At 44.6% G+C, this 57,671-nt stretch carries 56 protein-coding genes and 3 pseudogenes (2 of these 59 cut by a window edge); 30 read left to right on the forward strand and 29 right to left on the reverse strand.

The genetic code is table 11. The features are described from left to right. The 13 genes and pseudogenes from yiaK to ED652_RS02530 form a co-directional block, all read left to right on the forward strand. Positions 1–782 carry the 3' portion of a 3-dehydro-L-gulonate 2-dehydrogenase gene (gene yiaK / locus ED652_RS02470; RefSeq protein WP_017078567.1) on the forward strand. The gene continues 220 nt to the left of window position 1, outside the view, so the window shows 782 of its 1,002 coding nt (coding positions 221–1,002); its start codon lies off the left edge, out of view; the stop codon is at positions 780–782. Between the two features lie 24 nt (positions 783–806). Further along, positions 807–1,295, forward strand: coding sequence for a TRAP transporter small permease (locus ED652_RS02475; RefSeq protein WP_122053393.1), 489 nt, complete (start codon positions 807–809; stop codon positions 1,293–1,295). Then, positions 1,295–2,575, forward strand: a complete 1,281-nt coding sequence (locus tag ED652_RS02480) for a TRAP transporter large permease subunit (protein ID WP_017108910.1) — start codon at positions 1,295–1,297, stop codon at positions 2,573–2,575. Before ED652_RS02475 ends, ED652_RS02480 begins: the two co-directional genes overlap by 1 nt. Positions 2,576–2,596: 21 nt before the next feature. Continuing rightward, entirely contained in the window at positions 2,597–3,571 is a 975-nt protein-coding gene (locus ED652_RS02485; RefSeq protein ID WP_122053394.1) for a DctP family TRAP transporter solute-binding subunit, read from the forward strand. A 98-nt stretch (positions 3,572–3,669) separates the two neighbouring features. Further along, on the forward strand, positions 3,670–4,380 hold the full coding sequence (locus tag ED652_RS02490; RefSeq protein WP_076677315.1) for an L-ribulose-5-phosphate 4-epimerase: 711 nt from the start codon (positions 3,670–3,672) through the stop codon (positions 4,378–4,380). A 10-nt stretch (positions 4,381–4,390) separates the two neighbouring features. Beyond that, positions 4,391–5,269 carry a Cof-type HAD-IIB family hydrolase gene (locus ED652_RS02495; RefSeq protein ID WP_122053395.1) on the forward strand — a complete coding sequence of 293 codons (879 nt, stop codon included), beginning with the start codon at positions 4,391–4,393 and terminating at the stop codon, positions 5,267–5,269. A 47-nt stretch (positions 5,270–5,316) separates the two neighbouring features. Then, complete coding sequence (locus ED652_RS02500; protein WP_122053396.1) at positions 5,317–5,805, forward strand: YhcH/YjgK/YiaL family protein; 489 nt, start codon at positions 5,317–5,319, stop codon at positions 5,803–5,805. Beyond that, positions 5,805–7,298 (forward strand): FGGY-family carbohydrate kinase, encoded by a 1,494-nt coding sequence (locus tag ED652_RS02505; RefSeq protein ID WP_122053397.1) that lies wholly within the window; start codon positions 5,805–5,807, stop codon positions 7,296–7,298. The genes ED652_RS02500 and ED652_RS02505 overlap by 1 nt, the downstream gene beginning before the upstream one ends. Beyond that, entirely contained in the window at positions 7,291–7,935 is a 645-nt protein-coding gene (locus tag ED652_RS02510; RefSeq protein WP_122053398.1) for a 3-keto-L-gulonate-6-phosphate decarboxylase UlaD, read from the forward strand. Before ED652_RS02505 ends, ED652_RS02510 begins: the two co-directional genes overlap by 8 nt. 7 nt (positions 7,936–7,942) lie before the next feature. Next, positions 7,943–8,701 (forward strand): IclR family transcriptional regulator, encoded by a 759-nt coding sequence (locus ED652_RS02515; protein WP_122053399.1) that lies wholly within the window; start codon positions 7,943–7,945, stop codon positions 8,699–8,701. Positions 8,702–8,710: 9 nt separating this feature from the next. After that, the gene (locus ED652_RS02520; RefSeq protein WP_122053400.1) at positions 8,711–9,580 is read left to right on the forward strand and encodes an L-ribulose-5-phosphate 3-epimerase; all 870 of its coding nucleotides are present in this window, start codon (positions 8,711–8,713) and stop codon (positions 9,578–9,580) included. 10 nt (positions 9,581–9,590) lie between these two features. Continuing rightward, on the forward strand, positions 9,591–9,914 hold the full coding sequence (locus ED652_RS02525) for a hypothetical protein (protein WP_122053401.1): 324 nt from the start codon (positions 9,591–9,593) through the stop codon (positions 9,912–9,914). A gap of 90 nt (positions 9,915–10,004) precedes the next feature. Next, positions 10,005–11,204: pseudogene (locus tag ED652_RS02530) on the forward strand (MFS transporter). Positions 11,205–11,423: 219 nt separating this feature from the next. Here the strand turns inward: ED652_RS02530 and ED652_RS23645 are convergent. The 3 genes and pseudogenes from ED652_RS23645 to ED652_RS02540 form a co-directional block, all read right to left on the reverse strand. Continuing rightward, complete coding sequence (locus ED652_RS23645; RefSeq protein WP_162929891.1) at positions 11,424–11,561, reverse strand: hypothetical protein; 138 nt, start codon at positions 11,559–11,561, stop codon at positions 11,424–11,426. A gap of 248 nt (positions 11,562–11,809) precedes the next feature. Beyond that, positions 11,810–12,013: pseudogene (locus tag ED652_RS23945) on the reverse strand (ribulose phosphate epimerase); the annotation flags it as partial. A 40-nt stretch (positions 12,014–12,053) separates the two neighbouring features. Beyond that, positions 12,054–12,665, reverse strand: a complete 612-nt coding sequence (locus ED652_RS02540) for an HAD family phosphatase (protein WP_122053402.1) — start codon at positions 12,663–12,665, stop codon at positions 12,054–12,056. A 246-nt stretch (positions 12,666–12,911) separates the two neighbouring features. Between ED652_RS02540 and ED652_RS02545 the strand changes: the two genes are divergently transcribed. After that, complete coding sequence (locus ED652_RS02545) at positions 12,912–13,121, forward strand: hypothetical protein (protein WP_122053403.1); 210 nt, start codon at positions 12,912–12,914, stop codon at positions 13,119–13,121. Between the two features lie 166 nt (positions 13,122–13,287). Here the strand turns inward: ED652_RS02545 and ED652_RS02550 are convergent, their stop codons facing one another. From ED652_RS02550 to ED652_RS02575, 6 genes are all read right to left on the reverse strand, one after another. Next, positions 13,288–14,169 (reverse strand): L-ribulose-5-phosphate 3-epimerase, encoded by an 882-nt coding sequence (locus ED652_RS02550; RefSeq protein ID WP_122053404.1) that lies wholly within the window; start codon positions 14,167–14,169, stop codon positions 13,288–13,290. Positions 14,170–14,177: 8 nt separating this feature from the next. Continuing rightward, a complete protein-coding gene (locus ED652_RS02555) occupies positions 14,178–14,825 on the reverse strand; it encodes a 3-keto-L-gulonate-6-phosphate decarboxylase UlaD (protein ID WP_122053405.1) in 648 nt (215 codons plus the stop codon). Between the two features lie 4 nt (positions 14,826–14,829). After that, positions 14,830–15,651 (reverse strand): pyridoxal phosphatase, encoded by an 822-nt coding sequence (locus ED652_RS02560; protein ID WP_122053406.1) that lies wholly within the window; start codon positions 15,649–15,651, stop codon positions 14,830–14,832. A 111-nt stretch (positions 15,652–15,762) separates the two neighbouring features. Further along, entirely contained in the window at positions 15,763–16,461 is a 699-nt protein-coding gene (locus ED652_RS02565) for an L-ribulose-5-phosphate 4-epimerase (RefSeq protein WP_016787381.1), read from the reverse strand. Between the two features lie 10 nt (positions 16,462–16,471). Continuing rightward, positions 16,472–16,939, reverse strand: coding sequence for a PTS sugar transporter subunit IIA (locus tag ED652_RS02570; protein ID WP_122053407.1), 468 nt, complete (start codon positions 16,937–16,939; stop codon positions 16,472–16,474). A 66-nt stretch (positions 16,940–17,005) separates the two neighbouring features. Continuing rightward, positions 17,006–18,844, reverse strand: a complete 1,839-nt coding sequence (locus ED652_RS02575) for a PTS ascorbate-specific subunit IIBC (protein WP_122053408.1) — start codon at positions 18,842–18,844, stop codon at positions 17,006–17,008. A gap of 350 nt (positions 18,845–19,194) precedes the next feature. Here ED652_RS02575 and ulaR point away from each other — a divergent pair, with 350 nt between their 5' ends. The 4 genes from ulaR to ED652_RS02595 all read left to right on the forward strand — a co-directional run bounded on the left by ulaR (position 19,195) and on the right by ED652_RS02595 (position 22,079). Next, positions 19,195–19,950 carry an HTH-type transcriptional regulator UlaR gene (gene ulaR, locus ED652_RS02580; protein WP_122053409.1) on the forward strand — a complete coding sequence of 252 codons (756 nt, stop codon included), beginning with the start codon at positions 19,195–19,197 and terminating at the stop codon, positions 19,948–19,950. A gap of 120 nt (positions 19,951–20,070) precedes the next feature. Further along, a complete protein-coding gene (ulaG, locus tag ED652_RS02585; RefSeq protein WP_017089479.1) occupies positions 20,071–21,138 on the forward strand; it encodes an L-ascorbate 6-phosphate lactonase in 1,068 nt (355 codons plus the stop codon). 68 nt (positions 21,139–21,206) lie between these two features. After that, the gene (locus ED652_RS02590; protein WP_017089480.1) at positions 21,207–21,449 is read left to right on the forward strand and encodes a hypothetical protein; all 243 of its coding nucleotides are present in this window, start codon (positions 21,207–21,209) and stop codon (positions 21,447–21,449) included. A 168-nt stretch (positions 21,450–21,617) separates the two neighbouring features. Further along, on the forward strand, positions 21,618–22,079 hold the full coding sequence (locus ED652_RS02595) for a hypothetical protein (RefSeq protein WP_065104417.1): 462 nt from the start codon (positions 21,618–21,620) through the stop codon (positions 22,077–22,079). Between the two features lie 61 nt (positions 22,080–22,140). Here ED652_RS02595 and ED652_RS02600 read toward each other — a convergent pair whose 3' ends face one another. After that, positions 22,141–24,372, reverse strand: a complete 2,232-nt coding sequence (locus ED652_RS02600) for a hypothetical protein (protein WP_122053410.1) — start codon at positions 24,370–24,372, stop codon at positions 22,141–22,143. Positions 24,373–24,871: 499 nt separating this feature from the next. Here ED652_RS02600 and ED652_RS02605 point away from each other — a divergent pair, with 499 nt between their 5' ends. Then, entirely contained in the window at positions 24,872–25,771 is a 900-nt protein-coding gene (locus ED652_RS02605) for a GyrI-like domain-containing protein (protein ID WP_122053411.1), read from the forward strand. Between the two features lie 86 nt (positions 25,772–25,857). Here the strand turns inward: ED652_RS02605 and ED652_RS02610 are convergent, their stop codons facing one another. The 3 genes from ED652_RS02610 to ED652_RS02620 all read right to left on the reverse strand — a co-directional run bounded on the left by ED652_RS02610 (position 25,858) and on the right by ED652_RS02620 (position 27,696). Beyond that, positions 25,858–26,196 (reverse strand): Fis family transcriptional regulator, encoded by a 339-nt coding sequence (locus tag ED652_RS02610; protein WP_122053412.1) that lies wholly within the window; start codon positions 26,194–26,196, stop codon positions 25,858–25,860. A gap of 198 nt (positions 26,197–26,394) precedes the next feature. After that, a complete protein-coding gene (locus tag ED652_RS02615; RefSeq protein WP_122053413.1) occupies positions 26,395–27,369 on the reverse strand; it encodes a Gfo/Idh/MocA family protein in 975 nt (324 codons plus the stop codon). Between the two features lie 3 nt (positions 27,370–27,372). Then, positions 27,373–27,696: a putative quinol monooxygenase gene (locus tag ED652_RS02620; RefSeq protein ID WP_122053414.1), complete on the reverse strand. Its 324-nt coding sequence runs from the start codon at positions 27,694–27,696 to the stop codon at positions 27,373–27,375. 106 nt (positions 27,697–27,802) lie between these two features. On the opposite strand from ED652_RS02620, the gene ED652_RS02625 reads away from it, so the two are divergent. Then, positions 27,803–28,741 carry a LysR substrate-binding domain-containing protein gene (locus tag ED652_RS02625; RefSeq protein WP_122053415.1) on the forward strand — a complete coding sequence of 313 codons (939 nt, stop codon included), beginning with the start codon at positions 27,803–27,805 and terminating at the stop codon, positions 28,739–28,741. Positions 28,742–28,806: 65 nt separating this feature from the next. Here ED652_RS02625 and ED652_RS02630 read toward each other — a convergent pair whose 3' ends face one another. The 4 genes from ED652_RS02630 to ED652_RS02645 form a co-directional block, all read right to left on the reverse strand. Continuing rightward, complete coding sequence (locus tag ED652_RS02630; RefSeq protein WP_122053416.1) at positions 28,807–30,000, reverse strand: winged helix-turn-helix domain-containing protein; 1,194 nt, start codon at positions 29,998–30,000, stop codon at positions 28,807–28,809. A 34-nt stretch (positions 30,001–30,034) separates the two neighbouring features. Then, a complete protein-coding gene (locus ED652_RS02635) occupies positions 30,035–30,682 on the reverse strand; it encodes a DsbA family oxidoreductase (protein ID WP_122053417.1) in 648 nt (215 codons plus the stop codon). A gap of 197 nt (positions 30,683–30,879) precedes the next feature. Continuing rightward, the gene (locus ED652_RS02640; RefSeq protein WP_122053418.1) at positions 30,880–31,677 is read right to left on the reverse strand and encodes a Cof-type HAD-IIB family hydrolase; all 798 of its coding nucleotides are present in this window, start codon (positions 31,675–31,677) and stop codon (positions 30,880–30,882) included. A gap of 78 nt (positions 31,678–31,755) precedes the next feature. After that, a complete protein-coding gene (locus ED652_RS02645; protein WP_102339995.1) occupies positions 31,756–32,328 on the reverse strand; it encodes a TetR/AcrR family transcriptional regulator in 573 nt (190 codons plus the stop codon). Positions 32,329–32,468: 140 nt separating this feature from the next. Between ED652_RS02645 and ED652_RS02650 the strand changes: the two genes are divergently transcribed. From ED652_RS02650 to arsB, 3 genes are all read left to right on the forward strand, one after another. Then, positions 32,469–32,993, forward strand: coding sequence for an HPP family protein (locus tag ED652_RS02650; protein ID WP_122053419.1), 525 nt, complete (start codon positions 32,469–32,471; stop codon positions 32,991–32,993). A gap of 134 nt (positions 32,994–33,127) precedes the next feature. After that, entirely contained in the window at positions 33,128–33,469 is a 342-nt protein-coding gene (locus ED652_RS02655) for a helix-turn-helix transcriptional regulator (protein WP_016794841.1), read from the forward strand. Between the two features lie 102 nt (positions 33,470–33,571). Beyond that, a complete protein-coding gene (gene arsB, locus ED652_RS02660; protein WP_122053420.1) occupies positions 33,572–34,627 on the forward strand; it encodes an ACR3 family arsenite efflux transporter in 1,056 nt (351 codons plus the stop codon). 91 nt (positions 34,628–34,718) lie between these two features. On the opposite strand, the gene ED652_RS02665 is transcribed toward arsB, so the two are convergent. Continuing rightward, the gene (locus ED652_RS02665) at positions 34,719–35,600 is read right to left on the reverse strand and encodes a LysR family transcriptional regulator (RefSeq protein WP_122053421.1); all 882 of its coding nucleotides are present in this window, start codon (positions 35,598–35,600) and stop codon (positions 34,719–34,721) included. A gap of 127 nt (positions 35,601–35,727) precedes the next feature. On the opposite strand from ED652_RS02665, the gene ED652_RS02670 reads away from it, so the two are divergent. After that, complete coding sequence (locus tag ED652_RS02670) at positions 35,728–36,159, forward strand: PACE efflux transporter (RefSeq protein ID WP_102361984.1); 432 nt, start codon at positions 35,728–35,730, stop codon at positions 36,157–36,159. 217 nt (positions 36,160–36,376) lie between these two features. Here the strand turns inward: ED652_RS02670 and ED652_RS02675 are convergent, their stop codons facing one another. From ED652_RS02675 to ED652_RS02710, 7 genes are all read right to left on the reverse strand, one after another. Next, positions 36,377–37,249, reverse strand: a complete 873-nt coding sequence (locus ED652_RS02675; RefSeq protein ID WP_122053422.1) for a universal stress protein — start codon at positions 37,247–37,249, stop codon at positions 36,377–36,379. A gap of 16 nt (positions 37,250–37,265) precedes the next feature. Continuing rightward, the gene (locus tag ED652_RS02680; RefSeq protein WP_122053423.1) at positions 37,266–39,269 is read right to left on the reverse strand and encodes a tripartite tricarboxylate transporter permease; all 2,004 of its coding nucleotides are present in this window, start codon (positions 39,267–39,269) and stop codon (positions 37,266–37,268) included. A 282-nt stretch (positions 39,270–39,551) separates the two neighbouring features. Then, positions 39,552–40,730, reverse strand: coding sequence for a tripartite tricarboxylate transporter substrate binding protein (locus ED652_RS02685; protein ID WP_122053424.1), 1,179 nt, complete (start codon positions 40,728–40,730; stop codon positions 39,552–39,554). 320 nt (positions 40,731–41,050) lie between these two features. Beyond that, a complete protein-coding gene (locus tag ED652_RS02695) occupies positions 41,051–42,115 on the reverse strand; it encodes a 4-oxalomesaconate tautomerase (protein ID WP_099167052.1) in 1,065 nt (354 codons plus the stop codon). A gap of 169 nt (positions 42,116–42,284) precedes the next feature. Continuing rightward, positions 42,285–43,439 (reverse strand): ABC transporter substrate-binding protein, encoded by a 1,155-nt coding sequence (locus tag ED652_RS02700; RefSeq protein ID WP_254051676.1) that lies wholly within the window; start codon positions 43,437–43,439, stop codon positions 42,285–42,287. After that, a complete protein-coding gene (locus tag ED652_RS02705) occupies positions 43,439–44,908 on the reverse strand; it encodes a sensor histidine kinase (RefSeq protein WP_122053426.1) in 1,470 nt (489 codons plus the stop codon). Before ED652_RS02705 ends, ED652_RS02700 begins: the two co-directional genes overlap by 1 nt. Positions 44,909–44,923: 15 nt before the next feature. Continuing rightward, positions 44,924–45,592 (reverse strand): response regulator transcription factor, encoded by a 669-nt coding sequence (locus tag ED652_RS02710; RefSeq protein WP_122053427.1) that lies wholly within the window; start codon positions 45,590–45,592, stop codon positions 44,924–44,926. Between the two features lie 449 nt (positions 45,593–46,041). On the opposite strand from ED652_RS02710, the gene ED652_RS02715 reads away from it, so the two are divergent. The 5 genes from ED652_RS02715 to ED652_RS02735 all read left to right on the forward strand — a co-directional run bounded on the left by ED652_RS02715 (position 46,042) and on the right by ED652_RS02735 (position 52,496). Beyond that, positions 46,042–46,896 (forward strand): MIP/aquaporin family protein, encoded by an 855-nt coding sequence (locus tag ED652_RS02715; RefSeq protein ID WP_004732234.1) that lies wholly within the window; start codon positions 46,042–46,044, stop codon positions 46,894–46,896. 59 nt (positions 46,897–46,955) lie between these two features. Continuing rightward, positions 46,956–48,476, forward strand: coding sequence for a glycerol kinase GlpK (gene glpK / locus ED652_RS02720; protein ID WP_017064019.1), 1,521 nt, complete (start codon positions 46,956–46,958; stop codon positions 48,474–48,476). A 292-nt stretch (positions 48,477–48,768) separates the two neighbouring features. Continuing rightward, complete coding sequence (locus tag ED652_RS02725) at positions 48,769–49,554, forward strand: DeoR/GlpR family transcriptional regulator (RefSeq protein ID WP_017096306.1); 786 nt, start codon at positions 48,769–48,771, stop codon at positions 49,552–49,554. A 270-nt stretch (positions 49,555–49,824) separates the two neighbouring features. Then, positions 49,825–51,384: a glycerol-3-phosphate dehydrogenase gene (gene glpD / locus ED652_RS02730; protein ID WP_122053428.1), complete on the forward strand. Its 1,560-nt coding sequence runs from the start codon at positions 49,825–49,827 to the stop codon at positions 51,382–51,384. A gap of 302 nt (positions 51,385–51,686) precedes the next feature. Next, positions 51,687–52,496 (forward strand): SDR family NAD(P)-dependent oxidoreductase, encoded by an 810-nt coding sequence (locus ED652_RS02735; RefSeq protein WP_122053429.1) that lies wholly within the window; start codon positions 51,687–51,689, stop codon positions 52,494–52,496. Positions 52,497–52,597: 101 nt separating this feature from the next. Here the strand turns inward: ED652_RS02735 and ED652_RS02740 are convergent, their stop codons facing one another. Together ED652_RS02740 and ED652_RS02745 are read right to left on the reverse strand one after the other, a co-directional pair. Then, positions 52,598–53,494, reverse strand: a complete 897-nt coding sequence (locus tag ED652_RS02740) for a LysR family transcriptional regulator (protein ID WP_122053430.1) — start codon at positions 53,492–53,494, stop codon at positions 52,598–52,600. Positions 53,495–53,685: 191 nt separating this feature from the next. Next, on the reverse strand, positions 53,686–53,922 hold the full coding sequence (locus ED652_RS02745) for a YdcH family protein (protein ID WP_065606862.1): 237 nt from the start codon (positions 53,920–53,922) through the stop codon (positions 53,686–53,688). A gap of 667 nt (positions 53,923–54,589) precedes the next feature. Here ED652_RS02745 and ED652_RS02750 point away from each other — a divergent pair. After that, a pseudogene (locus tag ED652_RS02750) lies at positions 54,590–55,144 on the forward strand (DUF1254 domain-containing protein); the annotation flags it as partial. A gap of 152 nt (positions 55,145–55,296) precedes the next feature. Here the strand turns inward: ED652_RS02750 and ED652_RS02755 are convergent. Beyond that, entirely contained in the window at positions 55,297–56,211 is a 915-nt protein-coding gene (locus tag ED652_RS02755) for a LysR family transcriptional regulator (protein WP_122053431.1), read from the reverse strand. A 218-nt stretch (positions 56,212–56,429) separates the two neighbouring features. Further along, positions 56,430–57,671, reverse strand: the 3' portion of a protein-coding gene (locus tag ED652_RS02760) for an NADH:flavin oxidoreductase/NADH oxidase family protein (protein ID WP_122053432.1). It continues 3 nt past the right edge of the window; only the last 1,242 of its 1,245 coding nucleotides appear in the window; its start codon lies beyond the right edge, outside the window — the gene reads right to left on this strand; it ends in the stop codon at positions 56,430–56,432.

A 57,671-nucleotide genomic window follows, 5' to 3' on the forward strand; every position in this document is an offset into this window, starting at 1 on the left:
TGGGTGCACTAGAGCAATGGGATTGTAACTACGGCCCTGGCGTTCTTAACGGCCTTATCTGTGCAGAACGTGCAATGGAATTGGCTCGTGACTACGGCATTGGCATGGTCGGTATGCGTAACTCAAACCACTGGATGCGTGGCGGTGCTTACGTATTGAAAATGGCTCGTGAAGGTTTCGCAGGAATTGCATCGACAAACTCAATCGCAGTAATGCCTGCATGGGGTGGCAAAGATCACCGTATTGGTTCAAACCCTCTCATCATGGCGGTTGCGGGCGATCCACCCGTGGTTGTTGACTGTTCAATGAGTCAGTTCTCTTACGGGCAGCTACAAAACTTCGTGCTCGCTGACAAAGAGCTACCTGTTGTTGGTGGCTTTGACAATGAAGGTGAACTCACTAAAGACCCGCATGTGCTTTGGGAAAACAAACGCCTACTTCCAATGGGTTTCTGGAAAGGTTCATCAATGGCCATCGTACTAGACATGATGCTTACGGCAATCACTGGCGGCCACTCAGTACCAGCGCTGACTGAAGATATGGGTGGTGAGTTTGGTGTATCTCAATTCCTTATCGCTATCGACCTAAGCAAAACAATGGATCAAAGCACTTACGCACAAGAGATGAAGCGCATCCGTGATTACGTGCTTGAGTCAGAGCCTGCAGAAAGTGGCTCAGTGATGATTGCTGGTTCTGAAATTGAAAACTTCATCAAGAAACACGAAGCAGCTGGCGGCATTGAAATCAACGATGGGATTTGGGAACAAATTACGTCTCTGTAATTAGCCAAAGGTAGGGAAAACGTTATGCAAAGTGTATTTAAGAGTATTTGGAAAAGTATCGATATCATCATGGCGGTCATTCTGACCTGTATGGTTGCGCTCGTGTTTACTAACGTAGTTTTACGTTATGGCTTTTCTTCTGGTCTTCGTCCCTCTGTAGAACTATCTCGCCTTGGTCTTGTATGGGTTGTCATGCTCGGTGCTGCCGTTGTGCTGCGCCGAGGTGAACACCTCGCTGTTGCGGAGTTTTCTGAACGACTCTTCCCAAAAGCAGTACCCGTATTAAGACGTATCTGCTGGGTAATAGTACTGATTTCTGTCGGCATGCTTTACGTCGGTTCATACCGTCAAATGATGTCTAATTGGTCAGATATTTCTCAGCTTACAGGGCTTCCTTCAGCATTATTTTACTTAGCCGGTGTGGTGTCAGGTTTGTTAATGGGCGTGATTGCCTTTGTTCGAATCTTCAAGCCCGACTGGCAGCTAGATAGCTTAGATGAGGAGAAAGAATAATGACGTTAGCCATTTTCTTATCGGTATTGATTGTCTCAATCTTACTTGGTCTTCCTGTTGCGTTTGCACTGTTATTGTCTTCAATGGCGCTGATGCTTCACATGGACTTCTTTAGTGCAGACATTCTTGCGCAGTCTTTAATTAATGGTGTCGACAGTTTCACTCTGCTTGCCATTCCATTCTTCCTCATTGCGGGTGAAGTAATGGCATCGGGTGGTTTGTCGCAGCGTATTGTTCGCCTAGCAACCACTTACGTAGGACACCGTCAAGGTGGCTTAGGTTACGTTGCTATCATGACTTCGGTACTGCTTGCTGGCCTTTCTGGTTCAGCTGTAGCAGATGCAGCAGCCTTGGTCAGTATTCTTTACCCAATGATGAAAGCAGCGAAATACCCAGAAGCACCTTCAATGGGCTTACTTGCTTCAGGCGGTATCATCGCACCCGTTATTCCACCTTCAATCCCTCTGATCCTTGTAGGTGTTGCTGGCGGTATCTCGATCAAAAACCTATTCCTAGGCGGCATCGTTCCTGGCCTGTTAATGGGTATGACATTGATGTTTGTCTGGCGCTGGACAGTTCGCAAAGAAAACCTAGCGACATCAGAAAAAGCGACAAAAGCAGAAAAACGCGCAGCACTTAAAGATGGTGTATGGGCCTTAATGCTGCCAGTCATCATCATTGTTGGTATTCGCTTCGGCATCTTTACACCAACAGAAGCCGCGGTAGTAGCCGCCACTTACGCAATCTTCATCTCTACGTTTGTGTACAAAGAGCTCTCGATTAAGAAGTTCTACCACATCGTACTGAACGCTGGTCGCTCGACCGCAATGGTTATGTTCTTGGTGGGTTGTGCAATGGTTGCAGCGTGGCTAATTACTGTTGCTCAGCTTCCTCAACAACTCGCAGAAATGTTAGGTCCACTGGTGGATAGCCCGCGCCTATTAATGGCAGTAATTATGTTGCTCGTACTTTGTGTCGGCATGGTTATGGACTTGAGCCCTACGATTCTAATCCTTGTACCCCTTTTAATGCCTGTCATCAAGATGGCTGGAATTGACCCAACGTACTTCGGCCTACTGTTCGTTATTAACTGTTCAATTGGCTTGATTACGCCTCCTGTAGGCACCGTACTAAACGTAGTGTGTGGTGTAGCGAGAGTACCAATGTCGACCGCAGTGAAAGGTGTATTGCCCTTCATAGCTGCTTACATGGCTCTGCTCACACTGTTTGTCATCTTCCCAAGCATTATCACTGTGCCAATGTCGTTTGTCATTGGTTAATCCTCGACGGAGAAAATAATAATGAAAACCCTACTAAAACTTACTTTACTCGCTTCAACTATCGCAATGAGCTCTAGCGCTTTTGCCGCTACAACTCTAAAACTGGCGCACGCAGCACCAGAGTCAGACTTACAACAAGATCTTTCTTTGTTCTTCAAGAAAGAAGTAGAAGCTCGTTCAAATGGCGAAATCAAAGTAAACATCTACCCACAAGGTCAGTTGGGCAGTGATAAGCAGATGATCGATGGCTCACGTGCTGGCATCGTTGATTTAGCTATGGTTGGCTTGAACAACTACAACGGCCTAATGCCTGAATCAGCGGCCTTCACTCTGCCGTTCATGTTCCCAGATCGCCAAACAGCCTACAAAGTACTGGACGGCGAACCGGGTAAAGAAGTTTTAGCTAACTTTGAAAAATTCGGTCTTAAAGGTCTTGGGTTCCCTGAAAATGGTTACCGCAACATGACCAACAACGAAAAACCTATTCGTGTTCCTTCTGATGTTGAAGGCCTACAAATGCGTGTGAATGGTTCTAAAGCTCTAAACGACATGTTCAACGAGCTAGGTGCTAACCCGCAACAACTTCCAGTATCAGAACTCTACACAGCACTTGAAACAGGCGTTGTTGACTCTCAAGACCACCCAATTTCTGTAACGCTATCTTTCAAGTTTGACGAAGTACAAAAATACCTAAGCCTTACACAACACGCTTACTCACCACTCGTTCTAACAATGAACCTACGTAAGTTCGACAAGCTAACGGATGAAGAGCAAAAAATCATTGAAGAAGTCTCCGCTGAAGCGGTTGCAATGCAACGTGAGCTAAGCATCCAGAAAGAAGACCAGATGATTGCTCAACTCGAAGCGAATGGCATGCAAGTAAACCGTGACGTTGATGGTGCTGCTTTCCAACAAGCTATCCAGCCAGTTTGGAGCGCTTACATCGAGAAAAATGGCGATGTAATGATCAACAAGATCAAGGTTGCTGCTAAGTAACGCCATTGAGTGCGATTGCCTAGCCCTCTTTTTTAGCTAGGAAATTTTAGCTAGGCAATCCGCTCGTCATTCACCTTAATACCATATGGGCAAACACCATGTCTCAAGAACAAAAAACGTATCAAGAACTCAAAGAACGCGTGTTCGCAGCAAATTTGCAACTTCCTAAATATGGCTTAGTCACTTTCACTTGGGGCAATGTCTCTGAGATCGACCGCGAACGTGGCGTGATTGCCATCAAGCCATCAGGTGTGGAATACGATGTGATGACGGCAGATGACATTGTGGTTCTGGATTTAGAAGGCAACCGCATTGAAGGCAAGCTGAACCCTTCAAGCGACACAGCAACGCACGTTGAACTTTACAAAGCCTTCCCAACCATTGGCGGCATTGTTCACACACACTCTCGCAACGCCACCATTTGGGCACAAGCCGGCCGAGACATTCCAGCGCTTGGCACCACACACGCCGATTACTTCTACGGTGATGTGCCTTGTACTCGCCTACTAACGAAATCTGAGATCGAGTCTGATTACGAGAAAAACACTGGCTTAGTGATTATCGAAGAATTCAAGCAACGCGATATCGACCCACAAGCAATGCCAGGTGCCATCATCGCAGGACACGCACCATTTACATGGGGCAAAGATGGTTCAGACGCTGTGCACAATGCCGTGGTAATGGAAGAGATTGCAGCCATGGCCACAGCCACTCGTGCCATCAGTCCAGAAGCCGCCATTCAACCAGAGTTACTCGACAAGCATTACAACCGTAAACACGGAAAGAATTCATACTACGGACAGAAGTAAGGTCTCACACATGCATCAGCTGTCTACGCATAAGTTGTATAAACATAATTTGGATAAACAAAAGTTGGATAAGCACACGTTATTGGCATTGGATCTCGACGGCACGGTTCTCAACTCGCAGCACACTATTAGCCAAGAGTTAGTCGAGACGATCAAGCAAGTTGCTCAACACACTCATGTGGTTATCGTTACGGGTCGCCATCATGTCGCGGCAAAACCTTATTACGATCAGCTTGGTTTATCGACGCCAATAATTTGCTGTAACGGTACTTACATCTTTGATTACCAAAACGATACGGTCATTCAAGAAAACGCCATCGACAAAGACATTGCTGCTGAGTTTATCACGCTATCTCAAGCTCATGATCTGAAGATGGTGATGTATGTACGTGATGCAATGCTCTACTCAAGAGCACGCCCTATTGAATACATGGAAGCGCTACTGACGTGGTCTCAGACCTTTCCAGAAAGCCAGCGACCAAACATTCAAAAGGTCGACGATTTTCATCATGAAGCGAAAACTTCAGAGTACGTGTGGAAGTTTGTCGTTGAAGGTGAAGTCGACACATTTGCCGAGCTTCCTTTCGTTAAAGAGAACTTCAACGGCGAGCGCTCTTGGGTTGATCGTGTCGATTTCGCAGCAGCTGGCAATAGCAAAGGTAATGCATTAACTCGCTACATTGAACCACTAGGTATCAGCCTAGAGCAATGTGTTGCAATTGGTGACAACCACAATGACATTTCGATGCTTAAAGCAGCAGGGCTTGGCATCGCGATGCAGAATGCTGACGACACTGTAAAAAGCTCAGCCAACCTTATCACGCCTAAAAATAATGATGATAAGACAGGGTTAGCGACGCTTTTACAGAGCCTATTTAGGGCCCATTAATTTAAAGCATCGGCTTTATTAAGCTATTTATATTTAAAGAGAATTTTATGTTAGTCGGAAATACTCAACCTACGCAGATCAGCAAGTCGTACCCTGTCGTTATTCAAAACGTGCTTGAGTACTTAAACAGTCTCGACCAAGAAAAACTCGCAATAGGTCGCCACGAACTCCCTGGTTTTGATTCAAAACAGGCATGGTTTGTTGTATTGGAATACGACAAAGAGCCTCTAGGAAACTTCCAACCTGAAGTCCATAAATACCATTCTGACTTGCAGATCATTCTCGAAGGTTCTGAAGTGATGGCATGGGCTATAGACACTGGCGAACACAGCAACGCACAACCTTATAACCAAGAACGTGACCTTCAGTTTTATGAATACCCAGGAATTGAACTCAACTTCATTCATGCAAAACGCAATCAATTTTATTTGTTCACACCAAATATCGTGCATATCACCAATCTTAAAAATGATGACAGCCAACCCGTTAGAAAACTGGTGGTGAAAATTCACAATGATTTACTGGAAGCCAAATAATGAATTACTACATTGGAATTGATTCTGGCGGCACTTTTATGAAAGCCGCGTTGTTTAACGCAAAGGGTGAGCAACAAGGCCTTGTCCGCGTATCTGCGAGCGTCATCAATGAAAAACAAGGCTGGGTTGAACGCGACCTAGACGCACTGTGGGGTAATGCTGTCGATGTCATTAAGCAGCTTTTAGAGGTCACAAAAGTAGAACCAACCTCTATTAAAGGCTTGAGCATTTCAGCCCAAGGCAAAGGCGTTTACCTTCTTGATAAAGAGGGACAAAACCTTGGCCACGGCATTATGTCATCAGACTCTCGTTCCCTACCTATCGTTAAAGAGTGGTTAGAAAAGGGCAAAGCACAAGAAATCTACCCAACCACACTGCAAACACTTTGGACAGGTCACCCTGTATCGATTATTCGTTGGATCAAAGAAAACGATGCCGAACGATACAACAACATCGGCGCAGTGATGATGTCTCACGACTACCTTCGTTATCGCTTAACGGGCGAAGTGGCCGCCGAACTGACCAATATTTCAGAAAGTAACTTTTTCAATTCTCTCAAAGGCGAGTATGACAAAGCACTTCTGGAAACCTTTGGTATTGAAGAAATTTGGGGGGCGCTACCACCCATAGTAAAACCTCAACAGCAAGCAGGAAAAATCACTGCTGCCGTTGCTAATGAAACCGGACTGGCAGCGGGCACACCTGTTTTCGGCGGTTTGTTTGATGTGGTATCTACCGCGATATGCTCTGGAATCAACTCTTCTGAAGACACCTTGAATTACGTAATGGGAACATGGGCGGTAACGTCAGGGATCTCAAAGGAAGTAACGCAAGAAAACCACAATTTTGTTTACGGCCATTACGCCGTCGATAACGAATACATCATTCATGAAGCAAGCCCAACTTCTGCGGGTAACTATGAATGGTTTGCTGATTACCTTGGTGAAAATGGCGAGCTTAACCACCAGCAAAACCAAGCCTTAGTAGAAGTATTAGACCCGGCATCAAGCAGTATCTACTTTGTGCCATTCCTTTACGGCTCTAACCAAGGGCTTGGCCTAAAATCAGGCTTCTATGGTCTGCAATCGCACCATACTAAAGGCTACCTAATTCAAGCCATTTGGGAAGGCATCTTATTCTGTCACAACATTCACCTAGAGCGTATGCGTCAGCGTTTTCCAAAAGCAAACATACTAAAAGTGACCGGAGGCCCAGCATCGAGTCCTGTATGGATGCAAATGCTGGCTGACCTTACCGGAATGACCGTTGAAATATCAGACGTTGATGAAACCGGTTCATTAGGTGCCGCAATGATGGCAATGGTCGGCGTAGGTGAGTTCGCTTCATTAAAAGAATGTACTCAAACCATCACTAATTCTGCGTCACGTGTCGAACCGAATCCTGAACACTACGACACTTACCAAAAGAAATATAAGCACTATCAAAGACTGGTGCAGTTGTTTAAACAATTTGAGGATGAAATAGATGTCTAAGCCCTTATTACAAATGGCACTGGATGCCACTGATATCGACACAGCACTCGCCTCAATTGAGCATGTTTCAGATAAGTTAGATGTAATTGAAATCGGCACTATTTTGGCCTTCTCTCATGGCGTAGACAGCGTTAAAGTCATACGAGAAAAGTACCCAAATCACATCATTGTCTGTGACATGAAGATCACCGACGCTAGCGCTATTTTAACGCGCCTAGCAATGGACGCGGGTGCTAATTGGGTCACCGTCAGCGCCGCAGCGCACATCGAAACTATTCGTTCAGCAAAAAAAGTGACGGATGAATTTGATGGCGAGGTACAAATCGAGCTCTACGGGCACTGGACACTGGAAGATGCACAAGCTTGGGTCGACATGGGTATTAAACAAGCAATTTATCACCGCTCACGTGATGCGGAACTTGCAGGTGTGAGCTGGACCGAAGAAGATTTGATAAAAATGCAGAAATTATCGGATATTGGAATTGAACTATCCATTACTGGTGGTATTGTGCCAGACGATCTGCATTTGTTTAAGAATCTGTCTGCAAAGTCATTTATCGCCGGGCGAGCGTTAGCTGGTACCAATGGTCGTGACATAGCAGAAAACTTCCATACTGAAATAGGTAAACACTGGTAGCACATATATGAGTGAGCAAGTTAAATCGTTGTCTAAAGCACTGACCGTACTGGAGTTCCTTGGGAATTACCCTAATGGCGTTTCGTTACAAAAAGTGTCTGAAGGGACTGGCTTCAACAAGTCTTCTGTCCACCGTATTTTAGCAACGTTTGAAGCCTCTGGTTATGTTGCTCAAATGTGTTCAGGTAAAGAGTATCGTTTAACAATGAAATTGGTTCAGCTTGGACATGCTGCTATCAACTCTGATGTCACCGGCACGGTTAAGCCATACCTATCTGAACTGCTCGAAAATGTGAATGAAACGGTTAACTTTCTCTCTTTTGATGCTGACAACATCATTTTTAAAGACAAGTTTGAACCCGCTAATTCAGTCTTTAGAACTCGAACTTACGTAGGGCTACATTCTCCAATGTACTGCTCTGCAGCAGGTAAATGCTACCTCGCATTCAGTTCAGAGAGCGTTCGAGAGACCTATTGGCAACGCAATGTCAGCACAATGAAACCTTTAACTGAAAACACGATTCTCGACAAGTCTCAGTTTTTTGGTGTTCTCGATAAAATTAAGAGTCGTGGTTATGCGCTCGATGATGAAGAGAACGAAGCAGGTATTTCTTGTGTTGCTGTCCCTATTTTTGACAAGAACAAATCTCCTGTATACGCGGTGAGCGTCTCTTCGCTTACACCAAAAATGAAAGCACTTGGCTACGAAGAGATCGCTGGCAGAATTCAAGACATAACAACGCGTATAGAACAACAACTCTTTTAAGGAAAAAGAATGTTTGATTCTAAAAACAAATTCAGATTAGGTATTTACGAAAAAGCGATGCCAACCTCCCTAACATGGGAGGAGCGTTTAATTCACGCCAAAGAAGCTGGCTTCGACTTTGTAGAAATTTCAGTCGATGAGACCGATGAGCGACGTGCTCGTTTAGATTGGTCAGACGAAGAAATTTACGCGCTTCGCCGCCTGTGTGAAAAGCATCAAATGCCATTCCAGTCGATGTGTTTGAGCGCGCACCGTAAATTCCCGTTTGGCTCAATGGATGATGCTATCCGCACTGAATCGCTGAACATCATGGAAAAAGCGATTTCATTGGCTTACAAGCTTGGTATTCGCTGTATTCAAATGGCGGGCTACGATGTGTACTACGAGCCGCAATCGGCTGAAACACACGCTCGCTTCATTGAAGGCATGCAGCAAGCCACCAAAATGGCAGAACGCGCAGGCATCATGCTAGGTGTTGAGATTATGGATACTCCGTACCTCAATTCATTGAGCAAATTTGAAGTACTTAAACGTGAGATCCCATCGCCTTACTTTATGGCTTACCCAGATGTCGGCAATATTTCTGGTTGGAACTACGATGTGTGTACAGAGCTTAAGCTAAGCCGTGACCACCTAGTGCAAGTCCATCTTAAAGACACACTACGAGTTTCAGAAACCTGTAACGGTCAGTTCCGAGATCTTGTTATCGGTGAAGGCCAAGTCGACTTCCCTGCTATTTTCAAAACACTTGCTGAAATTGATTACAGCGCACCACTAGTGATTGAAATGTGGGCTCAAAATGACAACTGGTTCGAAGATATCAAACAAGCGAAAGCAACATTGAAATCTATCGCAAACCAATCTGGCTTTGAACTGTAAGGAAACGACCATGACTATTTTCCGCACCGCTTTTTTTGAAGCTGATTTAACTGAAAAACAAAAACAAGACTTCTACCAATACATGGAAAATGAAGTCGCTCCGATCATTCGCACATTCCCAAATAACCAAGGGTTAACGCTGAATAAGCCTGAAGCGATTGAAGCTGAAAGCCATAAAAACCTATTGCTAATGATGCAGCACAGCTATGAGAACGAGTCAGCAATGGCAGCGGCTTTAGATTCTGAACAACGAATCAAAAGTATGCATGCGACCCAAGTGATTATTGAGAAATACAATATTCATGTTCATCACATTAACTTTGTGCGTGATTAACGGTTCAAAAAGGTAATACACCGTAAAATCTGAATCGAAAAGCAGAAGATCACCTTCTGCTTTTTTTATCGCTATCGATAAGGAATCACTATGAGAGTATTCCCCTTAAAAGATGCCCCACTCGTCTTACTGTCGCTGATATTTTTTATCTGGGGTTTAATTACTGTTTCAAGTAACTCGCTAATACCACATTACAAAGAAGCCTTCTCTCTCGACTACAAAATGGCGATGTTATTTCCCATGGCCTTTTTTATCACCAGAATCACGGTATCGCTTCCAACGTCATTTGTTATGGCGAAAATTGGCTATAGGACTACGTTGAAGTTCTGCTTGATATGGTGCCTTCTGGGCTGTCTAGCCATGGCATATTTAGTGCGAGGAGAAGAGCTAGTTCCAACACTCATTGGTATCTTATTGATGGCATCGGGTGTGTCGGCAATTCAAGTGGTGAGTTCACCTTATGTATCGCTGCTCTCTACACCAGATAAGAGCGTGATACGCCAAAGTGTGGCAACGGCATCTAACTCCATAGGGACTGTACTTGGTCCATTGGTGCTTACCGCCGTCATTCTCGTAGCAGCCAGCTTTAATGTTAATAACACCGCTCATCAAGTCTCGTTTTTGTTCTTATTTATCGCCCTGTTCTTTCTAGGCTTACTGGTATTTTTTGGCAAGATAACCCTTCCCGATATTAAGCCAAAACAGATGACTGGCTTTTGGCAAGGTTTAGTTATTTTGAGCAAAAATCGGCAGTTCATGAAGTTAGCATTGGTGCTGTTGATGTACATCGGTGTAGAAGTGAGTTTTGGTACTTTTACTATTGCGTATCTTGCCGACCAGCAATATGGCGACCTTGGATTAGTATCCGCAACACAGATCATCGCTCTTTATTAGGTATTGATGTTTGTGGGGCGACTGTTATTCGCCAAATTTGGAAACGTAGTCAACAAACACTACCTTTTCTCACTGTCTTGCGCGGTTGCCGCTTTCATTAGTGTCATCGCGATGTATCAAAATCACCTCTGGGTCGGCTATCTGATGCTTGTCGTAGGCTTATGTAATTCTACGCTCTACCCCATCATTTACGCACAAGCGCTGCATGCGTCAGGTAAACAAAGCTCACAAGGGGCTGCAATATTAATTATGTGTTCAATTGGGGGTGTTGTTTTGCCATTCGTACAAGCGAGTTTGATTGATGAGCTTTCACTGAGCACAAGTTATGTTGCGCCCACAATGGCGTATATAGCGATGATAGTTTTGTACTGGTCTAGTTTAAAGCATCGTGTTTAAACTATTGATTTAGATAAGTAGCTTGGTTTAGTAAATCGCTTGATTCAGTAACTAAGTCGATGACTAAAAGCCGGCCTGTTTGGCCTAGAAAGTAAATAAATTGAAGAAAGTGAAGTGGAGAAAGATAAGGAAATTAATTTGGTGCTTCTCACGTTAGTTTGAATCAGTGAGTGGCTAATAACCACCACTGATCACACTAAACACGGGTTATTTAAGAAATCAAACCCAAGCAGAAGCAACAAGTAGGATAATTGCACCCATGATAACGGTAGACTTAGCAAAAAATAGAACTTCATTCATTAATGAAGGTTTTGCTAGCGATGCATTGTTTTCATTTGTGATTACTGTAGCGTTCATATTGTATTCTCGTCGTTATGTGATCTGTGGTCAATTTTGCGCCGTTGTGTGACCAAAGTCAATATTAACTGTAGTTTTATTACACAAACCTCATGCCAAATTCAAGCACAGAGCAACGAGAGAACACGATAAAACTCGACTGTTCTTCTATACATTTTCCCACTAAATCAACAGTGATTAGATACAAAAAAGCTCGAAGCCTGATCTACAGAATACTTCGAGCCTGTATACAGCAGTCGATGCACAACTTAATTCAATTGAGCCAACTCCGCTCGCATTAAGTCGATAGCTTGCTGAAAATCTTCACTATCAAAAATAGTAGAGCTAGCTGCAAACAGATCAGCACCCGCTTCAGCAATCTCTTTTATGTTGTTAACTTTCACACCACCGTCAACGTCTAAACAAACATTTCGACCTGATTCATTAATGCTCTATCGGATTGAACGCAGTTTAGTTTTAGAATTCAGGTTAGTTTTCGAGTTCAGGGACGCTTTAAAATTCCAAATCATTCGCTGGAACAAACTTAGTTATATGCCCGTTTTCAACCATGTAACAGTCCATCCCTGCTGATGTTGCCGCTTGTTGGCCGATCACGGTGTCTTCAAACACCACGCAATCATCAGGGTCTAGCTCTAACTGTCTAGCCACTTTCAAAAACGTATCTGGATTTGGCTTATGATTATCTACGTCATCAGAAGTAACAATTGTGCGTATCATCGATGGAATATCGGTGGTCTTTAGAATTGCTCTCGCATGTTTTGCTTGAGCGCCAGTACCAATGCCTATCTTTTTCAACTGATATTGTTGCTGCAAGAGTGCATAGGTTTCAGGGATAACATCACCTTTATGCTCAATAGCCTCAAAGTTGGCGATTTTGTCCGAAGTAACCTGCTGAGCATCAAGTGTTAGGTCGTAACGTTTGAGGATCTCTAGAGTCACTTTTCGCGATGGCATACCACCCAGTTGATCGAGCCATTCTTTATCGTAGGGAATACCAAACTTCTGACAAGTTTTTTTCCACGCATGAGCATGTGCCACCATAGAATTGACCAGAGTCCCATCGAGATCAAAAATAATTCCTTTATATTTATCTAACTTTGGCATCGTCAATCTCTCATATTGTTTTGAGACTCATACTACTAATCACCATACATAAAACCTATTCATGATCGTCTTAATATGATCTTATTCAACAATCCGACAATTAAACGAATTGATGCAATAAAAACCGTTGTTTTACTATTGAAATCATATTTTGAGCACATCTCACCCATTTTTACTTAAACCAAGTAGAGTTGCATAAATTGAAGATGATATAGTCCAAGAAAATCAAATACCTTGGACACGACCATGCATTCTAGCGACATCATCAAATTGGCAAATTTAGGCGTTAATATCGAAATTTCAAAAGACTCTTCATTGCATCCTTCTGATGCGTTGGAAGTGGTAAAGATTGTTGCTGAAATCGGTAGCCAAATCGTCATCAAGAAGAAGTACCACACGGACTACCTGATTCAGATGGCTGGAGTGGGCCGTGATCATGTGACGATCGCTGTTTAAACACTGTAGCTATTGCGAAATTGACATAACTTCTGCTGCTTTAAATAGCTTAAAGTGCCGAGTTGATATAAAAATGCAGCATATTGGGGGCAATATGCTGCATTTTCTCTTTTCGTTAGGAGCATGGAGAACGCAAAGAGAAACTGGTTAATAATTCTAGGTAGAGTTAGTGGTCAAACAATCTCGGAACACCCGTTTGAACACAAACTTCATTCAAACGTTTTTGTGCCGTCAGTATATTCTCTTTCCAGCGTTCATCTTGAGCCCACATCTCGATCACGAGTGGTACAACGCACTCAGTCTCTTTCAACGTTTCAAAAATTGCATTGAAGTCAACTTCGCCATCACCAATCACTAAGTCTCGAAACTGCCCTTTGTACTCGTCAGTCACTTTATAAGTGTCTTTGAGGTGGATCTGAGTAATATGAGGCTTACTCAGTTTTAGCTCAGTCACTATGTCGTAATTCCAACCAGAGATATTGCCCACATCCGGATACGCCGTGAAATACGGTGAATTAACTTCGCGACTCAGCACTTCGAACTTACTCAAAGAATTCAAGTAATCGGTATCCATGATTTCCACAGCAAGCATTACCCCAGATCTTTCCGCCAACTGCGCTGAAAGCTTCATGCCTTCAATGAACCTCTGGTGAGTCACTTTATCGGCGGGCTCGTAGTAAACGTCATACCCAGCCAATTGGATGGTACGAATACCCAATTTGTAAGCGAGTGAGATAGCTTTTTCCATATGGATAACCGCTTGTTCTCGAATCGCAGGGTCTGCAGATCCAAATGGGAACTTACGATGCGCGCTTAAACACATGGATTGCAGCGGTACGCCGTGCTTTTCACAAAGACGACGCAAGGTATAAACTTCTTCGTCATTCCAATCTAGTCGGCTGCGACGCTCGTCTGATTCGTCTACCGATATCTCAAGAAAATCAAAGCCGAGTTCTTTGGTCTGCTTAAGTTTATCTTCCCAGCTGAGTTCGTTAGGTAGGGCCTTTTCATAAAGCCCTACACGGTGGCGTAACAGGTTTTGATACATAACGCCTCCTAGTTCCAGTAGCGATCGATCTGAGCTTTTAGCGCTTCTGCTGTCTCTTTACCTTTGTCGCCTGCAAGTGCGCGGCCTGCGATAAAGGTTTTCGCTTTAATGCCTTCAAATAGGTAAAGGTCTTCAGGCACGATGCCACCTGTGATAGAAAGCTCGATGCCCATTTCAGACAATGCACGCATCTTCACTAGATCTTCTTCAGTCCAGCCCACACCGGCTAATTCAGCGTCACGAGAACGGTGGTAAATCGCTTGTGAAATACCTAGGTCGACCCAAGATTGAGCGTCATCCATTGTCCAGTTACCATAAATTTCGATTTGGATTTCACCGTTAAATTCATCAGCGACTTTCTTACATGCACTAATGGTTGCGATGTGTGCAGCAGCAGAAACGGTAATCCAATCAGCGCCCGCTTCGAATGCCATACGAGCCAAAATAGCGCCACCATCTGTTGTTTTCATGTCGCACACAAGGATATGGTCTGGGTGATTCTTACGAAGCGTAGAAACCGCCGTCATCCCTTCTGCAAACGCCAAAATAGTGCCCACTTCAATCACATCAACAAAGCTTTCAACGTTGTTTGCCACTTCAATGGCAGCAGGAAGGTTTGTTTGGTCTAGGGCGATCTGAATCATTGGTTTAGTCATGTTGTTATCCTTTAATTTGTTCACGTATTAGACGGGCTAAGCCATCATGGTTGTTATCTGTTGAACACACACGTTGGACGTGTGACTTGACGATGTCATCAGCATTGAGCATCGCTACACCTAATCCGGCGTACTTGAGCATGGATATATCGTTATGGTTGTCACCGACGGCAATGACGTCATCGGCTTGATAACCGAGTTCTGCGATGTATTCAGCAAGGCGTAGGCCCTTACTGTTACCTTTTGCAGCAAAGTCGATTCGATTTGACCAAGAACGCTCACCGTTGAAGTTCTCTTCTATCCATGGGTGTTTCATTAAACGGTCTACTGAGTCTTGGCTACCTTCCACCACAAACTTCCAAACGTGTTCGGCTTGCTGAGCCGTTTCAATGAATGATTCCACTTGGTAAATTTGAGGGCGATGTTGCTCTGGTGCCGTTTCTGCCCAACTTTCCAATGCCAACATGTAGGCAAATGGGTTGTAGTGTGAGTACGTCATGGCATGCGTGATGTACATGACCATTTTGAGCTGAAACTCATCTGCCATATCGATGAAGGTCAGCGCTTTGTCTTTATCTATCGCGTTTTGAGTCAGTACCGTTTCAGTCTGATAGTCGTAAACATAAGTGCCGTTACAGCAGATGATTGGCGTATCTAACCCCAATTCGTAGTAATAAGGTCGTGCTGCTGTGTGGTGTCGACCAGTCACAATCACGACATGACAACTTTGTTTGGCTTCTTGGATCGCCTTTTTCAGTTCTGGATGAATCGTGTGATCATCCTTTAACACGGTTCCATCGAGATCTAACGCCAGCACTTTATACATAGAGTCCTCTCACTTATTCCCTGAAGTCGGGCCTAATCAATATTGAAACTACTTAGAGCCGAAGCTCGTTAAACGGCTTACTTAAACAGCCTACTTAAACGAAAAGCAGATTTACTGTTGGCCGTAATAAGCATTTTCACCGTGCTTACGTAAGTAGTGTTTGTCGGATAGTTCTGGCTGAATTTTGATGCCGCTATTCAAGGTGCGCGTTGCCAACGCCATTGCAGAAACTTCTTCTAATACCACCGCGTTGTGAACCGCATCGTTGGCATCTTTGCCCCAAGAGAAAGGCGCATGTCCTGCAACAATAACGCTGGGAACGGCCATTGGATCGATTCGACGCTGCTTGAACTCTTCAATGATCACCAAACCAGTATTTTTCTCGTACTCTTCAGCAATTTCAGAGTGAGACAATCGACGTGTACATGGGATGTCACCGTAGAAATAGTCAGCATGAGTGGTGCCCAAGGCTGGAATATCGATGCCGGCTTGCGCCCAAATAGTGGCACTGCGTGAATGTGTGTGAACAATGCCACTGACCTCAGGGAAAGCTTTGTAAAGCTCTAAATGAGTTGCGGTATCACTTGAAGGATTAAGTTTCCCTTCAACAATGTTGCCTTCTAGATCGACGACCACCATATCTTCAGCTGTCATATCGCAGTATTCGACACCCGATGGCTTAATCGCTATCACGCCATTAGTACGGTCAAACTCAGAGACATTGCCCCAAGTGAATGTCACCAAACCATACTTCGGAAGCTGCAAATTGGCTTCTAAGACGCGTTGTTTCAGTTGGCTATATTTAGACATAGTTGTCTCCTTACGCTGCTTCCGCTTGCAGTAACGCAGCATCAATTAAACGCGCCACTTCTTCTGGGCTTTTGCATGCGCGAAGTTTTGAGAAGTCTTCATCGAATTCAATTAAGTTCGCCACTTGCATGGTACCTTCGATGTGTTCTTCTGAATCTTTACCCGCTAGCGTGATCAGTACATCAACAGGCTCATCAACACCTTCAAAAGTAATCGGGGTTTCCAGCACGGTTAACGCGAACCCGGTGCGAATCACACCATCTTCAGGGCGGCAATGAGGCAGAGCGAACGCATCGTGAATACAGATGTAAGGGCCTTCTTCACCAATCGCTTTGGTAATCGCGTCGTAGTAACGCTCTTCAGTAACACCGGCTTTAACCAATGCGTCAGTACCTAGCTTGATCGCCGCTTTCCAGTCAGTGGCTTTTGCGTTCAGTAGGATAGAGTTATTCTTGATAAGAGATTCTTTTAAGTTCATGTTATTGCTCACTTATATAATTGTTTTTATTGGCTCAGCAGTGCGATACCACTGAGCCGTTTATCATTATTTGTGGAAGTTGTTCTCGATGATGGAAACAAGCTCGTCGCCGAAAGTTTTCACCATAATCATGTTCTTAACCGCTAACTGTTGCTTACCTTCCGGCAGACCCGTGATCTTCGCTGCAAGCGCAACCGAAGTAACGATGATGTCGAATGAACCAAGGTGCGATTTGTAATCGGTGATAGCGCTGTTAAAGGTCGAGCTTGGGATGCCTTTCTTGTCTAAGTACTCTTTGATTTTCTTAGAGCACATCATTGAAGAGCCTTGCCCTGAACCACAGCACACTAAGACACGGACTGGTTTCTGATCAGCTGCTGGTGAGACTCGAGTTTCGGATGTTGTAGAAGCTGCCGTTGCAGAAGCTGAAGGAGCTTGAGCAGTTGCTGTCGATTGTTGTGGAACCGCGACTTCAACCTCAATGCCCTCAGGTGTTACTGCGGTCATTGTTTCAGCGGCAGCTTCTGCGTCTTCTTCAGCTCGTAGTTGCTTAGAAGCGAAGAACATGTAGACACCAGCCAGAGCCAAAATCACAAAGAAGAACATGCTAGAGCTTGAAATACCTTGCATGATAGGTGGGAAGACCAGAGCCCAGTCAGCCATACCCATCCAGCCGTTAAACTCAGTACCAGATTGAGCAAAGATGTGGATTGCCCAAGCAGAACCAACCACTTCGATGATGCCCATCACGAAACAAATCTTCATTACCGCTTTCCAGCCACCAAAGTGGTTAGCAAACACGCCGATGGTTGCATTCGAGAAGAACATTGGAATAAAGCCAGGAATGATCATGATTGGTGCGTCAAACGCTAACATTGCAAGAACAGCGGTGAATTGACCAACCGCCCCCCACATGAAGCCGAACACCATTGCGTTTGGAGAGTAGGCGTAAATAGCCGCACAATCGATTGCTAACACAGCGTTAGGAATAAGACGTTGAGAAATACCGTTAAAGGCCTCGGACAATTCCGCTACGAACATACGAACGCCGGTGACGATAACTTGAATCGCTACTGCGAATTTCAAACCAGTTTCGAAAATGTAGATAAACCAGTGTGTTTTACCTGCCATGTCTTGAAGGTTATCAAGACCAAACGAAAGAAGAATGATGCCAAAGAAAGCCGTCATTACAAGCGTTGTCGCGGCAATGCTATCGTGGAAAATGTGTAACCATTTAGGCAGTTTGATGTGGTCAACGCTGTCATTCTTGTCGCCAAGCTTAGGAGCAACCTTGGTTGCTATCCATGACGCAAACTGTTGTTGGTGACCTATAGAGAAACCCGCTCCGCCAGTCACTTCTTGAGTGGGCTTGAACATGATGTTTGACGAGATACCCCAGTACAACGCCATCAATATTGCAGAATAGATGATGGTTTCCCACATACCTGCGCCAAGCACGAAGTAGAAAACAGCAATGAGGCCAGCTTGCTGGAACATGATATGTCCCGTCAGCATGATGGTTCTGATACCAGTAATACGGCGGAAGGCAACCAGTAGAATGTTGAGCCCAAGTGCCATTAATACGGCATAACCAACCCAAGAGTAGTTGTCGCCCATAGTTTCCATGGTGGACATCATGGATGTGTACGGGTCAATCACCGACCCTGTCAATCCATGTATTTCACTCATTTTCTCGATAACCGGTTTAAAACCCGCTACCAATGTTCCTGCACCTACCTGCACTATCATGAAACCAACGATGGTTTTAATAGAGCCGGAGATAATAGTTGTTGCGTCACGCTTGAGTAGAATGTAACCCAGACAAGTAACAAGACCGAGTAGCAACGGTGCTTTGGTCATTACCTGACTGTAAAAAATATAGAAAATATCATATAAGAATTCCATATCTTTACCCCTGATTAATTTTTAATTTTAATGGTATGTAGGATGTGATGATGTCTAGTTTTGCTCACGAACTAGACTTTAACAATCAAAAGTAATCATTCAATGCTCACTTGTGATTACTTTGATTTATATCAATTAACCACACCCAGAATGTGCCTAATTGAGCTTCGGATCACACCAAAAAACAACAAGATAAATAAAATCAATTACTTATAAATCATTGTGATTAAGATCTAGTTTTTATAGTAATGTAGTTTGACAATCATGATGGTGATTATTAGAATCAAAACAAATCAAAGGTAATCAAAAGTAATCATCAAATTGTCACAACGACATAAAGAGTGATAAATATGAATGAAGTACAAAGACATAACGGCATTGTGTCGCTATTAGAAGATATGCAGACAATAAACGTCTCACATATTATTGATAAATTTAGTGTTTCACCTGCTACTGCAAGACGTGACATCGCTAAATTAGATGAAGTTGGCCGACTTAGAAAAGTTCGAAATGGCGCTGAACGAGTAGAGAATCAGAAGAGAAAGTGGTCACCACTCAATATCAACAGCACTGAGTTCTATGAAGAGAAAGCTGAGATTGCGCAAGCAGCAGCCGGACTTTGCGAGGCTGGAGATACCGTTGTGATCAACTGTGGTTCTACTGCGTTCCTACTTGGACAACAGTTATGTGGGGAAGATGTACAGATCGTAACGAACTACTTCCCACTCGCAAGCTACTTGATCAACGAAGATCATGACGATGTCATCATCATTGGCGGTCAATACAACAAAGCACAGAACATCTTTTTAAACCCAGCACCTAATTCATTAGGTGGTTATGCCGGAAACTGGATGTTTACCTCGGGTAAAGGCTTAACAGATGCTGGGCTCTATAAAGCAGATATGTTAACGGCGGTGGCCGAACAACAAATGCTAGAGCAGGTCGATAAGCTTGTTGTTGTGGTCGACAGTTCAAAGGTTGGACAACGTACAGGAATGCTATTTTGCAACACCAAGCAAATAGACATTGTTATCACGGGCAAAGACGCTAATCCAGAAGTCGTAAAACTGATTGAAGCTCAGGGGACGCAAGTCATCCTAGTTTAAATCGCAGGGCAAACTAGCCCACAAATAATAATAAATTCAGCTCAGTGCCTTAGTCCAAATTAAGGCGCTCGGCTCCCTACATCCAAAATTAATCAAATTATTGAAATAAAAGGTATTATCATGAGCAACGTAAACGAAATCACTCGCGAGTCTTGGATCCTAAATACATTCCCTGAGTGGGGCACATGGTTAAATGAAGAGATCGAGCAAACTGTCGTGCAACCGAATACATTTTCTATGTGGTGGCTTGGCTGTACAGGCATTTGGCTAAAATCAGAAGGTGGTGCAAACCTATCAATGGACTTCTGGTGTGGTACTGGTAAAAAAACACAAGCTGTTCAAAAAATGAAAAACCAGCACCAAATGATGCGTATGGGCGGTGTTGAAGCACTTCAGCCAAACCTACGTACTGCAATCTTCCCATTGGACCCTTTCGCTATTAAAGAGATCGATGCGGTTATGGCATCTCATGATCACGGCGACCACATTGACATCAACGTTGCTGCAGCCGTTCTACAAAACTGTGGCGAGCACGTTAAATTCATTGGTCCTAAAGCGTGTGTTGATTTATGGATGAAATGGGGTGTGCCAGAAGATCGTTGTGTTATCGCGAAAGTTGGCGACGAGATTAAGATCAAAGACGTCAATATTAAGGTTCTTGATGCATTCGACCGTACTGCACTTGTAACACTTCCTGAAGGCACTTCTTCTTTAGACACTGATATCTTAGGTGGCATGGACGATCGTGCAGTGAACTACCTAGTAGAAACGACAGGCGGTTCAGTTTATCACTCTGGTGATTCTCATTACTCAAACTACTACGCTAAGCACGGTAATGACCACAAGATCGACGTTGCACTGCTTTCTTACGGTGAGAACCCACGTGGCGTGACTGACAAAATGACATCTTCAGACATTTTACGTGCCGCTGAATCTTTGGATTGTGAAGTCGTGGTTCCTTTCCACCACGATATCTGGGCTAACTTCCAAAATGACCCACGTGAAATTGAAATGCTGTGGAACATGAAGAAAGAACGTCTGCAATACGGCTTCGCTCCTTTCTTCTGGCAAGTCGGTGGCCGATACACTTACCCTACAGATAAAGGTCGCATGCACTACCAACACTTCCGTGGTTTTGCAGATATCTTTAAAAATGACCCAGAACTGCCATACCGCGCATTCTTGTAATCATTAAGATCAACATTATTTAGGGAGCGATTCGCTCCCTTTTTTAATCATCGAATAAGGATATTGATATGGTATTGCGTGAGTTCAAAAACCACTTTAGTCGTGGCGACCTTAAAGCCGCAATTGGTGTCGTTTCACCAGGAGCCAATGGTTATTACTTAATGGTGAAGAGTAACAAATGGGGCGTGAACAGTTTTCTCGAGTCCGACAGAAAGATGCAACCCAGAGTGTTTAAGACTCAACAAGCGTTGTTGAACGCGGCAAAAGCGATCGGCTTTCCCTATCACTCCATTGATATTCAACATTTGTAATCACGTATCTAGAGACTTGATATCAAGCGTTCCAGACTTGATTACCCGATCCGAAACATTCCCTTATCCACTCGACAAAAATAATTCTTACAATTAAGCGTTTATATTCATTAATAATATTGTCATCAGACGGCATAATGGTCACAAATCCCTTCAACGAGTCTGGTTATGTTCTACAAGTACCTTTTGCCATTGGCTTTACCACTTACTTTTGTGCTTCCTTCACAGGCCGAAACATTTAATAAGCGAATGGAACGTATCAGACAAGAAAATGCGCTTGCGAAAACCATGACGGACACGCAGGTTAAGTTGATACAAAAAGTAGTGCAAACCAACCACTGCGCTAAGGTGGCATTAACTCATCACCAACGCATTTTAGGTCAATACCAAGTTGAGACATCCTCTTCCGAGTTGTTCGTCAAATGGCGTAAACTTGGCAAGCAACTAGACAAAAAATATGAGACCGATTACCCCGGTTATCCAAAGCATGTTTTTCAAGAATATCCGGCAGCCTCAAGCAAAGTCGATGGTTATTTATTTGCATTGATCGACAACGGTTTAAACGAACAATCTTGGATCGCCAAAGAGTTCAAACAGTGTAAAAGCAACAAGCTGATTTCACGAACTTAAGTTCGAATTAGCGTGAGTTCAAAATAACGCTAATTCGTATTCACCCTAGCTCTAATACTCTCTAATAGAGTAAGAACAGCCCTTCATAACCGCCAATTTGAATCTCAGTCACATACTCACCGATGTTGCCATTTCCATCGACGGGCTTCATTGGCACATCCAGTGTGATCGTCAGCTTTGGCGTTTCATAAAAGCTCATATTCTTACCGTGGAAATCAGTGCGATATAGCACTCGTCCATTGCTAAACTCTCTTGCCAATACCATATCCTCAGGGCCACCAGCCACGACTGAACGTGCAGACTGATACAAGAAATAGGTGTGTGTGGGAGAGAGGTGAGTCAGTCCATTGGGTAGATCGGCGTGCACGACTTCATTCATCGACGAGTCACCGACGATAGTGTAATCCGCAGGCTCTGGTGTACTGGTCGACATCATCAAAGGAATGGCATTAAAGCCGTCAGGTATTCGTGCGTTAGGCTCACCTAAATCGACAGCCAATAACGAACTGGGTTGATAGGCGACGTTTTTGGGCACACCACTCTTCCAGAAATTGTCTTGAGTGGTGTTGTCACTCCCATAGACATAGCTATTGTTCCATTGATTAAAATAGCTGTGTTGCGCGTGATGATTAAGATAGTAAATAGCCAACGCTGAATATTGGTCCTGTTTCCAGTTCTGTTCACTGCTTCCAAAGAACTGAACCCTACCAAAACGAGTCGTCGCTTGGAAAATCACACTTTGATCGGCATACGCCAATGCGGAGTTATCCCAAGATTTAGAGATACCTGAATAGCCACTAAAGCCTGTAGACGGGAACAAATAATGCTCTCTGAGGTACAAGGAACCAGCCTCAACAAGATGAGATTGACCATTACGACCAAACAAATTGGCCGTTCCAATATTCAAAGCAATGAGAGCATCACTATTGAGTGAAGAGAGGCTTTTTAGAAAGTGAGCAAATTGTGTTTTATAGAGCTGATCCGCTTCTGGCGAACCAGCAATCAACCCAAGCTCTTGAACAGTACCGCCCGAATGAACATAGAACTGGTTTTCGCCAAGCAACTTGTTGGTGTCATCATTGTAAGCGCCATTTAGCCCCTGCTCAGCCCAGCTTTGCTGATAGTAAGCGTGAACCGCCGATAAGTAGTCAGGATTAGCGACGTTAGTCAGTGCCCATGAAGAGTTCTGACTCCACATTCGCCCGAATGGCACCACACGAGACTCCCAACGAAATCGAGCGGTGGCTTTTTTATTGGTGCGATTTTTATATTCACTTTGTGACAAGTAATTGTCTTTATTATGATCGGCCGAGACATCAAAACCGCGGATCTTACGCCACTGGCCGATAGCACTGCCATCTGGTGTGACTTCCGGTGCATTGGTTACCTTCACCACCGGAAAACTGTTTCTCAACTTCACATCTTTAAGGTGCGGCCTGTCATCGGCGTTATCACCTTGCCAACGGATTCTCACCACATACAAACGACCGCCATCGCGCACAAAAGTCGAGCCAAAATACTGACCGCTGCCATAGCTGGCGCCGCTACCATCGTATGTGGTTGCCCTAACCCAATTAGATGGAAGATTCCATAGCACAGATTGGTTCTTAGTCATGTTGAGGGTTTTGTCTTTCTTTAAATCCAACACAGACCATTGTGAAACCTGCCCATGGGCATCAACTTCAGTTGGATACTCAAGCCAAAACTGACCACCCGAGGCAAACTGAGAGAACTTCAGCGTCAACCTATCGAACTGCTCGGCGTGATACATATAAAGCGCACCGCCTTGTTCGAAATTCTCAAACACATCTGCATCCCAAGGCGGTTGTTGATAGAGCCAAAAGCCCGCATGGTCTTCACTTGCGGTATAACCGACGATCATGGGCTTGCGATTTAGGAGAGTGTTTTCACCGTGAGTTTTGTCGACTTCAGCAATCACAGTATCTTCAGAGAAGTGCAGGAAGAAATCTTCAAAATTAACGCCATTTAGCGCTGCGTTATTACGAAGATCGTCTTCTAGCCAACCAGAGTTGAGTTCCAACTTTTGGTTGTACATGTAACCAATCGCAGTAATTCGTTCATTGTCAGATTTGTCTGCATAAGAGCCAAACACGATGTCGTTATTGGTAATTTCCCAATCAATAATTTCACGTTCAGACATTGGAGAGTTGTCTAAATCAACAGCCTGCTGATGTAATCCAGGTAAAACAATCGCAGTGCCCGCAGCAAAAGAGTAACTAGCGGTTAGGTATGAAGGAGTGAGAGCTAGTAACCATAAAATGTAGGTTTTCATTATTAAATTGTCCTAATCGATACAGCCGTTACTCGAAATACGAGACGAAAAGTCAGCCAACTTACGTGTCAATTTAGGAATCAAAATACGAAAAAAGTATCGGTTAGAAATGTGCATTGATCAAGCGTCAAGGTGTCTTGTTAACTCGCTATCCAAAAACGACTTTGAACACCCGATTTAAGTCAGTACGTTAGAAAGAAAGCTAAACACTTATAATCTTAATTTTGCTGACAAGCCAAGTATTCGAGTGTCACGATTCTCTGCTTCACTTTTTCTCATTATGAGAATTAAGTCGAACGAACAGTGAATGCACTATAGCCAAAAAAGCAACTCAGTTTGGGAGAGGTTAATCTTGTTGGTCGACGGAAAACGGAACGCGGGAATTGGATTTAATGCATCTAATCTCAGTTTCAATGCCACTCTATTGAAACTCAATTGGGATAGGTTAGTCTCGGAAGCTATATAGGAACAATGACGATAGAGAGTGGTAAATAAAGCAATGTACGTTGACTATCATAAGCGGCTGATTCCGGTTGTCCGCTATTTAGAGAAACACTTTAACGAGCCACTCAACCTAATCGAAGTCGCGGCGTTAGCCAACTTTTCACCCTACCATTTTCATCGCACTTTTAAAGCCGTTCAAGGCGAGACGCTTGCTGATTTCATCAGGCGACTGAGGCTTGAATCCGCAGCTGATGATCTTTTCAAATCCAAGCAACCAGTCCTGAATATCGCACTGGAATATGGTTTCTCGTCCTCACAAAGCTTGGCCAAAGCATTCAAACAGCACTTTGGAGTAACTCCTACGGCATTTCGTGATTGTGAAGATTACCAAGCGTTTTCTGAGTTGACGCGAAATAGCAAGATTGGACACACGTTGCGCAAGAATGGAAACGCAGCAACCGCCAGCAATTCATATACTGACTCCGAACCAACAACATGGAGTAGGACAATGAAAACGCAACAATTCGAACCGTCAAAACTAGCGTATGTACGAGTAACAGGCCCCTACGGACAGGGTTATGAAGAACCAAGTGGTCGTCTTTATCAATGGGCCGAAATGAAAGGATTGGCAGGTAACAGCTGCATCTTTATCTATCATGACAATCCAGAAATCACACCGAACGATAAATGCCGTACTGACATCTGCTTGATGGTTTCAGACGACACTGAAGTACCAAATGGAATCGAATTGAAAGATTTTCCCGGCGGACAATATGCAGTAATGCGCCAAACCATCACCGAGCTAAGCCAATACGCTAAAGCGTGGGACGACCTGATGAGTAAGGTCATAGAGTCCGGCATCGAAACCGAAGACCGACCTTGCTTTGAGCTTTACCACAGCTACGATCAACAAACTCAGCATTCAGACGTTAGCTTCTGCACCGCAATTAAATAACAAAACAAAATTCAGTAACAAAGCCTACCTCGCGTAGGCTTTCGTTCTTTAGTTAACGAACCAATAAGGACTCTTACGAAAGCTTCTTAAAGTCTATGGTTCCACTTCCCCTGATGGTCACGGTCGCAATTCTCTTGTGTATCGTAACTGACGTGCTTATCGATATTCTTCAATGTAATCCCAACCTGACTGAACGCCTTTTGGGTAGCAACAGAGACCTCCTGCTGACCTCCACCCTCTAAGAAGTTCGTTCTATCCTGATTGGTATCGAATACGCAGATGATTTTCAAACTTTGCGGGAATGAAGAGAAATTGACCGTATGAGTCACCCAAAGAAAACCATCGTAGCTTTTCAACGTATCTTCACACACGTCCGTTAACACGTCTCTGATTTGATTCTCGATCTTCTTATCTGATTTACGCATGAAGCAAACTTCCTATTTAACACCTTAAAAAATAAGGTTTTTCGGTCAATATGTCTTAACCGACATTGGACACTGTGGCTGTTTCAAATGCAAAGTATTTGTGGGAGAGAATTGGCTAGAAGATTTAGAGGAAACGTCTCATGCTTGATCACTGGTGAGGCAATCAAACATGAAGCGAATATAGAATTTACGAAGATCTTAGCTCGCCGATTGTTCCCAATCCGTCAGTAACTTCATGATTACGCGAGAGTCTTGATGAGTCGCCATGGGCGCTGCAAGTTGTGTGTCACCTCGCTTAACTGCTTGGCGAACATTACGCACTTGATAATGGAAGCCATCGCCTTGCGCTTCGACTTTCACTTCACGTGTCGACGTCTCATAGATCTCTACGGTAAACGTGTTTTCTGCAGTCGGTAGCCATGGATTTGTGTCGAGAGTGATACAGCCTTTACTACCTAGAATCGTAAAACCATGCTTTAAGCCGTGGTCCTCTGCAGTATGGATTTGAGCAGTGAAGTGGTCGTTGAAGCGCATCATTGCCGATGATTCACAGATATTGCCATCTTGGCCTCGTCGACCGATTGCTGAGATCTGCAGATCATCGAACACGCTCTCACCAAATTGCTGCTGCGCAACAGAATGAATCAGTGACATCGGATAACAACCTAGGTTGTACAACGCGCCTTTGCTCGCAGGGTTCACGAACTGGTCAATTGCCGCAACGTATGAACCCTGAATTGAGCGCACCTCACCAATCTCAACAGTTGCCAACTCTTGATGAAGCTTAGCGATAAGCGGGTGATTTAGATACATCAAACCTTCTGCGAAGAACACGCCAGATGCTTTCACCGCTTGTAGAGCTTGCTCGGTTTTTTCCATATCAACCGATAACGATTTTTCACACAGGATCGCTTTGCCTTTTTGAGCCGCTTTAATCACGTATTCGTGGTGAACGTGATTTGGTAGAGCGATGTAGATAATGTCGACTGACTCGTCTTCAATCAGGGCTTCATAGTTGTTGAAGGTTCGTGTTGGTTGGTATTGGGCTGCAAACTCGTTCAGTGTTTTCTCTGTGCGCCCTGCGACGGCATACAGCTCGCTTTGTGCATCGCCTTTAATCGCATCCGCCATTACGCCTGAGATAAAGCTAGTTCCTAGGATTCCCCATTTCATGACTTAGATCTCCTGGTCTTGTGTTTTGATAGGTCCACGTTGCGTTTCAAATGCTTGTACTAATTCCGTTATATCACGCTCAATAAACGCTTGAGTATGAGGCATTCCAAAGTGCTGATTGATCGCTTCACGGTTAACGTATTGCTCTAGCAAGATCACACGATCGCTTTGGTTTTGATCATAGGTTGCAATCGCTTGTAAGCAGCCCGGCTCACTCTGCATATCTAGGCAAAACTGTTCGATGGCTTCAATCGCAGCCTCAAGATCAATGTTGGTTTTAATCTTAAGTTCTGTAGTAACAAAGATGGTTTCATTCGTTTGAGGCATTTCACGCTCTTATTTTAGTTAATTATCGGTTTACCATTAATATAATTAACCCCTAATAATTGATAAACTCACCTTTTGTTTATTGTTTATCAACCAAGAGTGTTCAATGGATAAGTTAACCAGCATGAAGGTCTTCGTTTACGTGGTCGAGCAAGGCAGCTTTCGCAGCGCCGCAAACCACTTCAACTTGTCGGCGACCATGATCAGTAAACATGTCCATCATCTTGAATCGAGCCTCAACTCTCTACTGATTCATCGCACCACGCGTAAGCAGTCTTTAACCGATTCAGGTCAACTTTATTATCGAGAATGTAAGCGAATTCTTGAAGACATCAGCAATGCTGAAAACCTGATTCAAACTTTAGAAAACCAACCTCAAGGCACGGTAAAAATAAACTGCCCAGTCACCTATGGAAACAAGGTGCTTGCCCCGATCGTGGCTAAGTTCCTCGCGCATCACCCAACGATTAATGTCGAACTCGTGCTGAACAACGACCTTGTCGATCCTTATTCATCCGATATTGATTTGATCGTGCGAATCGGTGACCTATCTGACTCCAGTTTAGTCGCCAGATACTTAGGGGATTATGAGATGTGTTACTGCGCGGCTCCTGAGTACCTTAACCAACATGCTGAGATCTGCGTGTTGGAAGATCTCGCACAACACCCATCGCTTGGATTCAGCTATAGCAGTCGTCGTGATGTGAATGGTCGTGATACTCAACTACGTAATAATCAAAACAGTGAGTCGCAACTCCTAGCCCCTCAGAACCACCAAGCAACGCATAGCGCGGTAAATAAAGGGCAAGTACGTTTGATGTCGAACAATGGGGATGTGTTGCGATATGCTGCCCTTCAAGGCGTAGGCGTATTGTTACAGCCGACTATCTTAGTTGCCGAAGAAATTGAGCGCGGAATGCTATTGGAGATCTTACCCGGCATGGCACCTTTCCCTAAGCCGATTCACTTGCTCTACAAAACCAAGCAACTGTCGTTGAAGAACCGAACCTTTGTCGAATTCTTGTTAGCCACTCTTTCTGAGTAACTAAGCGCTGACGAATTAGCAAAGAGGCTTCTAAGTAACGAAGAGTTTTTTTAAAAACAAAACCGCTAGACTGTTTGCCAATGGCTCATCAAGCACTTGCCAAGATCAGAAGGCGTGGTGTTATGGACGATCATCTCATCACATTGGTTGAACACCATGAAGTGTTTTAGCTCATCGCATAAAGCATGAACCAGCGACTCATGGTTTTTAATTCGCTCTTCCACAACCAAGTTACGGATATTGAGCAAACCACTCTTCCTGTCGACCTTGCAATCCATTCGTGCCACCAGCTCACCTTGCCAGAGAATCGGTAAGCTAAAATAACCAAACTGACGCTTGGCTTCTGGAACATAGCACTCAAGAAGATAATCAAAGTTAAACAGTGATTGCATTCGCTTTCGTTGAATCAGCAAGTTATCAAACGGAGACAATATCTTTAACTTGGTTCTAGAAAGGGGTTGATTCAACAGATCAAACGCACCTGGAAGGACATAATAATCCGAGCCTTGAATATCTACTTTCATCAACTGCTTATCTTCAAGCATCTGCTGGAGTGTTTTCTGAATCAGAGGTTTTGTGTTCTTGAGTAGATAGCTCATTTCCGACGCTATTCCCACACCATTAGCTTCTAAATAACGCGTAATTAGATGATCGATGTACTCTTGTTCCGTTGGTTCTGAGGTATCAATGCCACTCGGCAAAACTCGTTCGGTTAGGTCATACACCTTATGGAAGTTCACTCGGCTCGGCACCATTAAGTCACCTTGCATGAACAAGGTTTCTAGTGCCTGTTTGGCAGGTTTTCCACCCCATCCACCGGGGGTTGGCCTATCTCCTTCAAAGTCTGTCGCCATTAATGGCCCTTCGCTCTCAATGCGTTTGAGAACATGCGCCATCAGTGCATCATCCTTTTTATACCAATGCTTAAGCTTACCGCTCGCAAACCCGTTCTTTCGATGCAAGCTGAAACGGTAGTCACGCATGGGTAAATACGCGGCGGCGTGCGACCAATACTCAAACACTTCTCGACGATCTAACAACTTATCAAGATGATTCAGTTGGTAGTCTTGATTACGATTCCACAGCGTATGATGGTGAGCTCGCTGAATCACCGAAATAGTATCAATTTGCACATAGCCAAGGTTTTCAATCGCAGACAGCGTATTCGACAAGGCGCCGCCATTACGTTGCTTTTTAGGCGGTAACTTTTGCGAAAGTAGTACAATTTTTTTCGCTTGAGCGAGTGAAAGTGATTCCATGAAATTCAGACTCTAATTGATACCAATGATCGGCTTATGATTCAGCAATAAGCTCTTGAAGGATTTGCTTATACGTTTCTACCGTCTGCGCACCAGTGACTGCACTCTTGCGGTTGAATACCACGGTAGGTACCGCTGAGATTCCCATGCGTTGCCATTCAAACTCTTGTGCTTCAATTTGCTTTAAGTTGTCGGTGTTCTTTAGACGTTTCAATGCCTTCGTCGAATCTAGCTCAACGGCTTCAAGTTCTTGCGCGATAACCTCAAGATCAGACAGATCTTTCTGCTCTGAAAAATGAGCAGTAAAGAAGCGTAGCTTTAACTCAGTCTGTTTGCCATGCGCCAACGCGAAATCGAGCAGCACATGCAGGTGACGTGAATTGACCATTCTCATGCTGTCATAGAAATTGAAATCGAACCCGACGGCTTGGCCACGAGCAGCCAGTTGCTCACGGGAACTTTGACTCTCTTCTGCGCTAGAGCCGTATTTTCTCATGATGTGATCACGCAGGTTTTCACCTTCTTGCGGCATGTCTGGATTCAACTCAAACGGCTGCCATTCAAGTTCAATCTGCTCCACTAAGCCAAGTTCCGTAATGGCTTGCTCTAAGTTTTTGTAGCCGACCACGCACCAAGGGCACATTACGTCAGAAATAATATCAAGTTGAAGTTTCTTGCTCATCGTCATTCCAAATGTGGTTGATAAGGCGTACTCAATACAAGTGAATACCCATCTTTATCACTAAGACTACTGATTAACTACAAGTTACACCACATTGAACAATCGTTCAAACTAGCTAAACACACTAGCTGCCAACAAAAAAGCCAACTCATGCTCACGAGTTGGCTTTGATAAAAATCGAATCGAGCTTAAGAGCGTTACGCTAGCAACTTCTCAAGCACTTGGAATACACCGGCATCGACGTTACTTGGCGCGCTAAAACGTGCGATCTCTTTTAACTTTGGATGCGCGTTTTCCATCGCGTAAGAGTGGTAGCTCTCTTTAAGCATTTCCAAGTCATTTAGGTAATCACCAAAGCTCATGGTCTGCTCGTAAGTGAAGCCTAATGTGTTTTGTAGGTGCTTAATCGCCGCACCTTTTGACGCTTCAGCGTTCATCACATCCAACCAAATTTTCGCACTCACAACCACTTGGTAGTTCTCACCGAATTTGGCATCAATAGTTGGGTTCACTTTCTCTTGTGAACCGTCGAAGTGACAGATAGCCACCTTGATGAAATCGTCTTCTACCGCCAGTAAGTCTTCTACTTGCTCTCGGCGATGGTAGTACTTAGAGATCTCCGCCAGAGCACGCTCATCTTTGGTTTCGATGTACGCTGATTTCTTACCACAAAGCACCACATGTGCACCTTCAATGGCACGCGCTTCTTTGATGATGTCTTTGATGGCATCAGTATCAAGTAAGCAGCTGTAGAGCTCTTGGCCTTTGTGCATCACTAATGTGCCGTTTTCAGCAACGAACATCATGCGATCTTTTAGCGGGGCAAAGGTTTCCATCAAGCTGTAGTACTGACGACCCGATGCCGCCGCAAAAATGATGTCTTGAGCTTCTAGTCGCTCATAAAGATTGAAGAATTCTGGGTCTAACTTTCCATGTTCATTAAGCAGAGTGCCGTCCATATCAGCAGCGATAAATTTGATGTTCTGTTGTGGCATTTCAGGGCTTACCTATAAGTAAAGATTAAAGTGTAAATTATGATTTTTCGTTATCTTGTGTAACGGTTCTGCGTTCGATTATATCGCTAGAGTAGCCAGTGAATGCAATGCTTTTCGGTAGGCTTGTCTGTTTGAGTCTGACTTTGAATCAAGCTGACCAAATTCACTTCTTACAATAAGTCCTTCGATAAAAGTCATAACCGATTCACTGCGTAATTCGAGTATTGCAGTGTCGACTTCTTCATTACCTCTTACCACATCACGAATGCTGTTTTTGAGCCAAACTTTGTGCTGTCGCGAGAGCATCGCAATGTCATCTTCAGACTCTTTAAATTCAGCTAGCGCGTGCATGAACATACAGCCTTTAAAGTCAGGTTGTTCAAACCATGCAAGGTGCCAATCTAACAGCGCATCGAGTTGGTTTTGTAATCCAGAAGTTGATGATAGTGCCGCTTCTAAACTCGACTCAAAACGCTGATGACGCCTTTCTAACACGGCTTCAATCAACTTGGTTTTCGATCCAAAGTGACGATACATGGATGTTTTGGAAACCGCTGCCTCATCTCTAATCATATCCACCCCAACAGCGGTATAACCAAACTGATTAAACAACGATTCTGCTACATCCAGAATCAGATCTTTTTTACTCATCGTTCATCAACCTCGACTCGCTCTGAAATCGTAGAGCTCAATTTCTCGTTGCAAGAAGTGTACAGATCTGTATCATCCAAATCAAACAGTACAGATCTGTACACTTTCAATAAAAAACAGAAAACGAAGAGGAAACGATTATGATCAGCAAACTATCTGGTGGTGGAGCCCTTCCTCCGAAAGCAAGCATTAGCCAGCTTATTAAAGGTTTTATTGGCGGTACGCTGGGCATCTTAACCTTGTGCCTATTAGCAGAAAGTTCTGGGTTCCCGTGGTTAATGGCTCCATTTGGTGCAACGTGCGTACTGCTGTTTGCGGTGCCTACATCGCCGTTAGCTCAACCTAGAAACGTCATTGCGGGACACTTTATTTCAGCTGCTGTGGGCTTAATCGCTTTATATGGCTTTGGGGATTCTTATTTGACCATGGCAATCGCTGTCGGCTCATCCATCATGCTAATGCAATACTGTCGAGCGGTTCACCCACCCGCTGGCGCTAATCCGATTGTGATAGCTTTGGCAGGTACCGCACATGTGGATTGGACGTTCTTATTCACTCCCGTATTAGTAGGCAGCATCGCTTTAGTTTGTATCAGTGTGCTATTGAATAACAGCGATTCACAACAAAAGTGGCCGTTATACTGGTTTGGTTCATCCAAGTCTTAGTCCATTGAATTTCAATGATAAATATGGATTTTGACATCCAATTTAAAAGCAAATTGAAAGATCACATTGACCCTTATATAAAATGGGCTTACTATTAATCGTCTTTTAACGATTATGGAAAGCGAAACATCAATATGAACGAAACTTGCTCTACAACTGGTGGCTGTGCTCTACCAATCGGACATGGTGATGTCGAAGCTGAAAAGCAAATGGCAACTCTGGCGAAAGCGCTCGCTCACCCGGCAAGAGTTCGTATATTGAGTATCCTTTCAACGTTAGAAAAATCGGGCGGCTGTTTGAACAGTGACTTGGTGAGTGAATTAGGTTTGGCTCAATCAACAGTATCAGAGCACCTAAGAATCTTGAAAACCTCAGGCTTCATCACTGCCGAATCGATACCACCGAAGATGTGCTATCGCATTAACCGAGATAATATTCAGCAATTTGAATCGCTTATCGACACCATTTTAAAATAGATTAACCACGCTTAGTTTTTCGAACACAATAAACTAAGCGTATTTTTTGCCTTTAAATATCGTTTTTCGACGATTAACGATAACAACTAAAGAGATAATATAATGAAACCAAAATTAGGTTTTCTCGATCGCTACTTAACGCTGTGGATCTTCATCGCCATGGGCATTGGTGTACTGCTTGGCACCTTATTCCCACAAATCGAACAGTGGAACGAATCAATGTCTGTTGGCACAACCAACATTCCACTGGCAATTGGCCTTATCTTAATGATGTACCCACCTCTGGCTAAGGTTAACTACAACCTGCTAGGCACCGTGGTAAAAGATAAGAAAGCGATCAAACTATCTTTGATCATGAACTGGCTTGTCGGCCCAATTCTGATGTTTGTGTTGGCGCTAACATTCTTAGGTGACCACCCAGGTTACATGGTCGGCGTGATTCTGATTGGTCTTGCTCGTTGTGTGGCAATGGTTCTGGTTTGGAACGACATCGGCGGCGGTAACAAAGAATACGGCGCGGCGTTGGTTGCCTTGAACAGTTCATTCCAAGTGGTGAGCTATAGCTTTATGGCGTGGCTATTCATCAGCGTTCTACCACCGGTATTCGGTTACGAAGGCATGATGGTTGATATCTCAATGATCGATATTGCACACAGTGTACTTATCTACCTAGGTATCCCATTCCTAGCGGGTTTCTTAAGTCGTAAGATCCTAGTGTCGATGAAAGGCGAGCAATGGTACAACGATGTGTTTATTCCACGCATCTCGCCAATCACATTGATTGCTCTACTGGCAACTATCGTGCTGATGTTCAGCCTAAAAGGCGAGATGATTGTTGAACTGCCAATGGACGTATTGTTGATTGCGGTTCCTCTAACCATCTACTTCACTGCGATGTTCTTCATCAGCTTCTTCATTGGTAAGAAGATGGGCATTGAGTACGACAAAAACGCATCTATTGCCTTCACTGCGACAGGTAACAACTTTGAGTTGGCTATTGCTGTAGCAATCTCTGTATTCGGTATCAACTCAGACCAAGCGTTTGCCGGCGTTATCGGTCCACTGATTGAAGTGCCCGTGCTGATTTACCTAGTGAACGTTGCGCTTAAGATGAAAGACAAGTACTACAACGGTCTGACGGTTAAATCTAGCATCTAGCATCTAGCATCTAGCATCTAGCAGAAGATTAGAAAAACTCAGGGCTTACCTTTCGGGGTAAGCCCTTCATTTGTCTATGGTTTGGAAAAGATCAATCGAGTAAGGTTTTGAGGTTGTCTTCCAACCACAGCAAACCTGGCCCTTTCATCGCTTTCTTGGATACCAGCAAATCGACAGGAGGCGACCATGTTTTATGGTCAAACGAGACGTTAATCTGGTTAAGCTTTCCCTGTTGAATCTCATGTTCCACCAAGTAACTCGGCAAGTATGCCCAACCCACCGAGCTATGTACGATCATCTCCTTGATGGTGACAAAGCTGTTCGCCCACCACACCTTGCCCGCTACCACGGGGAAATGGTCAATCACCTTTCCTTTGTTGCCTCGTAGAATAAGTTGTCGATGAGAAATAAAATCGGGCAACTTCGCAACCGACACTTCAGCTAAAGCATGGCTTGGATGACACACAGCAACAAAAGGCAGATTACCGATAAAGCACGGCTCTGAATCGGCATGAAAAGCGAGGTCAGTAAACATCAGGCCGATATCTGCGCGGTCTTGTGACACCAAGCGATTCACATCGGTACTCGCCGCTGCCATTAACTCAATTTCTGTCGCTGGGAATGTTCGGCTGAACTTATCCAACACCTTAGGCAATGAAGGAAGTAACAAGGCATCGTCTAAAGCGATACGCAGTAGCCCTTCCTCTTGATTATTGATGGCGTTAACTGATGAGTTCAGATCTTCCACCTGCAGAATAATCGCTTTGACCTGCTTGAAAATCTGATGGCCTTGTGCCGTCAGCGTTGGCTTGCGTGTCGAACGGTCAAAAAGTTGAACATTAAAATCTATTTCAAGATTACTGATGCCTTGGCTCACCGCCGACTGCACCTTGCCCAACTCACGAGCACTGGCAGAAAATGACCCTAATTCAACGGCATACACAAACATCTTCAACTGTTCTATGTTGTACATTCAGTTTCTCCCAATACTTACTATCACCATATGTGATGCTAACTATCTTTATATTATCACTTAAATAGATATTATCTAGACAAGTCATTAGCCCATGGAGGCTAGAAAACGTAAAGAGAGTAAAAAGATGTCACATAAAGAACGCATGTTACACATGGTGCTATTTGAATTAGCAGCTTTGATTTTGATGGCCGTGGCGGCAACTTACATTGTCGGTGGCGGAGCAGTAAAAATGGCAGGCTTGGCACTGTCTTTGTCGCTGATAGCGATGACGTGGAACTACGTCTACAACTACGGTTACGACAAGATTTACGGCGCTGACCGCAGCAAACGAACCAAGAAAACACGTATTCTGCACGGCTTAGGTTTCGAACTGGGTTTGATGTTGGTGACGTTCCCGCTACTGATGTGGGTACTTCAACTCGATTTCTGGACTGTATTAGTAATGGATATCGGAATTGTTATCTTCTTCGTACTTTACGCGATTGCGTTCAACTGGGTGTATGACTCGATCCGAGCTCAGTTGGTTGCGAGAGGAAAGGTTGCAGCTCTAGTTTAGAGCTGCATCCATTGAAATAAAAAAGGGCTAACTGGTAATAGGTCATCGTAAAAGGAGAAAAAATACGATGACCACATAAACATAGACGGACGGGTCACATATCAGCTAGCCCATGAGTTTACTCTAACAATCTAAGCTGTCATGCGCCTGACATGACAGCAATTCAACTTCAATGAATCAGTGAGTGACGCGTGGGAACAAATCACTCACCGATCTATTAGCTCACCATGAACAAGGGCACGTTAGTTTTACTAAGGAGCCTTCTGGTTACGCCACCCAGCATCTGTTGATGCATCTTCTTATGAGCCAATGCGCCAGCCACAATCAAGTCCGCATGAAATTGTTCAGCGTGAGCAAGGATCGCTTGAGGCGTTTTAATTCTGCCCTCTTTGAACGAGATACACTCCACCTCGATGTTATGCAGCCCTAAGTAGCGTTTTAAGTCTTGTTGGTTAGGCTTTTTATTGAGTGAGCGCTCACTCGTCACCACTACGATATGCTTCGCTTTTCGCAGCAGTGGCATCGCAGCTTTTACGGCTCTTGCACCCGGATCATCACCGTTCCAAGCAATCATGATGCACTCTGGATTAAAGGTTTTCTGTTCACGGGGCATCAATAAGATTGGGCGACTGCCATGTTCAATTGCCACATCAAAACTGACGCTACTTTTGCCATTCAGTGGTTTAGGTATGATGATGAGATCAGACACCTTACCGCGTTCAGACACCACATCCGCTCGATAGCCCGTCAGGTTATGCCATTGTGCACTCACGTGTTTGTTGGCATCGTTCATCACCAAGTTATCACTGTCACACAGTGGCACTTCGAGCTTGTCACACAAGGTAGTGAACTCTAGCTCAGACTGGTTCATGTCTTCTGCCACGTAGTTATTCACCAGTTGGTCTATACGGCTAAGCCATTTACTTGGCAGCAATTGGCGCTCTTCTGGCATCAACTGCTGTGAGCTAATTTGAGCATGCAACACATCCAAGTGTGCACCAAAGTACTGAGCAATGCTCAATGCACCTTCTAACCTTTCCGCAGAGTTTGCCGTAGAAGCGAAGGGCATAATAATAGTTCGAATCGTCATAATTACTTTCCTTCCGTTATCCAATCGGCCAAGGCAGATCAACCGTCTCTTGCAACAAGCCAATCGGTAAATCCAAAACCATGAGATGAGTTAGACCCAGTAAGAACCCTGTCGCGGCAACCGTTACCGATGCGGAACGTATCAAGCTCAGTCCTGCTTTGCTCATCAGGAACAGGCAGAAGAACACACTGATAGAAATCACGTAGCCGACGAAGTAACAACCAAGGATCAACGCACCGAGCCAGTACAGGTAATGCATCATGCTGATGCTGTTGGTATCAAAGGCGTAACCTTGCTCATACTCGTTATCAAAATAGACAGCATCGCCTTCTGGCTTAGTCAGCAGTTGGAATAGCACCACCGCAGACAACACCCACATAATGCTGGCGATGATGATGGTGAACACACCACCTAAGAAGCTCTGTTGGTAACCATCGTAAATGCCGTACATAAACGCGATGTTGACCAAGGCAGCGAAGATAACCTGAGGCTTGCGGTTACTGATTCTTACTGAAGATTGAGCAGTTTCAATCGAAGCGTCTTGTGCTTCGCTTTGCTTGTTTTTCTTCGCGCTTTGACGCCACATGAAGAACAGAGAAAAGACAGTCAGCGCACCAATAATCATCACACCTGGGCGTAATAAGAATGCAGCACCATCAAACTGAACCGCTTGGTATAGGTAAGTTTCCATGCCGTTGGCCAATACAAAACCAATCAAGAATGCAGGTCGAGGCCAGTCGAAACGCTTCATCAGCACACCCAGCGTACCGATACTTAATAGGGTCACTAAGTCGCCAAGGTCGCGTGTTGCTTGGAAGGCAGCAAAGCAAATCACCATCACCATGAAAGGAGCAAGCAAGGTATAACGAACCGTCGTCAGCCTAGCCACCCAAGGTGAAATCAGCATACAAGCGCCAGCACCAAACACGTTAGCTAATGCCAAAGACCACACGATAGTGTAAGTAATATCGAGGTCAGTACTCACCATTGCAGGACCCGGTTCTAAACCCACCAACACCATGCCGCCAAGGAATACTGCCATGCTGCCCGAACCCGGAATACCAAATAGCAAAGTAGGTACTAAGCCACCACCCTCTTTCGCATTGTTCGACGATTCAGGTGCGATAACACCACGCACATCACCTTTACCGAATTCAGGAGCTTTCTTAGTCGTTTGCACCGCATGACCATAAGCGATCCAGTCCACTACACTGCCACCAAGGCCGGGAAGTGCACCAACAATACAGCCGATTACACTACAACGCACTGCGAGCCATTTGTTTTCCAAGAAGTCACGAACGCCCGCAGACCAACCCTTGCCAAGTTTACTAGCATTGGCGATTGGCTTATTTTGACGAAGCAGATCGATAATCTCAGGAAGCGCAAAAATACCTAAACCAACGACTACCAGAGGAATGCCATCCATTAGGTAGAAGTTGTCAAAGGTCATTCGATATTCGCCAGTTGCAGGGGCACTACCGACACTACCAAGCAATACACCCATTCCACACGCCGACAAACCTTTTACTAAGCTCTTACCTGCCAACGCACCGACCATGCTCAAACCTAATAAGGTCAGCATGAACAACTCACCAGAACCAAAAGCGAGGATCACTGGTCGAGCGATCAACACAAACCCTGTCAGTATCACCGCACCGAACAAACCACCGAAAAGCGATGAAGTAAACGCGGCAGAAAGCGCACGAGCCGCCTCGCCTTTCTTCGCCATTGGGAAGCCATCAAGCACGGTTGCTTGTGAGCCACTTGAGCCCGGGATCCCCATTAATACGGAAGTGAATGTGTCGGAAGTTGGGATAACCGCAACCAAGCCGATAAGCATCGCCAAGGCTGAAATTGGGTCCATGCCATACAGGAACGGTAGCAGTAATGATAAGCCTGCAATACCGCCAAGCCCCGGAAAGATACCAATCGCGAGACCCAGCAATACACCACCTAACATAAAGGTGATGTGCTGAACGCTTAATATGGTTTCCAGTGCAGCAAAGAGTTCGTTAAACATCGTTGAATCCTTTCTATCATGAGACTCACTTTCGCTTTCGTGACCACCGCTTTCCTGAGCCCTTGATGCACAAAGCCCTACGGTGTTACCCGTACAGCGGCGATACAATGGGAGTGAAGCACTCACTGAGTTAACAATTTAATCGAATAACTCGTTAGCTACGTTGCGACAGAGAAAGTGAGATGAAAAGGCGTGAGCCACGATCTTGCGTCGCGGTCTCACCTCCAGTTAATACCGAGCGTTGTTAAGACTCATATTTTCTTGGGCTTCTGGATAGCCTGTTTAGAAACGAGTGTTGTAGTTTGTAGTGAGCCAATTTCTGACCCATTCAAGGTTGCTTTCATCAAGCGACATAGCCGCTTTAAGTGCGAGTTGTGCTTGTTCGCCAGTCAGCTGAGGGTAATCACCCAATACTTCGACGGCGCGTTTTTGAAAATCAGGTTGAGATACTAATTCAGAAGCCGATGCGCGCCATGCTGCAACTAACTCTTCTGGTGTCGACTTAGGCACAAAAATCATCTTTTGAGCAGCAAATCCAGCCATGAAGAATGAGCGCCAAACCGCATAGCCTTGTGTTTCTGCTTCTTCAGGGTGGAACAACTGGTACACCTCAGCGAAGTGCGGAAGCTCTGGGAAGTTAGGATCGCGCTTTAACTTGCCATCTTCGCCCAGCACACCAAAGCTGAACAATGGAATGGCCTTACCTTCGTTGACTAACGGTGTCACTTTATCGATGTAAGACGAGCTGGTTTGAGAATCGATGTTCACTTCACCGCGCTCAAAAGCTAATCGACCCGCACCACGCCCTTGCATACCAAAGATCGCTTGTACGTCTAAGCCAAGTAGGTCCATCGCTAACAGCGGCACTAAATCAATCGAGGTCGCACCTTGGCTTGCGTATTGGAATTTGATTTGGTCTTTCTTATCGAAAAGATCTTGTACGTTCTCGATGCCCGTTTTAGGCGAAACATACACAACGCCGCCAGTTGGGGATGCGAGAATCACGCTCCAATCGTTGTAGTCGTAACGAACTCGGCGATCTTGAAGAAGATAGGGATATTGGGTTGATGCCGAGCTTGCAAAGATGTTGAGGCCGTTGTCTTTCGCACGGCGAGCAAATTGGTTAGCGCCTTTTGTTGAGCCGCCACCCGGGATGTTTTTCACCACCACTACTGGATTGCCCGGTAACGATTGAGACAAATAAGGTGCATAGAAACGCCCCCATGTATCGGTACCGCCGCCCTCTTTGTAAGGCATCACAAACTCGACACGCTCACCTTTAAACGAAACCTCTTCGGCTTGTGCGTGATGAGAGAATACCCCCACACCAAGTAGCGTGACCAAGAGTGATTGGCAAACTTTTAACTTAGACAATTTTTGAGTCATAAGAAAAGAACCGTTCGAGAATAACGAGCCCTTAGTAGAAGATTGTGTATTGTCGGGTAGTTGTACGTTCAGCATCGTGCCTCCTAATATCCATTTACTGCGTATTGCCTGCAGTTGGACTGTTTTTGTGGTTTCTGACAAATTAGTCGCCGAACCTGTCATCCAACTGACACGCTGCACTTTGATAACAAAAGTGTTACAAAGATCGCCCTTTAAGGCACAAAAACAGAGCACCGCGCGCCGAATTGGTGCAGTAAACCTCGAGGTTTCACGAGGGTTCGGGGAAGATATTAGAACGAACAAAGAATATGAGTGTGAATGTGAATGTGAGAATGAAAAAAAAATCGCCAACCAAATGGCCAGCGATTATGAATACGCATTAAAGCAGCTTGAGATTAAAACGTCGGGTAAACCTGACCTTTGAACAGCGGGCGCGCTGTACGCACCAAAGCCGCTTGACGAACCGCAGGCTCAATTTCCCCTGGCTCTACTTTGATATTGACTTGGATTTGTCCACTAGGGTGCTCAATAACGACCGTTTCAGAGTTAATGCCTTGGCATACTTCATGCGCGACAGTACCCGGAATCATGCAAGCCGCCGCAACACAGATCCCGCCCGTCACAGCATGGCTAGCATGACAGTTTTGAGGAACAAAGTAGCGAGAGGTAATGTGTCCGTCTTGGGTTGGTGGTGATAACAAAGACACTTTAGGCACTACGCTTCCTGTCACATCACCCATGCCCATTAAGCGACCTGCAGATAAACGGATAGACTCGATGCGCTCAAGTAACTCGGCATTATCATCGAGTTGTTGCTTGGTCTCGTTACCCGCTAAGCCAAAGTCTTTGGCATTAATGTGCACCATAGGCACAGCTGCATCCAAGCAAGAAACTTCAACACCTTCGACTTGATCACGCACGTTGCCGGTTGGGAATAGCTTGCCCGTTTTCGAGCCGCCAACATCTAAGAAGTTAAGCAAAACTGGTGAGCCAGTTCCAGGAACACCATCCACACGCACATCACCGTCATAACGTAAATGGCCATTTGGGCTTTCGGCGGAAACTTCGATAATAGTATTGGTGTTGATGTTTCTGACACGCAACATGGTCGATGGACTGCTTAACTTAACCAAATTATTTTCACTGGCGAACGCCACGATGCCTGAGAGAATATTGCCGCACGAAGGTTTGGTATCGACTTCTTTCTTATCGACCGCGACCTGAGCAAAGAGATAATCTAAATCTGTCCCTTCTTGCTCCGACTTAGACACAATTGCGACCTTGCTCGTCAGTGACGTGCCGCCGCCGATGCCATTGATTTGTTGGCCTTCGCCTGAACCCATAATACGCACAAGTAGATCATCTCTCTCTTGCTCACTTTCAGGTAAATCACTCGCTAGAAAGTACGCGCCTTTCGATGTGCCACCGCGGATCAACATGCAGGAAATATTCTCGTTCATGACCGTTTTCAACCTCTTAATCTTGAAGTGAAAGAGCAATTCCATGCTCATTTTTGGACTTCAAGAGTAAAAAACGAAACTGTCATGTAGCTGACTCGGCGGTATTTCGGTTGAATGACCAAGCCAAGATAGGGTTACTGCAAAGCAATCGAATTAACTACCAACTAAACTAATCGTAGCTTTTAAGAGCGCTCTCCCATTCGGTTATCACTAAGGATTTTTTGCTTTGATCCGAGAAGATCAACAGGCTGACATCTAACGGAAGGGGCTTGAGTTGATTGGCAAACTGCTCACGTAAAACCGCTGCCGATTTAGCACTTTTTATATCGGTACGCACCGGAGGCATATTGGTTTCTTTTGCCATCAGCTTCTGCCCTGAATAGGAAAATAAGTAATCAATAAAGGCTTGAGCTTGTTCTAGCCTAGGCGTGGTTTTATTAATAAATGCAGTTCGAATGACCACAGGTGTGTAGTCGTTGGCCGCCACAATCACCACATCTTTGTGCTTCGATTCCCACGAGTTCGCATACGAGCCCATGATGTTGTAGGCAATCGCAATATCACCATCAGTCAACGCTTGGAGCATCGACGCAGAGCTATCAAAGGTGCGAGCCTGATGGAGATTAAACAGCTCCAAGAATTGTCCGTAGTTGCTCGTTTGAGCGCGTTCAAATGACCAAAGCAGATAACCGATACCAACATCTCGAATATCAAACAGCCCTATTTTCCCCATCAGTTCTTCACTATGGAGGCGAATAAAACTCAACAATTCGACACGGCTCAACGGGACTTCCTTTCCTTCAAGAAAAGACTCATTAAACACGATCACAGCAGGTTCATAGCTAAAACCAAACAGCTCATTTCGCCACTGGCTCCAGTGCGGAACAATACCCGATTGAGATCCATAGCCCGCCACATTTATTTGGTAAGGCAGCGCATAACCATCATTAACAAGTCGCAATTGTAAATCCATCACCGAACTGATGGTGATATCGGGTTGATCAGGCTTTTGGTCTCGGATATGAGCATCTAATACGTTACTGCTCATCGCTTGATAGCGCACGGTTATTTCTGGGTTTCTACGCTGGAAATCATCGAGCAGTGGCTTCATTTCTGACAAGTAGGCTGCACCATAGATCACCAGTGCATCTTCATTGCCATCACCTTGGTTGCTATTGTCTTGGTGAACAGAGTCTTGAAGAACCGAGTCTTGGCGACTAGCGCCTTGATTAGCTTGTGCGGTGGCATTGGTAACGAATAGAGTGCTTGCTAACAACACCGCCGAAGTTAGCCCTGCGAGCCAAATCCGTAAAGATTTCATCATTAAACCTCCCACCAATAGGTATGCGGGAACTGGACTTTCACCGTAAGGCCGCGATTATCTGTTTCGTCTGATGTAGTGTCTTCCAAGCTCAGAATTGCATTGGATTTTTGGGCAACATCTAACGCGATACTCATCCCTAGCCCTGTGCCTTGGCTGATCGCATTCGGGCTCCGATAAAATTTCTCGAACACATGAGGCTTATCTTGCTCATCAATGCCCGGCCCAAAGTCACGAATGTACAGCACCGCTTTGCTGCCTTGCTGTACTAATTCAACCTCGATAGTGCTGCCTTTGGAGGAATACTTAATTGAGTTTTCAATGAGATTCGTCAGCATCTGAGTTAAGGCGAAGCTGTCGCCTCGAATGTGAAATTTAAGTGATTCTATGTAGCTCAATTCGATGTCTTTATTGAGTGCATTCATCGCCAAACCACGGCTGGTTTGTTTGACTAACTCATTAAAATCAATATCTGTAGGTTCGATACTTTGATAACGATGGCGAATCGTCGCGTGGTTCAGAAGCTGCTCAACCGTGCGCTCAAGCACCTCGCACGCACCGGTGACTTTATCCAAATAATCGAGCGTGTGACGTTCACTCGCTTTACTTTTAGCCAGTTCGACTTGGGCTTTAATCCCTGCGATTGGTGTCTTTAACTGATGCGCAGCTTCGCCGGTAAAGTTCTTAAGATTGGTTAAGTTCTTATCGAGCTGAGACATAAACACATTAATGGTGTCGACCAAGTGCTCAACCTCTTCAGGAGCGTCGAGATTGATTGGAGTTAGGTCGAGATTGGAACGCCTTTCCATCTTATTGTTGATCTCATTGACGGGCTTGAGCACCTTTACAATCAACACAAAAATCACCAACAACGCACTTAACATCACCGCAAGCAGTAGCTTGACTGCGTGGTCCGAGAGTTGCTTCTCCCATACTTGCCTCGCTTGTGTGGTTTGCCCGACCAGCACGTAGATGTTCTGAGGCCCTTCACGGGTATTCATTATGCGACTGACCAAAGACAAACGCACCCATTCATCTTTGAAGGTTAAGTAAAAATAAGCGGCCTCTGGTTCGAGTTTTATCTGGTATTGCTCAATTTGGTCACGCACCAGTTGGTCATCAAGCAATTCTTTATAACCCGTAATGTAACCAGACTCCGATGAACTCGGAGAACTAGCAACCAAATAGAAAACCTTATCTCTTGGGGAATCTGCCAGTGATTTAAAGGCCGCAGTGGGAATGTCGACACTGAATGTTAAGCCATTAAAACGAACCTGCTCTATGATCTGCAGAGCCGCGTTATTCAACTGGCGATCATAAAACATCTGAGTGGTTTGATAGGCGTAGCGCTTTACCGCAACCAAAGTGAGTAAACTAATCAGGCACAATAGACAGGTCGCAGAGAACAATAATTGAAATCTCAGCGATTTTGTTCGAAAACGAAAGCGGACAGATTTGGTCAGTGCCGTCACCTAATACACCTCAGCTCAGTCTTCGACTTTATTGAGCACATAACCAAGGCCACGTAGGGTTTTGATCTCGACATTGCTATTGGCTAGCGCCTTCCTCAAACGACCAACGTAGGTTTCAATCGCATTAGTGTTGGGTGGGTTATCGAAGTTGTATAAGTGATCGATGATCTCTTCTTTACTCATCACACGATTGAGGTGGTTCAGGAAAATTTCTAATAAGCGATATTCACGCTGTTTAAGCTCAATGACCTCGCCCTTCACTTTCACAATGCACCCTGCACTATCGAACTCAATGTCACCAAACCTCACTGTGTTCTGATCGCTGCCTTGACGACGTCGAACGATCGCGCGGCAGCGTGCTTCCAATTCTCCAAAATCGAAAGGTTTGGTGAGGTAGTCATCGGCACCCAAATCCAGTAGTTGAATTCGGTCAAAGACTTCACTGCGGGCGGTAAGAATAAGGACAGGCGTATCAGAAGACTGACGAATGCGCTTGATGATCTGCTCACCTGATTTATTAGGGAGGTTTAAGTCAAGAATCACCAAATCGAAATCGGTGTGGCTAATCATCGCAAACGCGACCGCACCATCATAGGCACAATCAACACCATGGCCGAGGTCAATAAAGCGCTGCTCTATGGCTTCACTGATCAAACGATCATCTTCTACTACTAGTATTCGCATCTTACCCCCCACATAAAGAAAGTGATTGTTCTCAAGAGTGACGACAATTTCAACAACATAAGTAACAATAGTAAAACAAAGTCCAGTATCACATCACATTTAGAACATTCTGTTTAGTACAGATGTTAAGGCGCGTTAAATATCATCAAGCTACGTCTAATAATCCACCACTCACGAAGTAGCATCACAAATCCAAACATAAACTCCTCGTACCAGTTGCGCATTCATTTACATATAGGTAATTTGAGCGGCTTCGCAACCTATCAATTCGAGCAATGACGTTCATGCGAGCGTCTTTTCCGAGCAAAAGTGTTCGGATTAACATTTCAAGTGACTTTAATTAACAATTTTATGCTCAAACGCTCACTTTTGATGTTCGTTTATTTTCGAGTTCGCAAATATATGCACAATACACGTGCTAGATAAGCAAAACTAAAAAGGACTCGAACATGACAACAAACAAACACCCTTCTTTATTTGGGCAATGCTTGGCTGAATTTATCGGTACAGGATTACTCATATTCTTTGGCGTTGGCTGTGTGGCCGCTCTGGTATTAACCGGTGCGACATTCGGACAATGGGAAATCAGCATCATCTGGGGCTTCGGTGTTGCGATTGCAATTTACTGTACTGCTGGCGTTTCTGGCGCACACATTAACCCGGCGGTAACCATCGCGCTGGCCATGTTCCATGGCTTTGATAAAGCTAAAGTGGTGCCTTACATCATTTCGCAACTGCTTGGCGCATTCTGCTCTGCTGCGCTGGTATACAGCCTGTACAGCAACCTATTTACTGATTACGAAATCGCACATAACTTTGTTCGTAGCAGCCAAGACGCACTATCAACAGCAGGTATTTTCTCAACATACCCACATGCTTCACTTTCTTTCTTTGGCGCTTTTGCTGTGGAATTTGTGATTACTGCTGTTTTGATGTTCGCTATCTTAGCGTTAGGTGATGAAAACAACGGCGCATCTCGCGGTGCAATGAATCCTCTACTGATCGGTATTCTTATCGCAGTAATTGGTGGTTCTTTAGGTCCACTGACTGGCTTTGCGATGAACCCTGCTCGTGACTTTGGGCCAAAACTTTTTGCTTACTTTGCAGGTTGGGATTTCGCACTAAGCGGTGCTCGTGATATTCCTTACTTCATCGTTCCAATTCTTGCTCCAATTGCTGGTGCGTGTTTTGGTGGTTGGTTATACCCACGTGTTATCGGTGCTTACCTACCAGTAGAAGGCCAAGGCTGCACAATTCCAAACCAATGTGAAACAGAAGAAGAAGCTGAACAAGCTCAAGCTTAATCCCTAAGCGACCTTACATTTACTAAAATATAAATAACGAAAGAAAAAGGATTCTTACCATGACCGAGCAAAAATACATTGTTGCCCTAGACCAAGGCACCACAAGTTCTCGCGCTGTAATCCTCGACCACGATGCAAACATCGTTAGCTCTTCTCAAAGAGAATTCACTCAGATTTACCCGAAAGCGGGTTGGGTTGAGCACGACCCAATGGAAATCTGGGCAACTCAAAGCTCTACATTGGTTGAAGCACTTGCTAAAGCAGGCATTCGCAGCGACGAGCTAGCGGGTATTGGTATCACTAACCAACGTGAAACCACCATTGTTTGGAACAAAGAAACTGGCAAACCGGTTTACAACGCAATCGTATGGCAGTGTCGCCGTACAGCAGATATCTGTGAAGACCTTAAGGCGCGTGGCCTAGAAGACTACGTACGTGACAATACAGGTTTAGTCCTTGACCCGTATTTCTCAGGTACCAAAGTAAAATGGATTCTAGACAACGTTGAAGGCGCTCGTGAAGACGCTGAAGCTGGCAAACTACTGTTCGGTACGGTTGATACTTGGTTGGTTTGGAAGATGACTCAAGGACGTGTTCACGTTACGGATTACACTAACGCGTCACGTACTATGTTGTTCAACATCAACGACCTATGCTGGGATCAAAAGCTACTTGATGAAATGGGTATCCCATCATCAATGATGCCAGAAGTGAAGCGTTCTTCAGAGGTTTACGGTCAAACGAACCTTGGTGGTAAAGGCGGTACTCGTATTCCAATCGCAGGTATTGCGGGTGACCAACAAGCTGCACTTTACGGTCAAATGTGTGTAGAAGCAGGCCAAGCTAAGAACACTTACGGCACAGGTTGTTTCCTTCTAATGAACACGGGCCAAGAGAAAGTAACATCAAAGAACGGCCTTCTAACCACACTGGCATGTGGTCCTAAAGGCGAACCTGCATACGCACTGGAAGGTGCAGTATTCATGGGCGGCGCATCAATCCAATGGCTACGTGATGAAATGAAACTACTGGCTGGCGCAGAAGACTCTGAGTACTTCGCAACCAAAGTAGATTCTTCAAACGGCGTTTACGTAGTACCTGCATTTACTGGTTTAGGCGCACCATACTGGGATGCTTACGCTCGCGGTACGATTGTTGGCCTGACTCGTGGTGTTAACTCTAACCACATCATCCGTGCAACCTTGGAAGGCATTGCTTACCAAACGCGTGACGTACTAGACGCGATGCAAGCGGACTCTGGCATCAAGCTAGCAAACCTACGTGTTGATGGCGGCGCAGTAGCGAATAACTTCCTAATGCAGTTCCAATCAGACGTGCTTGATACTGAAGTTCACCGCCCTGAAGTAACGGAAGTAACGGCTCTTGGTGCCGCTTACCTTGCTGGCCTAGCGGTTGGTTTCTGGGACAGCATTGACGAGCTTCAAGACAAAGCCGTTCTTAACCGCACCTTCATGCCACACCACGACGAAGAGAAACGTAACCGCCGTTACAAAGGCTGGAAGCGTGCTATCAAGTGTGCACAGGTTTGGTCTGAACTGCACGATGACGACGAAGAGTAATACTGAGTATTCAGCTCATCGTTAATCATTAATCGTTGACCTAGGAACTCGAGCAATCTCATCGATTAGATTGCTCGAACCTCAGCAAACGAAACTAAAAAGAGCACTCTTTTGTGCTCTTTTTTGCGTTTCAGGCTCAAATTCCACGTTTTGACCGGCGTTTTTGCGGTTTAGACATGATTCCTTACCATCATTACTTCTCTCTTTTCATCAATTCGAGCACAATAGCGTGAGTTTATATTTTCGATTTTGACGCGCTAGAGCCCTTTGCGCGCAGGGAGTGGTAAGTTAAGTGAAGCAGATACCAAGACACCAGCAGATTGTAGATCTGGTAAAAACACAAGGATATGTGAGTACCGAAGAGCTCGTTGAAAAGTTCGATGTCAGCCCACAAACCATCAGACGAGACCTCAATGAACTGGCCGATAGCAACAAAATTCGTCGCTATCATGGTGGTGCAACCATTCCTTTAAGCTCGGAAAACACCTCTTATAACACGCGTAAAGCGCTTAATTTCAACGAAAAAGACGTGATCGCCGACGAACTGGTTAAACACATTCCAGATGGTGCAACCCTGTTTGTTGATATAGGCACCACGCCAGAATCGGTCGCCCGCGCACTCAACAAAAATCACAAACAACTACGAGTTGTCACCAACAACATTAACGTTGCGAGCATCCTTCTGCCGAACCCAGAGATAAAGGTTATCTTGGCGGGTGGCGAAGTGAGAAACCGTGATGGCGGTATTGTGGGCGAAGCAACACTCGATTTTGTGAAGCAGTTCCGCCTCGATTTCGGTATCTTGGGCATCAGTGGCATCGACTTTGACGGCTCACTGCTCGATTTTGACTATCACGAAGTTCGAGTGAAACAAGCCATCATCGAGAACAGCCGCAGCATCTTCTTAGCCGTTGACCACACAAAGTTTGGTCGTAACGCGATGGTTAAGCTCGGCAATATCTCTCAAGCGCACATGGTGTTTACTAATAAGCAGCCACCGGAAGAGATTCTCAACATCCTTAAAGATTCAGCAATACCATTAGAAGTGATCGATACCGCTCGTCCTATGAGCGAATAACTCAACGTAAGTGCTCAGTGACGCCACTTTCTTAAATGAATCACGATTCTTTATAGAAAAGTTAAAAAAGTAAAACGTGCTCACTACCAGTGTCGCTTCTATGCTCGAATTAGATTTGTTTGAACCTCTGCTTTCATAAGCAGAGGTTTTTTTATGTCCAAATCACATAAAACGCGCATAAACGAAAATAATAAATGACCGCAAACGAAAGTTAAGATAGGATTCACTTATGTTCTAAAATGCTCGTTCGCTCAGCAAGAGGTCAAAATCATGAGTGCTCAACAAAATAATTCAAACAACAGTACATCTTCCACTTTAGACTTGATCGTGATTGGCGGCGGCATCAATGGTGCAGGTATCGCAGCAGATGCAGCAGGTCGTGGTCTCAACGTTGGCTTATACGAAGCAAATGATTTTGCTTCTGCTACTTCATCTGCAAGTTCAAAACTGATCCACGGTGGCTTACGTTACCTTGAACATTACGAGTTTCGTTTGGTTTCGGAAGCGCTTGCAGAACGCGAAGTATTGTTAAGAAAAGCACCTCATGTTGCTCAACCAATGCGTTTCCGTTTACCTCATCGACCATTTTTACGCCCAGCTTGGATGATCCGCTGTGGCCTATTCCTTTACGATAACTTGGGTAAACGCACCACGCTTCCTGGAAGTAAAACGGTGAACTTGGCTAAATCAGGTTTACTGAAGCCAGAAATGAAGACCGGTTTCGAATACTCAGATTGCTGGGTTGACGATGCGCGAATGGTATTGCTCAACGTTTTGGCAGCAAAAGAAAATAACGCAGAAGTATGTAACTACTGCCGTGTTGAAAAAGCGCACCGTGAAGGTGGTATTTGGCATGTGACGATCCTTGATGTCATGACAAACCAACGCTTTGAACGCAAAGCAAAAGCGCTGGTTAACGCTGCAGGCCCTTGGGTTAAACAGTTCTTTGATGATGGATTAGAGCAGGCTTCGCCTCGTAATATTCGCCTGATCAAAGGCTCACACATTGTTGTGCCACGCATTCATGACGAACCACAAGCGTACATTCTGCAAAACAAAGATAATCGCATTGTGTTCATGATCCCTTACCTAGATAAATTCTCGATCATCGGTACTACCGACCTTGAATACAAAGGCGATCCGCGTGAAGTTGCCATTGATGATGTCGAAGTGGATTACTTGATTGATATTGTTAACCAACACTTTGTTAAACAACTTGGCCGCGAAGATGTGGTTTGGACATACAGTGGCGTAAGACCGCTTTGTGATGACGAATCTGATTCACCGCAAGCGATCACTCGTGACTACACGCTCGAATTAGACGCAGAGCTTGATCAAGCACCACTACTTTCGATCTTCGGTGGCAAGTTGACCACTTATCGTAAGCTAGGCGAAGCAGCACTTAAGAAGTTAGAACCACACCTAACCAACATGGGTGCGCCTTGGACAGCCAACAACACGCTTCCAGGTGGTAACTTTAGTTGCAGCAGAGAACAGCTTGCGAAGATGATCCACACTAAATACCCTTGGGCATCTGAAGCGCTATTACTTCGCTACGTGACTCAATTCGGTACTTACACGTGGAAACTACTGGAAGGCGCAGATTGCGAAGCTGACCTTGGCAGCCAATTCTCAAGCGAAGCCCATGGCGTTTATCAAGTTGAAATCGATTACTTGATCAATGAAGAGATGGCGATGACTGACGAAGACATCTTGTGGCGCAGAACCAAACTTGGCCTGTACATGAGCGAATCCGAGCAGCAAGCAGTAACGGATTACCTGAAAGAGAAGCTACAAAGCAAGGTAGTGAGCTTTTCTCAAGTAGGCTAATCCCACCAGTCTAAACATGGTTCAAGAACATACTTAACAACGAAGCTTAGCGTCCCCCGCGCTAAGCTTTTTTATTGCCTGCTATTCCGGCCTAAGAGCTCGATCAGATAAATCTCTCGATTGATCGTCTCCTTCGCACGGACTGAGGCTTTGTTCACTCCCCCATTTTCAATAAAAACTAAATAGTGTTTTATTAATCAGCTTGATTATCAACTTTACAAAAGATTGCTATTCTTTACCTCAACGAAACGACACATTTAAAAACGCTCACTATGTCAGGGCTTTAATAAGGAATCTATTCCATGCAAAAAGTTATTCTGATCACAGGCTCTACCGATGGTATCGGCTTCGAAACGGCAAAAGTACTTGTTCAACAAGGCCACCACGTTTTATTGCATGGACGTAACCCAAGCAAGCTCAAAGACGTAGAGCAGCAGCTTGTGGCTATATCTGATGAAGCGAAAATTCAAAGTTACGTGGCAGACTTGTCTGTTCTGGCTGATGTGGATGCGTTGGCTGACAAAGTAATTGCTGAGCACGATAAGATTGATGTACTGATTAACAACGCAGGTGTGTTCAACACTCCTAACCCAATTACTAAAGACGGTTTAGATGTTCGTTTTGTTGTGAATACTATTTCACCATACCACCTGACTAAACGTCTGCTACCTGTGCTCGATGCATCTAGCCGAGTAGTGAACCTGTCTTCAGCGGCGCAAGCAGCAGTGAACATCGAAGCGCTAGAAGGTAAGAAACCAATGTCTGATGGCGACGCTTACGCACAAAGCAAGCTTGCGATCACTATGTGGACTCGTGAGATTGCAAAAGAGTTAGGTTCTACAGGGCCAATGGTGGTTGCGGTCAACCCAGCTTCGTTACTAGGCAGCAAGATGGTGAAAGACGCTTACGGTATTGCAGGCGGCGACCTAAGCATCGGTTCTGATATTCTGGTTCGCGCATCATTGTCTGATGAGTTCGCACAAGCGGGCGGTCAATACTTTGATAACGACAACAACACATTTGCGAACCCGCACCCAGATGCGATATACGGTGATAAGTCACAACAAGTTGTCGCTAAAATTGAAGAGATCATCAAAGCAACGCTTTCTTAGTGACAGCTATGCTCAAGTGATTTTCTGATTCCAAGAAAAAGCCCTACGTGACTAACACATAACTTAGTCACGTAGGGCTTTTTCCTTAAATCTATCTGACTCTACTTTTGTTCCCAATACGGTGGATTACCATAATATTCAGAGAAGTAGTCAATGAAGGCTCTCACCTTTGGCGCCAGTAACCTTGTGCTTGGGTACACAGCCCAAATTGCAGGCTCTGAGGTTAATGGGTAATCTTCTAATATTTGAACCAGCTGACCGCTTTTCAGTTGTTCATAGGCACACCAATTCGATGTCACCGTGATACCCATACCACCTGAAGCTGCGTCACGCAGTGCTTCCCCGTTATCTGCCCTGAACGACCCAGATGCCTTAATCGTCTTAGGCCCGCTTTCAGTATTGAAGGTCCAGTTTTCTAAACCAATTAAGCTAATACACTGATGATCATTAAGATCTCGAGGTGTAGCTGGCTTACCATATTTGATTAAGTAATCAGGCGATGCACACACAATACGTTTGTCTGTCGCAAGTTTTCGGGCAATCAGTGTCGAGTCTTTCAGCTCTGAGATACGAATCGCGATATCAAAGCCACCCTCAACAACATCCACCATCGAATCTGATAGCCTGAGATCGACTTTTAACCCAGGGTAGCGTTCTAAGAATCTAGGTAAAGCAGGAACAAGATGCAAACGTCCAAAAGACGCAGATGCGGTAACTCTCAGCGTTCCGGTTGGAGAATCACAGCCTACACCGACCGCCGACTTGGCAGCATCCACACTCGATAACACTTCTTCAGCATGAGGTAAAAATGCTTCACCCTCTTCGGTTAAAGAGACCTTACGAGTGGTTCTGTGGACCAAGCGAACGCCTAAATTGTCTTCCAGTTTACTGATGTGCGAGCTTGCAACAGCAGGAGACAAACCAAGCTCTTGCCCAGCCATGCTGATGTTATGTGTGGAAGCTAAACGAACAAACAATTTGAGGTGTTCAATATTCATGAGATTACCAATAAAATCTTAAAAATCGTGTACCAGTAATCCTCATTATGCGTCATTAACATAACAATACAACGTATTAACTCAGTTGAATTGTGAAGAAGTGATTGAGCCAAAACGAAAAAAACTCCCGAAGGAGTTTTTGTCTAAGTCTGTAATTCACCATTTAGCTAGTCAGCAAAATTACCAACTCACTAGCCAGTTAAACGAGCATGCAGTGAATCTTTAAGCTCAGAACGATCATGTTTCAATTGGTGCATCGAGCCGTCATCAATGGGTGAATCTTTCAGCTCTAGTTTACGAATCTCTTTATCAAGGTTGTCGTATGTCTTCATATCTTCTGCAAAACCATCGTCAGTTTTAGCAAGCTCAGCAATTTTGTCTTTCATTTCAGGAAATTCGTGAACAAGAGAGTGATTTTCACCTAGCATAGAAACCTCTTAAGTTGAGTAAAGTGATTGGTAGTACACATTCATTATTTACCTTAGCAAGGGACTCAAATAACAAATGAGATCCAGTACACAGCCTAGAATATAGACAGTTCAGATTCACAAATTTACAACATAAATCGGCAGGGATGCGTTGTTTTACATAGAAGAAAGCCTCACGTAATCGCAAGGCTTTGTAGAAGTGAGTTCTTTATAAGAACAGTGACAGAAATGATAATAACAGCAGCTAAAAAGTATTTTCAAAAAAGGATTAGCTGCTACAACCACCAGAATGAACTCGATTCATTTGATCATGTGAAGACGTGTCAGAGCCTGTCGATTGGCATCCTGCCACGAACAATAGCGTTACAGATAAGATAAGCCATTTCATAATTAATCCTCTTTTAGTCATGACTAAAGCATAGTGCTTAAAAGCGCGGATACCTCAGTCATTAACTAAAGCCTTACCTGCCGATAAAGCCTTAGTTAATGAACAAAGCATCGCTTCATTAGCTAACGACCAGTCTCTGTGCAAAAAACTTTCACCAAACGAACAAAAAACAGTCACAACTCTCTCTAAGCTTCACAAAAACCAGCCTTCCGATTCCTTTTGGTTATTACACAAATAACATCAAATCATTTTTAGAATCACCACCAAACCGATACATTAGTGTCATCTCCTAATGACGACCTCAAGGTAAACGATATGAAAAAGACCATTTTAGCAACACTGATTACCATCACATCAATGCAAACAATGGCAGCAATTGAAGTAACCGACGAAAACTTCGCTCGTGCAGAAAGCGACCTTTACTTCACTCAACAGTTAGAGCATCAACCGGTTAATGTTTTTGAGCATAATCGCGAAAACGTAACGGTAGAGAACCAAATGATTATCCGCTCTAACACCGACCTGCTCTATTCAACCGCGGTTGTCGATGTGTCAGAAGGCGCAACATTCAAACTGGCGGAAGGCGATGCGTACCAGATCATGCATATCTTCAATAACAATCATGATAACCACATGGCCATTTATGGTGGCGAAGAAATTTACATCGACTCAGAAATCGCAGGTTCAGACTACATCTACATACTGATGCGAACTGCAACAAGTGCTGGCGCAGATGAAGCGCATCGACTGCAAGATGCGGCGGTCACTAATGCGAAATCAGCTAAGCCTTTTGAACCTGCTTCAGATTGGGATGATGCTTCTCGAGATAACGTCCTAGTGATGAAGCGGTAGCATCAGGTGAGATGCACAGCTTCCCACAGGTCACTGCTCAATAGCTGGGAATAACGACTGAATTGCGAGTGATTAGTGTTAATTAACTGGCAATAACAGCTACTAACAATAACCTAGCCTCTCATTCGAGAGGCTTATTGCTTTTCTTTTATGATGGTTTGGGAGGTAGTGATAATTTTGCGCTTAAGCCACTGATTCATAGGGTGTATTCTCTTGTTATGAGATTCCACCAGCACGATTTTTTTGAGCTCTTCCGGTGCATAATCAGGAAAAGAGAGATAATCGAACTCTTCATTAAGATAAAGCGCAAGCTGCTTGGAACACGGTAGAATCATGTCACTTTGTTTAATGACCTCTAATAGTGTGTGCAAATACGAGCTTCTTGCTTTCACTTTAAGCTGCTCTGTCGACAAATGCTTGGCGATATAAGGCTGAATATCATTCCACCCCGGTATCACCAAACTCGCGTATTCCGCTTCATCTATCTCTTGCTGTGAAATCACTTTGCCAGCTAATGGATGGCCGGTTTTAACCAACCCGACAAAGTCATCCTCACCGATAATCTGATGGGTAAACTGCTTATTCGTGTCGATTGGAGAAAAGTTGATAGCTGCTTGTATCTCGCCATCCAACAATTTTTTCAGCGTTTGAGAGCCCCAATTAACGATATTGACTTGAGCATTCGGCGCTTCTTGAATGAGACCCAAGCATAAACGCGCACCAAGCCAGTTCGAGATAAAACCGTTAATCGCAATCGTGATGTTGCCTTGATACTCGGCAGGGTCAAAGCTTGGAGTTTCAAGAATCACGTCGTCCAAACTTTCCATGATCATTGGCAGCCGTTCACCAAGCTCTAACGCACGTGGAGTTGGCTTCAAACCGGAATGGACACGAGTAAACAACTCGTCATCAAAGTATTCTCTCAATCGCCCTAGTGCTTTGCTCACTGCGGGCTGACTCAGCGCCAATTTATTGCCAGCAATGCGAGTATTTTTGGTTTCTAGCAAAACCAGAAAAACGCGGATTAAATTGAGATCCAATTGTTTCATAGTTACCTGTCATTAAAGTTTGGTCAGGGAGATATTTAGCCGTCTGGTGATAAAAGCTAACTTAGCGAATATCTCTCTCATTATGGCTCATTTGACGATTGATTCGCTTAACGATCTTTAACTCTTTCTTACTATCTAGACAAACTAAACAATAAATCATCATAGAAAAAAACAGAACTTCAATTCCTCAAAGTTCTGCTTTAACAATCCATGACTGCTTACGCTCTGCGCTTTTTGAAAGCGTGCCAGCCGGCGCTGAAAATTGTTTTTACCACCACACCAAGTGCGCTTAGTTTGGGGTCAGAATTCTTGCCAGAGGCAATGCGCCACATCTGATGTTCATACCAAACCAGCCCAACCATCGCCACCTTGTCTAATGCGGGTTTACCTGTGGTTGGCACCGTTAGCGGTATGCCGTGGCTAGGGTTTTCAATTAACTTGTTAGGGAAATCAGGATCAACCGCCATTGTGCGCGCAATGCCAATAAAATCGGTCGCCGAGGTGTTTAATGCTTCATTCATTGCTTGCGCGGTTCGAAAACCTCCCGTGACCACCAGCGGTGTACTCACGAGTTTTCTCGCCTTAACCATGTAATCCATAAAATACGCTTCACGTTTTACTGTGCTGGACTTGATTGATTCAGCTTTGCTCTTTGAACCCATCATTGATGGACTTTCATAGGTGCCACCGGAGATCTCAATCAGGTCGATACCGTTATCACTCAATGTTTGCACAACCTGCATTGACTCTTCTTCAGTGAAGCCACCTTTCATGAAGTCGGCGCTGTTAAGCTTAATTCCGACAGGGAAATCTTCACCGACCTCTTTTCGAATCGCGCGATAAACCTCAAGCACAAAACGAAGTCTGTTTTCGAGTGAGCCACCCCATTTGTCTTGCCGTTGATTGTGTCTTGAAGACAAAAACTGACTCACGAGATAACCATGAGCACCGTGGATCTGCACACCGGTAAAACCCGCTTGTTTTGATAGCTTTGCACTCAGCGCGAACTTATCAATAATCGCGATTATTTCTTTTTCAGTCAGAGCTCGTGGCATATTGAAGCCTTTTTCTAATCCACGCTCTAAAGAGATAGCCGAAGGCGCAACCGGGCTATCACATAAGAATTTAGGAATTTGCTTACCTGGGTGATTCAGTTGCATCCATATCTGCGAACCATTCTGTGTTCCGGCACTCGCCCACTCACGAAATACGGTTAAGTCACTGTGCTCATCCAACACAACGTTTTTAGGTTCACCAAGCGCGCCTCTATCGACCATCACGTTGCCCGTCATGGATAAGCCAATTCCTCCTTGAGCCCAACGCTCATAAAGCGTGACTAAACCTTGCTTAGGATTATGGTGTTTATCACCTAGCTGTTCACTCATTGCTGATTTGAACAGGCGATTTTTGATCACTTGGCCATTAGGAAGAGAAAAAGGGTCGTTGAGGCAGATCGGATT

The organism is Vibrio sp. Evd11 (genome assembly GCF_900382755.1).
Lineage (GTDB): Bacteria > Pseudomonadota > Gammaproteobacteria > Enterobacterales > Vibrionaceae > Vibrio > Vibrio lentus.

Bases quoted from the DNA above. Each gene is read 5' to 3' on its own strand.
- ED652_RS02475 (WP_122053393.1), top strand. From the start codon at position 807: ATGCAAAGTGTATTTAAGAGTATTTGGAAAAGTATCGATATCATCATG.
- ED652_RS02480 (WP_017108910.1), top strand. From the start codon at position 1,295: ATGACGTTAGCCATTTTCTTATCGGTATTGATTGTCTCAATCTTACTT.
- ED652_RS02485 (WP_122053394.1), top strand. From the start codon at position 2,597: ATGAAAACCCTACTAAAACTTACTTTACTCGCTTCAACTATCGCAATG.
- ED652_RS02490 (WP_076677315.1), top strand. From the start codon at position 3,670: ATGTCTCAAGAACAAAAAACGTATCAAGAACTCAAAGAACGCGTGTTC.
- ED652_RS02495 (WP_122053395.1), top strand. From the start codon at position 4,391: ATGCATCAGCTGTCTACGCATAAGTTGTATAAACATAATTTGGATAAA.
- ED652_RS02500 (WP_122053396.1), top strand. From the start codon at position 5,317: ATGTTAGTCGGAAATACTCAACCTACGCAGATCAGCAAGTCGTACCCT.
- ED652_RS02505 (WP_122053397.1), top strand. From the start codon at position 5,805: ATGAATTACTACATTGGAATTGATTCTGGCGGCACTTTTATGAAAGCC.
- ED652_RS02510 (WP_122053398.1), top strand. From the start codon at position 7,291: ATGTCTAAGCCCTTATTACAAATGGCACTGGATGCCACTGATATCGAC.
- ED652_RS02515 (WP_122053399.1), top strand. From the start codon at position 7,943: ATGAGTGAGCAAGTTAAATCGTTGTCTAAAGCACTGACCGTACTGGAG.
- ED652_RS02520 (WP_122053400.1), top strand. From the start codon at position 8,711: ATGTTTGATTCTAAAAACAAATTCAGATTAGGTATTTACGAAAAAGCG.
- ED652_RS02525 (WP_122053401.1), top strand. From the start codon at position 9,591: ATGACTATTTTCCGCACCGCTTTTTTTGAAGCTGATTTAACTGAAAAA.
- ED652_RS23645 (WP_162929891.1), bottom strand. From the start codon at position 11,561: ATGAACGCTACAGTAATCACAAATGAAAACAATGCATCGCTAGCAAAA.
- ED652_RS02540 (WP_122053402.1), bottom strand. From the start codon at position 12,665: ATGCCAAAGTTAGATAAATATAAAGGAATTATTTTTGATCTCGATGGG.
- ED652_RS02545 (WP_122053403.1), top strand. From the start codon at position 12,912: ATGCATTCTAGCGACATCATCAAATTGGCAAATTTAGGCGTTAATATC.
- ED652_RS02550 (WP_122053404.1), bottom strand. From the start codon at position 14,169: ATGTATCAAAACCTGTTACGCCACCGTGTAGGGCTTTATGAAAAGGCC.
- ED652_RS02555 (WP_122053405.1), bottom strand. From the start codon at position 14,825: ATGACTAAACCAATGATTCAGATCGCCCTAGACCAAACAAACCTTCCT.
- ED652_RS02560 (WP_122053406.1), bottom strand. From the start codon at position 15,651: ATGTATAAAGTGCTGGCGTTAGATCTCGATGGAACCGTGTTAAAGGAT.
- ED652_RS02565 (WP_016787381.1), bottom strand. From the start codon at position 16,461: ATGTCTAAATATAGCCAACTGAAACAACGCGTCTTAGAAGCCAATTTG.
- ED652_RS02570 (WP_122053407.1), bottom strand. From the start codon at position 16,939: ATGAACTTAAAAGAATCTCTTATCAAGAATAACTCTATCCTACTGAAC.
- ED652_RS02575 (WP_122053408.1), bottom strand. From the start codon at position 18,844: ATGGAATTCTTATATGATATTTTCTATATTTTTTACAGTCAGGTAATG.
- ulaR (WP_122053409.1), top strand. From the start codon at position 19,195: ATGAATGAAGTACAAAGACATAACGGCATTGTGTCGCTATTAGAAGAT.
- ulaG (WP_017089479.1), top strand. From the start codon at position 20,071: ATGAGCAACGTAAACGAAATCACTCGCGAGTCTTGGATCCTAAATACA.
- ED652_RS02590 (WP_017089480.1), top strand. From the start codon at position 21,207: ATGGTATTGCGTGAGTTCAAAAACCACTTTAGTCGTGGCGACCTTAAA.
- ED652_RS02595 (WP_065104417.1), top strand. From the start codon at position 21,618: ATGTTCTACAAGTACCTTTTGCCATTGGCTTTACCACTTACTTTTGTG.
- ED652_RS02600 (WP_122053410.1), bottom strand. From the start codon at position 24,372: ATGAAAACCTACATTTTATGGTTACTAGCTCTCACTCCTTCATACCTA.
- ED652_RS02605 (WP_122053411.1), top strand. From the start codon at position 24,872: ATGTACGTTGACTATCATAAGCGGCTGATTCCGGTTGTCCGCTATTTA.
- ED652_RS02610 (WP_122053412.1), bottom strand. From the start codon at position 26,196: ATGCGTAAATCAGATAAGAAGATCGAGAATCAAATCAGAGACGTGTTA.
- ED652_RS02615 (WP_122053413.1), bottom strand. From the start codon at position 27,369: ATGAAATGGGGAATCCTAGGAACTAGCTTTATCTCAGGCGTAATGGCG.
- ED652_RS02620 (WP_122053414.1), bottom strand. From the start codon at position 27,696: ATGCCTCAAACGAATGAAACCATCTTTGTTACTACAGAACTTAAGATT.
- ED652_RS02625 (WP_122053415.1), top strand. From the start codon at position 27,803: ATGGATAAGTTAACCAGCATGAAGGTCTTCGTTTACGTGGTCGAGCAA.
- ED652_RS02630 (WP_122053416.1), bottom strand. From the start codon at position 30,000: ATGGAATCACTTTCACTCGCTCAAGCGAAAAAAATTGTACTACTTTCG.
- ED652_RS02635 (WP_122053417.1), bottom strand. From the start codon at position 30,682: ATGAGCAAGAAACTTCAACTTGATATTATTTCTGACGTAATGTGCCCT.
- ED652_RS02640 (WP_122053418.1), bottom strand. From the start codon at position 31,677: ATGCCACAACAGAACATCAAATTTATCGCTGCTGATATGGACGGCACT.
- ED652_RS02645 (WP_102339995.1), bottom strand. From the start codon at position 32,328: ATGAGTAAAAAAGATCTGATTCTGGATGTAGCAGAATCGTTGTTTAAT.
- ED652_RS02650 (WP_122053419.1), top strand. From the start codon at position 32,469: ATGATCAGCAAACTATCTGGTGGTGGAGCCCTTCCTCCGAAAGCAAGC.
- ED652_RS02655 (WP_016794841.1), top strand. From the start codon at position 33,128: ATGAACGAAACTTGCTCTACAACTGGTGGCTGTGCTCTACCAATCGGA.
- arsB (WP_122053420.1), top strand. From the start codon at position 33,572: ATGAAACCAAAATTAGGTTTTCTCGATCGCTACTTAACGCTGTGGATC.
- ED652_RS02665 (WP_122053421.1), bottom strand. From the start codon at position 35,600: ATGTACAACATAGAACAGTTGAAGATGTTTGTGTATGCCGTTGAATTA.
- ED652_RS02670 (WP_102361984.1), top strand. From the start codon at position 35,728: ATGTCACATAAAGAACGCATGTTACACATGGTGCTATTTGAATTAGCA.
- ED652_RS02675 (WP_122053422.1), bottom strand. From the start codon at position 37,249: ATGACGATTCGAACTATTATTATGCCCTTCGCTTCTACGGCAAACTCT.
- ED652_RS02680 (WP_122053423.1), bottom strand. From the start codon at position 39,269: ATGTTTAACGAACTCTTTGCTGCACTGGAAACCATATTAAGCGTTCAG.
- ED652_RS02685 (WP_122053424.1), bottom strand. From the start codon at position 40,730: ATGCTGAACGTACAACTACCCGACAATACACAATCTTCTACTAAGGGC.
- ED652_RS02695 (WP_099167052.1), bottom strand. From the start codon at position 42,115: ATGAACGAGAATATTTCCTGCATGTTGATCCGCGGTGGCACATCGAAA.
- ED652_RS02700 (WP_254051676.1), bottom strand. From the start codon at position 43,439: ATGATGAAATCTTTACGGATTTGGCTCGCAGGGCTAACTTCGGCGGTG.
- ED652_RS02710 (WP_122053427.1), bottom strand. From the start codon at position 45,592: ATGCGAATACTAGTAGTAGAAGATGATCGTTTGATCAGTGAAGCCATA.
- ED652_RS02715 (WP_004732234.1), top strand. From the start codon at position 46,042: ATGACAACAAACAAACACCCTTCTTTATTTGGGCAATGCTTGGCTGAA.
- glpK (WP_017064019.1), top strand. From the start codon at position 46,956: ATGACCGAGCAAAAATACATTGTTGCCCTAGACCAAGGCACCACAAGT.
- glpD (WP_122053428.1), top strand. From the start codon at position 49,825: ATGAGTGCTCAACAAAATAATTCAAACAACAGTACATCTTCCACTTTA.
- ED652_RS02735 (WP_122053429.1), top strand. From the start codon at position 51,687: ATGCAAAAAGTTATTCTGATCACAGGCTCTACCGATGGTATCGGCTTC.
- ED652_RS02740 (WP_122053430.1), bottom strand. From the start codon at position 53,494: ATGAATATTGAACACCTCAAATTGTTTGTTCGTTTAGCTTCCACACAT.
- ED652_RS02745 (WP_065606862.1), bottom strand. From the start codon at position 53,922: ATGCTAGGTGAAAATCACTCTCTTGTTCACGAATTTCCTGAAATGAAA.
- ED652_RS02755 (WP_122053431.1), bottom strand. From the start codon at position 56,211: ATGAAACAATTGGATCTCAATTTAATCCGCGTTTTTCTGGTTTTGCTA.